51 protein-coding genes (1 of these 51 only partly in view) are annotated in these 45,401 nt (G+C 69.6%); 30 read left to right on the top strand and 21 right to left on the bottom strand.

Annotated features, from left to right (window positions below; genetic code table 11):
• Positions 1 to 114: 114 nt before the first annotated feature.
• On the bottom strand, positions 115 to 519 hold the full coding sequence (locus tag ACZ6TI_RS08125; protein ID WP_465344250.1) for a response regulator: 405 nt from the start codon (positions 517 to 519) through the stop codon (positions 115 to 117).
• A gap of 119 nt (positions 520 to 638) precedes the next feature.
• The gene (locus ACZ6TI_RS08120; protein ID WP_465344249.1) at positions 639 to 1,853 is read right to left on the bottom strand and encodes a S8 family peptidase; all 1,215 of its coding nucleotides are present in this window, start codon (positions 1,851 to 1,853) and stop codon (positions 639 to 641) included.
• Positions 1,854 to 2,082: 229 nt separating this feature from the next.
• On the opposite strand from ACZ6TI_RS08120, the gene ACZ6TI_RS08115 reads away from it, so the two are divergent.
• Entirely contained in the window at positions 2,083 to 2,301 is a 219-nt protein-coding gene (locus tag ACZ6TI_RS08115) for a DUF7455 domain-containing protein (protein ID WP_465344248.1), read from the top strand.
• An 80-nt stretch (positions 2,302 to 2,381) separates the two neighbouring features.
• Complete coding sequence (locus ACZ6TI_RS08110; RefSeq protein ID WP_465344247.1) at positions 2,382 to 4,268, top strand: sensor histidine kinase; 1,887 nt, start codon at positions 2,382 to 2,384, stop codon at positions 4,266 to 4,268.
• On the opposite strand, the gene ACZ6TI_RS08105 is transcribed toward ACZ6TI_RS08110, so the two are convergent.
• The 4 genes from ACZ6TI_RS08105 to ACZ6TI_RS08090 form a co-directional block, all read right to left on the bottom strand.
• Positions 4,228 to 5,124 carry a CDP-alcohol phosphatidyltransferase family protein gene (locus ACZ6TI_RS08105; RefSeq protein ID WP_465344246.1) on the bottom strand — a complete coding sequence of 299 codons (897 nt, stop codon included), beginning with the start codon at positions 5,122 to 5,124 and terminating at the stop codon, positions 4,228 to 4,230. The two genes, ACZ6TI_RS08110 and ACZ6TI_RS08105, sit on opposite strands and share 41 nt — an antisense overlap.
• 86 nt (positions 5,125 to 5,210) lie before the next feature.
• On the bottom strand, positions 5,211 to 5,879 hold the full coding sequence (locus tag ACZ6TI_RS08100) for an SRPBCC family protein (protein WP_465344245.1): 669 nt from the start codon (positions 5,877 to 5,879) through the stop codon (positions 5,211 to 5,213).
• Between the two features lie 45 nt (positions 5,880 to 5,924).
• The gene (locus ACZ6TI_RS08095) at positions 5,925 to 6,659 is read right to left on the bottom strand and encodes a hydrolase (RefSeq protein WP_465344244.1); all 735 of its coding nucleotides are present in this window, start codon (positions 6,657 to 6,659) and stop codon (positions 5,925 to 5,927) included.
• Between the two features lie 106 nt (positions 6,660 to 6,765).
• Positions 6,766 to 8,325: a methyl-accepting chemotaxis protein gene (locus ACZ6TI_RS08090; RefSeq protein ID WP_465344243.1), complete on the bottom strand. Its 1,560-nt coding sequence runs from the start codon at positions 8,323 to 8,325 to the stop codon at positions 6,766 to 6,768.
• Positions 8,326 to 8,510: 185 nt separating this feature from the next.
• Between ACZ6TI_RS08090 and ACZ6TI_RS08085 the strand changes: the two genes are divergently transcribed.
• Complete coding sequence (locus ACZ6TI_RS08085) at positions 8,511 to 9,329, top strand: M23 family metallopeptidase (protein ID WP_465344242.1); 819 nt, start codon at positions 8,511 to 8,513, stop codon at positions 9,327 to 9,329.
• 62 nt (positions 9,330 to 9,391) lie between these two features.
• Here the strand turns inward: ACZ6TI_RS08085 and csrA are convergent, their stop codons facing one another.
• From csrA to flgN, 5 genes are read right to left on the bottom strand one after another with little or no spacing between them, the layout of a single operon-like run.
• A complete protein-coding gene (csrA, locus tag ACZ6TI_RS08080; RefSeq protein WP_465344241.1) occupies positions 9,392 to 9,628 on the bottom strand; it encodes a carbon storage regulator CsrA in 237 nt (78 codons plus the stop codon).
• Between the two features lie 48 nt (positions 9,629 to 9,676).
• Positions 9,677 to 10,108 (bottom strand): flagellar assembly protein FliW, encoded by a 432-nt coding sequence (fliW, locus tag ACZ6TI_RS08075; RefSeq protein WP_465344240.1) that lies wholly within the window; start codon positions 10,106 to 10,108, stop codon positions 9,677 to 9,679.
• A gap of 2 nt (positions 10,109 to 10,110) precedes the next feature.
• Positions 10,111 to 11,004, bottom strand: a complete 894-nt coding sequence (locus ACZ6TI_RS08070; RefSeq protein ID WP_465344239.1) for a flagellin N-terminal helical domain-containing protein — start codon at positions 11,002 to 11,004, stop codon at positions 10,111 to 10,113.
• A gap of 14 nt (positions 11,005 to 11,018) precedes the next feature.
• The gene (flgK, locus tag ACZ6TI_RS08065) at positions 11,019 to 12,416 is read right to left on the bottom strand and encodes a flagellar hook-associated protein FlgK (protein ID WP_465344238.1); all 1,398 of its coding nucleotides are present in this window, start codon (positions 12,414 to 12,416) and stop codon (positions 11,019 to 11,021) included.
• On the bottom strand, positions 12,416 to 12,901 hold the full coding sequence (flgN, locus tag ACZ6TI_RS08060) for a flagellar export chaperone FlgN (RefSeq protein ID WP_465344237.1): 486 nt from the start codon (positions 12,899 to 12,901) through the stop codon (positions 12,416 to 12,418). Before flgN ends, flgK begins: the two co-directional genes overlap by 1 nt.
• Before the next feature lie 259 nt (positions 12,902 to 13,160).
• On the opposite strand from flgN, the gene ACZ6TI_RS08055 reads away from it, so the two are divergent.
• The 15 genes from ACZ6TI_RS08055 (at position 13,161) to ACZ6TI_RS07985 (ending at position 26,735) form a co-directional block, all read left to right on the top strand.
• Positions 13,161 to 13,973 (top strand): flagellin N-terminal helical domain-containing protein, encoded by an 813-nt coding sequence (locus ACZ6TI_RS08055; RefSeq protein ID WP_465344236.1) that lies wholly within the window; start codon positions 13,161 to 13,163, stop codon positions 13,971 to 13,973.
• A gap of 166 nt (positions 13,974 to 14,139) precedes the next feature.
• On the top strand, positions 14,140 to 15,426 hold the full coding sequence (gene fliD, locus ACZ6TI_RS08050) for a flagellar filament capping protein FliD (RefSeq protein WP_465344235.1): 1,287 nt from the start codon (positions 14,140 to 14,142) through the stop codon (positions 15,424 to 15,426).
• 22 nt (positions 15,427 to 15,448) lie between these two features.
• Positions 15,449 to 15,829 carry a flagellar export chaperone FliS gene (gene fliS / locus ACZ6TI_RS08045; RefSeq protein WP_465344234.1) on the top strand — a complete coding sequence of 127 codons (381 nt, stop codon included), beginning with the start codon at positions 15,449 to 15,451 and terminating at the stop codon, positions 15,827 to 15,829.
• A gap of 23 nt (positions 15,830 to 15,852) precedes the next feature.
• Positions 15,853 to 16,173: a hypothetical protein gene (locus tag ACZ6TI_RS08040; protein WP_465344233.1), complete on the top strand. Its 321-nt coding sequence runs from the start codon at positions 15,853 to 15,855 to the stop codon at positions 16,171 to 16,173.
• A gap of 138 nt (positions 16,174 to 16,311) precedes the next feature.
• A complete protein-coding gene (locus ACZ6TI_RS08035; protein ID WP_465344232.1) occupies positions 16,312 to 16,659 on the top strand; it encodes a flagellar basal body rod protein FlgB in 348 nt (115 codons plus the stop codon).
• A gap of 5 nt (positions 16,660 to 16,664) precedes the next feature.
• Positions 16,665 to 17,060: a flagellar basal body rod protein FlgC gene (locus ACZ6TI_RS08030; protein ID WP_465344231.1), complete on the top strand. Its 396-nt coding sequence runs from the start codon at positions 16,665 to 16,667 to the stop codon at positions 17,058 to 17,060.
• Between the two features lie 2 nt (positions 17,061 to 17,062).
• Positions 17,063 to 17,392: a flagellar hook-basal body complex protein FliE gene (gene fliE / locus ACZ6TI_RS08025; protein WP_465344230.1), complete on the top strand. Its 330-nt coding sequence runs from the start codon at positions 17,063 to 17,065 to the stop codon at positions 17,390 to 17,392.
• Position 17,393: 1 nt separating this feature from the next.
• Positions 17,394 to 18,998, top strand: coding sequence for a flagellar basal-body MS-ring/collar protein FliF (fliF, locus tag ACZ6TI_RS08020; RefSeq protein ID WP_465344229.1), 1,605 nt, complete (start codon positions 17,394 to 17,396; stop codon positions 18,996 to 18,998).
• A 106-nt stretch (positions 18,999 to 19,104) separates the two neighbouring features.
• Complete coding sequence (gene fliG, locus ACZ6TI_RS08015) at positions 19,105 to 20,133, top strand: flagellar motor switch protein FliG (RefSeq protein WP_465344228.1); 1,029 nt, start codon at positions 19,105 to 19,107, stop codon at positions 20,131 to 20,133.
• Positions 20,126 to 20,809: a FliH/SctL family protein gene (locus ACZ6TI_RS08010; protein WP_465344227.1), complete on the top strand. Its 684-nt coding sequence runs from the start codon at positions 20,126 to 20,128 to the stop codon at positions 20,807 to 20,809. The genes fliG and ACZ6TI_RS08010 overlap by 8 nt, the downstream gene beginning before the upstream one ends.
• Positions 20,806 to 22,113 (top strand): FliI/YscN family ATPase, encoded by a 1,308-nt coding sequence (locus tag ACZ6TI_RS08005; RefSeq protein WP_465344226.1) that lies wholly within the window; start codon positions 20,806 to 20,808, stop codon positions 22,111 to 22,113. The genes ACZ6TI_RS08010 and ACZ6TI_RS08005 overlap by 4 nt, the downstream gene beginning before the upstream one ends.
• Positions 22,114 to 22,198: 85 nt before the next feature.
• A complete protein-coding gene (locus tag ACZ6TI_RS08000) occupies positions 22,199 to 22,885 on the top strand; it encodes a flagellar export protein FliJ (RefSeq protein ID WP_465344225.1) in 687 nt (228 codons plus the stop codon).
• A complete protein-coding gene (locus tag ACZ6TI_RS07995) occupies positions 22,882 to 23,841 on the top strand; it encodes a transglycosylase SLT domain-containing protein (RefSeq protein WP_465344224.1) in 960 nt (319 codons plus the stop codon). Before ACZ6TI_RS08000 ends, ACZ6TI_RS07995 begins: the two co-directional genes overlap by 4 nt.
• A 34-nt stretch (positions 23,842 to 23,875) precedes the next feature.
• Positions 23,876 to 25,699, top strand: a complete 1,824-nt coding sequence (locus ACZ6TI_RS07990) for a flagellar hook-length control protein FliK (protein WP_465344223.1) — start codon at positions 23,876 to 23,878, stop codon at positions 25,697 to 25,699.
• A gap of 370 nt (positions 25,700 to 26,069) precedes the next feature.
• Positions 26,070 to 26,735 (top strand): MBL fold metallo-hydrolase, encoded by a 666-nt coding sequence (locus ACZ6TI_RS07985; protein WP_465344222.1) that lies wholly within the window; start codon positions 26,070 to 26,072, stop codon positions 26,733 to 26,735.
• Between the two features lie 21 nt (positions 26,736 to 26,756).
• Here the strand turns inward: ACZ6TI_RS07985 and ACZ6TI_RS07980 are convergent, their stop codons facing one another.
• From ACZ6TI_RS07980 to ACZ6TI_RS07960, 5 genes are all read right to left on the bottom strand, one after another.
• Complete coding sequence (locus ACZ6TI_RS07980; protein WP_465344221.1) at positions 26,757 to 27,752, bottom strand: sulfotransferase family protein; 996 nt, start codon at positions 27,750 to 27,752, stop codon at positions 26,757 to 26,759.
• A 68-nt stretch (positions 27,753 to 27,820) separates the two neighbouring features.
• Entirely contained in the window at positions 27,821 to 28,066 is a 246-nt protein-coding gene (locus tag ACZ6TI_RS07975; protein ID WP_465344220.1) for a hypothetical protein, read from the bottom strand.
• Entirely contained in the window at positions 28,063 to 29,694 is a 1,632-nt protein-coding gene (locus tag ACZ6TI_RS07970; RefSeq protein WP_465344219.1) for a hypothetical protein, read from the bottom strand. The genes ACZ6TI_RS07975 and ACZ6TI_RS07970 overlap by 4 nt, the downstream gene beginning before the upstream one ends.
• A complete protein-coding gene (locus ACZ6TI_RS07965) occupies positions 29,684 to 31,723 on the bottom strand; it encodes a flagellar biosynthesis protein FlhA (protein ID WP_465344218.1) in 2,040 nt (679 codons plus the stop codon). The genes ACZ6TI_RS07970 and ACZ6TI_RS07965 overlap by 11 nt, the downstream gene beginning before the upstream one ends.
• Positions 31,724 to 31,783: 60 nt before the next feature.
• Entirely contained in the window at positions 31,784 to 32,872 is a 1,089-nt protein-coding gene (locus ACZ6TI_RS07960; RefSeq protein WP_465344217.1) for an EscU/YscU/HrcU family type III secretion system export apparatus switch protein, read from the bottom strand.
• 99 nt (positions 32,873 to 32,971) lie between these two features.
• Here ACZ6TI_RS07960 and ACZ6TI_RS07955 point away from each other — a divergent pair, with 99 nt between their 5' ends.
• The 12 genes from ACZ6TI_RS07955 (at position 32,972) to ACZ6TI_RS07900 (ending at position 42,796) form a co-directional block, all read left to right on the top strand.
• Positions 32,972 to 33,418, top strand: a complete 447-nt coding sequence (locus tag ACZ6TI_RS07955) for a flagellar hook assembly protein FlgD (RefSeq protein WP_465344216.1) — start codon at positions 32,972 to 32,974, stop codon at positions 33,416 to 33,418.
• Positions 33,418 to 34,611 carry a flagellar hook protein FlgE gene (locus tag ACZ6TI_RS07950; protein ID WP_465344215.1) on the top strand — a complete coding sequence of 398 codons (1,194 nt, stop codon included), beginning with the start codon at positions 33,418 to 33,420 and terminating at the stop codon, positions 34,609 to 34,611. The genes ACZ6TI_RS07955 and ACZ6TI_RS07950 overlap by 1 nt, the downstream gene beginning before the upstream one ends.
• Before the next feature lie 227 nt (positions 34,612 to 34,838).
• Positions 34,839 to 35,114: a flagellar FlbD family protein gene (locus ACZ6TI_RS07945; protein WP_465344214.1), complete on the top strand. Its 276-nt coding sequence runs from the start codon at positions 34,839 to 34,841 to the stop codon at positions 35,112 to 35,114.
• Positions 35,114 to 35,902, top strand: coding sequence for a flagellar motor protein (locus ACZ6TI_RS07940; protein ID WP_465344213.1), 789 nt, complete (start codon positions 35,114 to 35,116; stop codon positions 35,900 to 35,902). The genes ACZ6TI_RS07945 and ACZ6TI_RS07940 overlap by 1 nt, the downstream gene beginning before the upstream one ends.
• Positions 35,903 to 35,907: 5 nt before the next feature.
• Positions 35,908 to 36,897 carry a flagellar motor protein MotB gene (locus tag ACZ6TI_RS07935; protein WP_465344212.1) on the top strand — a complete coding sequence of 330 codons (990 nt, stop codon included), beginning with the start codon at positions 35,908 to 35,910 and terminating at the stop codon, positions 36,895 to 36,897.
• A 20-nt stretch (positions 36,898 to 36,917) separates the two neighbouring features.
• On the top strand, positions 36,918 to 37,391 hold the full coding sequence (locus ACZ6TI_RS07930) for a flagellar basal body-associated FliL family protein (protein WP_465344211.1): 474 nt from the start codon (positions 36,918 to 36,920) through the stop codon (positions 37,389 to 37,391).
• A 97-nt stretch (positions 37,392 to 37,488) separates the two neighbouring features.
• A complete protein-coding gene (locus ACZ6TI_RS07925) occupies positions 37,489 to 38,436 on the top strand; it encodes a flagellar motor switch protein FliM (protein ID WP_465344210.1) in 948 nt (315 codons plus the stop codon).
• Complete coding sequence (gene fliN / locus ACZ6TI_RS07920) at positions 38,433 to 39,179, top strand: flagellar motor switch protein FliN (protein ID WP_465344209.1); 747 nt, start codon at positions 38,433 to 38,435, stop codon at positions 39,177 to 39,179. Before ACZ6TI_RS07925 ends, fliN begins: the two co-directional genes overlap by 4 nt.
• Before the next feature lie 3 nt (positions 39,180 to 39,182).
• Positions 39,183 to 39,587, top strand: a complete 405-nt coding sequence (locus ACZ6TI_RS07915; protein WP_465344208.1) for a FliO/MopB family protein — start codon at positions 39,183 to 39,185, stop codon at positions 39,585 to 39,587.
• Complete coding sequence (fliP, locus tag ACZ6TI_RS07910) at positions 39,584 to 40,396, top strand: flagellar type III secretion system pore protein FliP (protein WP_465344207.1); 813 nt, start codon at positions 39,584 to 39,586, stop codon at positions 40,394 to 40,396. The genes ACZ6TI_RS07915 and fliP overlap by 4 nt, the downstream gene beginning before the upstream one ends.
• Positions 40,393 to 41,157 (top strand): flagellar biosynthetic protein FliR, encoded by a 765-nt coding sequence (locus ACZ6TI_RS07905; RefSeq protein ID WP_465344206.1) that lies wholly within the window; start codon positions 40,393 to 40,395, stop codon positions 41,155 to 41,157. Before fliP ends, ACZ6TI_RS07905 begins: the two co-directional genes overlap by 4 nt.
• 37 nt (positions 41,158 to 41,194) lie before the next feature.
• Positions 41,195 to 42,796 carry a diguanylate cyclase gene (locus ACZ6TI_RS07900; protein WP_465344205.1) on the top strand — a complete coding sequence of 534 codons (1,602 nt, stop codon included), beginning with the start codon at positions 41,195 to 41,197 and terminating at the stop codon, positions 42,794 to 42,796.
• 9 nt (positions 42,797 to 42,805) lie between these two features.
• Here ACZ6TI_RS07900 and ACZ6TI_RS07895 read toward each other — a convergent pair whose 3' ends face one another.
• The 5 genes from ACZ6TI_RS07895 to ACZ6TI_RS07875 all read right to left on the bottom strand — a co-directional run.
• Positions 42,806 to 42,931 carry a hypothetical protein gene (locus tag ACZ6TI_RS07895; RefSeq protein ID WP_465344204.1) on the bottom strand — a complete coding sequence of 42 codons (126 nt, stop codon included), beginning with the start codon at positions 42,929 to 42,931 and terminating at the stop codon, positions 42,806 to 42,808.
• Between the two features lie 10 nt (positions 42,932 to 42,941).
• Positions 42,942 to 43,994, bottom strand: a complete 1,053-nt coding sequence (locus ACZ6TI_RS07890) for a winged helix DNA-binding domain-containing protein (protein ID WP_465344203.1) — start codon at positions 43,992 to 43,994, stop codon at positions 42,942 to 42,944.
• A gap of 133 nt (positions 43,995 to 44,127) precedes the next feature.
• Positions 44,128 to 44,616 (bottom strand): hypothetical protein, encoded by a 489-nt coding sequence (locus ACZ6TI_RS07885; protein WP_465344202.1) that lies wholly within the window; start codon positions 44,614 to 44,616, stop codon positions 44,128 to 44,130.
• A 7-nt stretch (positions 44,617 to 44,623) separates the two neighbouring features.
• Positions 44,624 to 44,986: a response regulator gene (locus ACZ6TI_RS07880; protein ID WP_465344201.1), complete on the bottom strand. Its 363-nt coding sequence runs from the start codon at positions 44,984 to 44,986 to the stop codon at positions 44,624 to 44,626.
• A protein-coding gene (locus ACZ6TI_RS07875; RefSeq protein WP_465344200.1) for a chemotaxis protein CheX crosses the window boundary here: on the bottom strand, positions 44,983 to 45,401 show its 3' portion. 67 nt of this gene lie beyond the right edge of the window; the window shows 419 of its 486 coding nt (coding positions 68-486); its start codon lies beyond the right edge, outside the window; the stop codon is at positions 44,983 to 44,985. Before ACZ6TI_RS07875 ends, ACZ6TI_RS07880 begins: the two co-directional genes overlap by 4 nt.

Raw genomic sequence — 45,401 nt, 5'->3', positions numbered from 1 at the left:
CACGCCCCCCCCCCCCCCCCCCCCCCCCCCCCCCCCCCCCCCCCCCCCCCCCCACCCCCACCCCCCCCCCCCCCCCCCCCCCCCCCCCCCCCCGCTTCGGGACTGCCTTTTGCGCTAGGTGATCGAGTTGGCCCGCTGCGCGATCACCAGGCGCAGCGCCTCGATCAGCAGGTCGGAGGTGAACGGCTTCTTCACGAGCAGCGCGTCGTCCGAGATCAGGCCCTTGGTCACCGCGATGTCCTTGGGCAGCCCCGAGATGTAGACCACGCCCATGCTGGGCCGCACCGCGGTGGCCGCCCGGGACAGCTCGCCGCCGGAGGCGCCGGGCAGGCCCAGATCCGTGACCAGGACGTCGATCACCCCGTCGTGATCATGACAGGTCGCGATCGCGGTCTCCGAGTCGGGCGCGACCAACGTGTCGAAACCGCGACGTTCGAGCATGCGCCGCATGATGTCCCGCAGATCCTCTTCGTCGTCGACGACGAGAACTGTCGGACGGTAATCAGACACCTCCGACATGGGGCCCCCTTGTCCTTTATGACCTGGTATGCGTCGGTATTCCGTTTCAGGAAGCGCCGACGAGAGGTCAATCAATCCGATAAATCACGCTATCCGTAGACGGCGGTGAGGGGGCCCGTTTAGTTCAACCAGGCCGTGTTCAGCAGCTTCGCCGGACTGCCCGCCTTGCCCTGCACCCTGGTGGAGGCGTGCTCCACCAACGCGTCGCGGACCTGCTTCGGGGTGAAGGACGGGTTGGCGGCGAGCACCAGCGCGGCCGCGCCGGCCACGTGCGGGCTGGCCATCGAGGTGCCACTCATGGTCGCGGTGCCGGTGTCCGACTTGTACGAGGCGCTGGTGATCCGCACGCCCGGCGCGAACATGTCCACGCACGTGCCGTAGTTGGAGAAACTCGCCCGGGTGTCCGTGCTGTCCGTCGCGGCCACGGTGATCGCGTCCGGCAGGCTGGCCGGCGACTGCTTGCACGCGTCCCTGTCGTCGTTGCCCGCTGCCACCGCATAGGTGATGCCGGCCGCGATCGACTTCTGCACCGCGTTGTTCAATGTGGTGCTGGTGGTGCCGCCGAGGCTCATGTTGGCGACGGCCGGCTTGACCGCGTTCTTCGTCACCCAGTCGACGCCCGCGATGATCGCCGAGTACGACCCGCTGCCGGAGCAGTCGAGCACCCGCACCGCGACCAGCTTGACATCCTTGGCCACGCCGTACTTGGCGCCGCCGATCGTGCCCGCGACGTGGGTGCCGTGGCCCTTGCAGTCGTCCGCCTTGCCGTTCTTGGTGATCGCGTCGAAGCCGGCCCGGGCGCGCCCCTCGAAGTCCTTGTTCGAGATCTTGATGCCGGTGTCCAGCACGTAGGCGGTGACGCCGGCCGAGCTGCGGTAGGTGTAGGTCTTGGAAAGCGGCAGCGCCGACTGGTCGATCCGGTCCAGGCCCCAGGTCGGGGCACTCTGCACGTCCTCGCCGGTGACCTTGGCGTCCTGCTCGACCGAGCGGACCGCCCGATTCGCCGCGAGCCGGCGGGCCTGGGTGCGGGTCATGGTGGCGTGGAAACCGGTCAGCGCCGAGGTGTAGCTGTCCTCCACCCGGCCGCCGTACTTGCGGACCAGGCGCTCGGCGGCGGCCGGCACGTCGGCCGCCCGGGTGCCGGGCTGGAAGGTGACGATGTAGCTGTCCGCGATCGCCACGGAGGCGCCGGCGTCCAGGATCGTGCCGATCGGCAGCGCGGCGGGTGTGCCGGCGGCGGCCGAGCCGGCGATGCCGGTGACGGCGGCCGCGGCGGCGACGCCGGCGGTCAGCACGAAGCGGGCGGCGCGACGCCGGCCGTGGATGCGAGTCATACGAGTCCCCTCTGTCGGCTCCGGCGACGCATGTCACCCCCTCGGGTGCGCATGCCGGAGTCACTCTTGGGGCAATGTTGTGGACGTGGCGGAGCCTCCTCGGGACCGTCCGGGTTGCGCCTGGGTTGCACCGGGGCCGGGTCCACCACGAAGAGCTAAGTCGATGCCAGGGAAGGCCGAAGTACCCGCTGTCAGGACCGCCGCACCGCCACGAAGTAGGAGAGCGATGATGTCCGCGCTGCTGAGCACTCCCGAGATCGCGACCGTCCCCGAGCTGACCGAGCGGTGCGACAGCTGCGGCGCTGCCGCCAAGATCGAGGTCACCATGCCGACCGGCACCCTGGCCTTCTGCGGCCACCACGCCAACAAGCACGGCGCCGAGCTGGCCCGGCTGGCGACGACGGCCCGCGTGGAAGAGGGCTTCGAGTGGTCGGGTGCCGCCCAGTAACTCCGTCTTGACGGCATCTGCCGCGATATGATCGCTACCTCACTATTGGGGCAATTTGCCCTGCCTCAGAGGGAGCGGCGGTGCAGATCGCGGCGCACGATGTGAGCAGGTTGTCGCGGCTCGGCGCCGGGTGCGCCGGTGTCGTGACGGCTCTGTACGGCGCCGTCGGCCTCCCCGTTTCCACCATCGACCCGAGCCCGGCGCCGGCCCTGCTGCCCGCCGGGCTCGCGCTCGTGCTGGCCGTCCTCCCGCATCGCCGGTTCTCCGTGCGGGTCACCGGACATCTGCTCGCCGCGGCGGCCGGCCTGGTCGGCAGCCTGGCCCTGCGTTCGCACCCCGCCGCCGGGGTCGCGCTGGTGCTCGCCGCGGCCGCACTCGGCACCCTCGACCTGCGGTTGCCCGCGCGCTCCGACCGTACGGTCCGCTTCCGGGTGGCCGACCCGCTGCTGGCCGGCGCGGCCATCATCGCGCTGGTCGCCCTGGTCCCCCGGATGTTCGCGCCGACCTTCCCGGACGGCAGCGGTCCCGGCGAGCTGATGTCGCCCTACCTGGCCGGCGCCCTGCTCACGCTGACCACCGGTGCGGTGCTGGCCCGGCCCGAGGCGGGCCCGCTGCGCACCTCGGCGGCGGCCGGCCCGGGCACCACGATCCGGCGGCTGCTGCCCGTGGTGATCGCTCTTCCGGTGCTCGCCGCGCTGGTCAGCGCCCTGGCCGTGCGCACCGGGATCAGCCGCCCCGTGGCCGCGATCAGCACCGGCGCGATCCTCGCCGCGCTGGCCGTGCTGGCCCTGGTGGCCTATCTGATCCGGTCCCTGGAGGCGGCCGACCGGCGGCAGCGCGAACTGGTCGCCGAGCTCGCCCGGGCGCAGGAGTTCTCGGCCACGATGCTGCAGTCGATGAACGAGGCCGTGATGGTGCTGGACGCCAACTACCGGGTGCTGGACGTGAACCGGCGGTGGCACGAGCTGACCGGGCACCCGCCGGAGGAAGCGCTCGGCACCCGGCCGGAAGAGCTGCCGCCGACCGGCACCGGGGACTGGTCGGTGCGGCGCCGGGACGGGACCGAAGTGCCTGTGCTGGCCACCATGGCCGCGGTGCCGGCCGCGGACGGCTCGGCGCGGGCATACGTCGCCACCTACGTCGACATCGCCGACCGCAAGCGCGACGAGGAGGCGATCCGGGCGCACGCCGACGAGCTGCTGCGCGGCAACGAGCAACTGCGCGAGTCGAACACCCGGCTGGAGACCGCGCTGGCCTTCAAGAACGATCTGACCTCGATGCTGACCCACGACGTGGCCCAGCCGATCAGCTCGATCGCCAGCCTGGCCGAGTTGCTCGCCGCGGACTGGTCGGACCTGCCGGACGACATCCGCAAGGAACTGGCCACCAAGATCGATCGGAACACCCAGCGGCTGATCAAGATGATGAACGACCTGCAGCTGCTGTTCCGGCTGGACACCGGCGCGGTGACCGCAAGGCGCACCCCGGTGCCGCTGCTCGAGGTGGTCGAGTCGGTGGTGGCGGCGAGCTTGGCAAACCAGGGCGGGGCGAACCAGGGCGGGGCGAACCAGGGCGGGGCGAACCAGGGCGGGGCGAACCAGGGCGTGGTGACCGTCGACGTGCCCGAGGACGTCTCCGCCCTGGCCGACCGCGGCCACCTGCAGGCGGTCACGCAGAACCTGCTGAGCAACGCCCTCACCTATGGCGAGGCGCCGATCGAGATCCGGGCCGAGCGGCGCGCCGACGCGGTCGAGCTGACCGTGCGGGATCGCGGCCCGGGCATCCCAGCCGACCTGCTGCCGCACCTGTTCGACCGGTTCATGCGCGGGTCCGGCCTCGGGCTGTTCATCGTGCGGCACCTGGTCGAGGCGAACGGCGGATCGGTCCGGTACGAGCCGGGCGACCCGCGCGGCGCCCAGCTGATCGTCACACTCGAGTCGGCGTCGGTGTCGGGTCCTCAGCAGTAGCCGCGGCCGCCCGCAGCTTCTCGCCCTCGCGCTCCGCCTTGGCCAGCTGCGCCGGGAAGCGCCTGGTCAGCTGATAGAGCCGGGCCACCAGCAGCGCCTCGAAGAGCAGCAGCAGGGCGCCGGCCGCGATCGAGGTCCAGAACACCAGGCCGAGCAGCGGGCCGATGATGAACACCGTCATCTCGTATTCGACGCCGCTGAACAGGTGAGTGCGGATGCGTCCGCGGCGCAGGTAGTTGCGGAAACGTACGTAAACGCTCGCGTCGGCGTCCGCCGGGGCCGGCGCCGCGGTGCGCTCCTGCGTCTCGCCCTCGTCGTCGACCGGCGCGGCCACCTCGGTCACCCCGCGCGCCTCGGCCAGCCGCTCCCGCATCGAGAGCTTGATCTTGCCCATCTGCGATCCGTTGAGGTAGCGGAACAGGTCGAGCGTGATCACCCCGGCGGCCAGCCAGATGTAGCCGATCTCGCCGGTCTTGGCGTATTGCCCGCCCATCAGCGCGACCGTGCACAGCACGACCCGCACCCGGTCGAAGATGAAGTCGAACCAGACGCCGAAGATCGTGCCGGTGCCGTTCAGCCGGGCGATCTTGCCGTCCATGCAGTCGATCACGAAGCTCAGGTGGAACAGCAACGCTCCGAGCGCCAGCCAGCCGTGGTCCTGCAGCAGGAAGCAGGCGGCCGCCCCGAGCCCGAACAGGAACGCGCCGAACGACAGCAGGTTCGGGGTGATCCACCGATATGGGTAGACGAGCCGGACCAGGCGCAACGCCAGCGGATCGACCAGCAGGACGGTCCACCAGGCGTCACGCGTCTTGACGGTTCGGTCGCGGATCTCCCGCAGGGGTATGCGTTGCACGCTGTTAACTTGCTAGTCGGCTCGGGTCTTTGCAAGCCGACTGAGGAGCTTCTAACGCAATTTTTACCGCTTTGAGCCCACGCCCATCAGTAGTCGTGCGCGCTCCCGCGGTCCTCCTCATTGATCATGCCGTCGCCCCAGCCGTCCCGAACCGGCGTGGTTCCGCCCATCGGCGCGCTGCCGCTCTCGGTGCCCGCGCCGGTGCCCCAGCCGGTGCCCGGGTGCGGTTCCGGCGTGCGCCGCTTGATCCGCTCGGCGATGGTGGCCGGGGACACCGTGACCCCGCCGCCCATCCGCGCGGACAGCTGCTTGGAGCTCACGCCGCCCAGAGGTGCCACGCCGACCCCGCCCTCCACCAGGCCCTTGAGCGTCACCAGGTCGTGCTTCAGGCGCTTGGTCAGCGTCTCCTGACCGTGCCGGTCGCTGGGCATCAGGAAGGCGATGTCCGCGTCGAGCTGCGCCACCACCTGGGTGCGGGTCTCGCCCACCGGCCGCAGGGTGATGGTCTCGCTCAGCCGCGGGCCCTCCGTGGTGGCCCAGGACACGCGCTCGTCCAGGGACAGCTCGGTGATCTGCGCGTCGAACTCCCGCCGCTTGCCGTCCAGGTCCATCACCCAGTGGGTGCGGTTGCCGCCGATCGGCACGACCTGCTCGACCCCGGTCATGAAGCGCGGGTAGTTCTCGAACGCGGCGATCTGCTCGTAGACCGTGTGCAGCGGGGCGCCGACCTCGATGGTTTGCTGAACCAGACTCATGTGACAGAGAGTACGTAGGCAAGCACGGCTCGCGTTCGAAATCTCTCAGACCCGGCGCAGGTACTGCCAGTGGCCGACCTCGGCGGCGTACCGGGCGTCACTCGCGGCGACCAACGGCACTCCGGCTTCCCGCAGCCGGCCCACCATCCGCGGGGACGGGCTCCGCCACGCCTCGCTGACCTCGACCGCGGTGCCGGTGGCCCGGCACGCGTCGGCCAGCCGGTCCAGCGCCTCGGTGGTGAGCGCCGCGTCCTCGATGCCGACCTGGGCGAGCAGGCTCAGCGGCCGGGCGAGCTGGGTGGGCACATAGCGGGAAGCGCGCTCGAGGCCGTTGACCGTCGCGCTGATCAGGATCTCGGCGACCTGCGCCTCGGCGAGCTCGCCGGCGGCCAGCATCGACCGGACCTCGCGGTGGCCGAGCGGTCCGTCGTCGGTGGGCAGGTGGCTGACCGCGACCGACAGCGCCTCGAGGTGGCCCAGGTCGGCGGACGGCCAGGCCAGCCAGCCGTCCGGCTGGACGACTTCGACCTCGGCGGCGATGCGCAGGGTGAGTTCGGTGCGGCGGCGGGCCCGGCGGATGGCATCGGCGTACGCCGGCAGCCAGGTGGTGTCCCGGCCGACCTGGTCGGCGAAGGTGACCGCGGTCAGACCGGCCCGGTCGGCGGCCGAGACGACCACGCCGACGCTGTCCCGGCCGGCCGCGAAGCCGGTGTGCACGTGCGCGTCCACGGTCAGGTCGAGGCTGCTCGTACCCGTGATGGTTTCCTGCTCTGCGCCCACGATCCCGCTCCCGGCTCACGTGACGAGCTCTTCTCGTCTGGGCCTAAGAGTCGGACGCCGGTGTTGTGAAGCGAGGTTTGCCGCCGGTGCAGGTGAGTATCAGATTTTAGATCTTGAAAGCGCCGACGAGGGTACGCAGTTCCTCGGCGGCCCGGGCGACCTCGCCGCTGGCCTCCCGGGTCTGGTTCACGCCCTGCACCGCGCTGGCGCTGGCGTTCGAGACGTCCGAGATGTTCGCGGCGATCCGGCTGCTGCCCGACGCCACCTCGCTGATGCTGCGGCTCATCTCGGCGGTGGTCGCGGTCTGCTCCTCGACCGCGCTGGCGATCGTCGTCTGGTAGTCGTTGATCTTCGCGATCACCTCGCTGATCCGGCTGATCACCTCGACCGCCCCGCTGGTGTCCTGCTGGATCTTGGTGACCCGGGCGCCGATGTCCTCGGTCGCCCGCGCCGTCTCCTGCGCCAGATCCTTCACCTCGGACGCGACCACCGCGAAGCCCTTGCCCGCGTCACCCGCCCGGGCCGCCTCGATCGTCGCGTTCAACGCCAGCAGGTTGGTCTGCTCGGCGATCGAGGTGATCAGCTTGATCACGTTGCCGATCTCCACCGACGAGTCGCCCAGCTGGCGGACCGTCTCGGTGGCCCGCGCCGACTCGGACACCGCGACCGCGGCGATCTGCGCGGCCTCGCTGGTGTTGCTGGAGATCTCGCGGATGGACAGGCCCATCTCCTCGGAGCCGGCCGCCACCGTCTGCACGTTGCGCGAGATCTCCTCGGCCTCGGCGGAGGCGGAGGTGCTCTGCAGGTCGGTGTCGTTGGCCGCGTCGGCGATCCGGCCGGCCACCGAGGAGAGCTGGGCGGCCGAATTGGCCAGGGTGTCCGCGTTCGCGCCGATGCCGGCCAGCGATGTGCGGATCGAGTCGAGCGCGCCGTCGAGCCCGGCGGCCATCCGGCCGACCTCGTCGCGGGCGGTGATCCCGCTGCGGGCGGTCAGGTCGCCCGCGCCGAGCGCGTCGATCACCAGGCCGAGGCGGCGCACCGGGCGCAGGATCGAGCGGGCCACCGGTACGGAGAAGCCGATCAGCAGCAGCGCGCCGAGGATGCCGATGCCCTGGGTGAGCCACCGAGTGCGGCTGACCGCGGCGGCCATGTCCGAGCGCTCGGTGGTGATGTCCGCCTCGAGCTGCTCCTTGAGTGCGTCGATCTTGTCGTCCGAGATGTTGTTGCGCTCGGGGATCTCGTCGATGTTCGCCAGCGCGGCGTTCCGGTCGGTCATCGCGGTCTTCACGAAGTCGGCCGCGAAGGTGCCGAACGAGTCGATGTCGGGCCGCAGGTCGGCCAGCCCGGCGGCGAGGCCGGCGGGCAGTCCGGCGGCGGTCACCGCGTCGGCGGCCTCGGTCGCCGACACCACGTCGTCCGCGACGTCGCCGGACATGTCCTGGCCGAGCAGCGACCGGTACATGTCCACCTTCAGCTCGGACTGCCGGGTGTCCAGGTGGTTCAGCGTGGCGAGTCCGGCCTCCAGGCGGCGCACGTTCTCCGCCTGGCTCACCGTCTCGCGCTGGCCCAGCCACGTGATGATCGACAGCGCCATCAGCGCCACCATGCCGCTCAGCACGATAAGGCCAAGACGCTTGGCAACACCGAGTTCGGCCAATCGCGACATCTGTGTCTCCTCGGGAACGAGCATTGCCGGGTACCCCCAATCTTTCAGCGCTGCCCGCTCATTCATGGCCGTTTTGGTGGATTAGGTCCGCAACTCATCTGCACTTGCGGCGCACCCCGGCCGGCATCCCACGCTCGGCAGCCTGTCCCGGAGAGCACGCGTCCGCGTGCCAGGGAAGGAAACACATGAAGGCCCGACATCAGCGCCGCATCGCCCTCGCCCTGCTCACTGTCGTCGGCATGGTCGGCACCACCCTCGCCGCGAGCGCACCCGCCGTGGCCGCGGAAAAGGTGGCCGGCACCGGATACGTGAAGACCGGCGGCACCGGGCTCAACATGCGCACCCTGCCGTCCTCCTCGGCCGCGACGACCGGACGTCTGCCGGACACCAACCGGCTCCTGATCATCTGCCAGGTCCGCGGCACCCAGACCGTGGCCGGCACGGTGCGCACCACGAACCTCTGGGACAAGCTGATCAACGGCTACTGGGTCTCCGACGCATATGTGGACCGCGCCAAGTTCCCGATCCCGACCTGCCCGAACGCTGTGACCGCGCCGCGCACCTGGACACAACCGGTGAAGGCGAGCCTGGTCAGCGGTTTCCGCACCACGGTCCGCCCGGCGCACGACGGCGTCGACCTGGGCGCCGCGCGCAACACCCCGATCCGGGCCGCCTCGTCCGGCACCGTGATCCGCGTGGTGTGCAACGCCTCCACGAACAACTGCGACGTGGACGGCAGCCGCTCGATCTCCGGATGCGGCTGGTACGTCGAGGTGCAGCACGTGCTCAACTACGTGACCCGCTACTGCCACCTGGTGCGCAAGCCGTCCGTGGTGGTCGGCCAGAACGTGGTCACCGGACAGCTGCTCGGAAATGTCGGCACGTCCGGCTCGTCGTCCGGCCCGCACCTGCACTTCGAGGTCCACACCGGAACGCCGGCCACGAAGGCCAACGCCACCGACCCGATCCGGTTCATGATCGCCCGCAAGGCCCCGCTGGGCTGACCGGCTCCCGGGCAAGAAGCGCCCCGCCGGCGATCCGGCGGGGCGCTTTCTCTTGCGGTGCTTCACTCGGCCGGCGGCCGCAGCGTGCGGGTCAACTCCTCGACCACCTCATCGGTCGGCGATGCCGCCGCGCGGTTGGCCTCCTGGAGCTCGCGATAGACCTCTTCGCGGTGCACCCGAACGTCCTTGGGCGCCTGGATGCCGAGCCTGATCACATCACCCCGGGCCTCCAGCACGGTGATCACGACGTCGTCGCCGATCATCACGCTTTCGCCGGCCCGTCTGGTCAGCACGAGCACCCGCAGCCCCTTTCCATCCGTGGACAGGACCGATGCTTGCCCGGGTGTCTAGTCCTTCTTGGACAGGATCGCGCGCACCGGCATCTCGGAGCCGGCCAGCACGACCTGGCACGCCATCCGGTTGACCGTGTTGATCACGATCGGCGCCATCAGGTTGGCGGCGGTGGCGTCCCGGTCCGCGGTGATCACCAGCATGGTGATCAGGTCGTTGGCGTCGGGGTAGCCCAGCAGCGCCAGCGACTCGTCCGGGATCTCCGGGGTGTAGCCGTCGAAGAACGGGTCCGGCGGGACGACCAGGAAGCGGAGCTCCGGGTTGTCCAGCGAGGTGAAGGCGTAGAGGAGGCCTTCCTCGTTGAGCCGCACCAGGGCGAACCGCCGGTGGGCCGGGAAGCCGGGCATCGGCGCGGCCAGGTGGATCGTGGGGATCGACGTGATCATTCGTTCCTCGATCGGTCGGGACACTGCCTGTGTGCTGCTCATGGTCACCTCAAGAAATCGATGAGCGAGGGCTGGATCACCTTGGCCGAGGCGGCCAAAGCTGCCTGGTACGAGGTCTGCTGAAGCTGCATCTCCATGATCGTTTTCGGCAGGTCGACATCCTCGATATCGGACAGCTGCGACGTCACGGTCAGCAATCGATCCTGTGCGGACTGCTTCATCTGCTCAAGGCGATTGTATCGAGCACCAACATCCGAAAGAGTGGTTTTCAGCAGATTGCTGGCGGTGTCGAGCTTGTCGAGGTTAGTGCTCACGGCCGTGCCGTCTCCGTCCCGAAGGCCGTCCGAAATGTTCTTCAGCACCGTGAAGAGCTGGGTGTCCCCTTCGCCGAACGCATCCGGTCCAGAGCTGTCCACCCGCACCTTGGAGCCGGCGCCGACGGTCCGCGTGGTCTGCCCGTCGTCGCCGACGAAGCTGCCGTCGGGCGTATAGGCGACCTCGCCGGCGGTCGTGCCGCCGAACACCGGACGATCCAGATACTTGGTGTTCGCATAGCCGATCAACGACTCGCGAATCTGATCAATCTCGGACGCCAGCGCATCCTTGGCCTGCTGGTCGATGGCCCCGGCGTTGAGGCCGCGGACGGTCAGGTCGCGGGCCCGGTTGATCAGCGTGGACGAGGTGGAGAGCGTGTCGTCCAGAGTGCCGAGCCAGCCCAGGCCGTCGTCCGCGTTGCGCGAGTACTGCTGACTGGCTCGCACCTCGCCGCGCAACTGCAGCGACGAGACCGTGCCGGTCGGCGAGTCCGACGGCCGGTTGATCGTCTTGCCGCTGGAGAGCTGCTGCTGGATCTTCTCGCCCTTCGCGATGTTCCGCTGAAGGTTGGCCAGCACCCGGGTGTGGATGCTGCCCTCGGTGACTCTGCCGCCGATCGCCATGTCCTGTTACCCCTTTACCTTCCGACCAGGCCGGTGCGGTTGATGAGCTGGTCGAGCATCGAGTCGATGGTGGTCAGCACGCGGGACGCCGCTTCGTAACCGCGTTGGTAGGTGAGCAGGTTGGTCATCTCCTCGTCGAGGTTGACGCCGGACTGCGCCTCCCGGGACGCGTCCACCTGCTCGGTGACGGTGGCCTGGATCTCGGCACGCCGGCCCGATGCCTGTGCGGCCACGCCGAGCTGGCCGATCATGGCCTGATATTCGCGGTCCGGGCCCTCGATCGACTCGCCGAGGTCGGCCAGCTGATCGGCGATCGCGTTGTTCATCGTGCCCGGCGCGTCGGATACCGCCACCTGGTCCGGGTCGGTGACCGCGAGCCGGATCGTGCCGGCTGTGATCGGGCCGCCGGTGCTGCTGTCGAAGAAGTCCAGTCCGGTGGTGCCGTCCAGGCTGAATCCGCTGCTGTGCAACGCGTTCACGCTGTCCGCAAGGTTCTTCGCCACCGAGTCGAGCGCGTCCGAGATGGCCGGGATGATGGTGGTCATGGTGTCGGCCATCGCGCCCATCACGCCACCGGCCTGCGCCGGGGTCTTGGTGTCCGCCCAGCGCAGGGTCATCGGGTCGACGCCCTGGTCGTCCAGCCGGGCGGCGCCGGAAACCTCCAGCTTGCGCGTGGTGAACTCACTGACCAGTGTGGAGTTGCCGACGAAGACGTCGACCGCGCCGTTCTGCCGGGCCGAGGCGCTCGCGCCGGTCAGCTCGGACAGCCGCATCACCTGCAGGTCGCGCCGGTCCTCGAGTTCGTTGACGGTCAGCCCGGAGGCCTTCGCCTTGACGATGCTGTCGTTCAGCTGGGCCACGGTGTCCGCCGCGGTGTTGACCTCGCTGACATAGGCGGACAGCTGCGTGTGGTTCTGGGACCACTGTGCCGCGAGTGCGCTGTGCGCGGAGTTGAGCCCGTCCGCGGCGGTCGAGGCCTGCTGGATCAGCGTGGACCGGGTGGCCGCCAGTTGCGGGTTGTTCGCGACGTCGTTCCAGCCGCCCCACATGTCATGCAGCTGTGCCGCCAGCGCGGTGTCGCTGGGCTCGGCGAAAACGTCCTCGATCGCGGAGTACGCCGCGGTCTGCGTGGTCAGGTAGGAGCTCTTGCCGTGCTCGGCGCGACCCCGGTTCTCCAGGAACTCGTCCCGCAGTCGCTGCACGTCGGAGACCGCCACGCCGGTGCCCAGGCCGTCGGTCTTCGCGTACATCGCCGCCGAGAGCGAACCGACCTGGGACTGCATCTCGGCGCGTTGCCGGGTGTAGCCCTCGGTGTTCGCGTTCGCGATGTTCTGACCCGTGACGTCGAGGGCGCGACGTTGCGCGTAGAGCGAGGTCAGTGCGGTGTTGATGCCCCCGAAGCTGCTTGCCATCAGATCGCCTCGTCCACCAGGCTGGGGCGGCGTAGGCCGCCGGTGACGGTCTGTCCCTGCCGGCCATACGTTTCCACGGTTCCGGCAAACGCGAGCATTGTTTCGCGAGCTGCCCGCTGCCCCGCGGTGAGCAGGTCCCGGTTGGCCTCGGCCATGCCGCTGATCTCGGAGGTCAGCGTGAGAAACGCCTTGCGGTGCTGGTGCAGCAGCTCGGACCAGGGCGACGGCGCGGCGTCGGCCATCTGGCCCAGCGACGCCTCGGCCGGCAGGCCCAGCTCGACCGCCACGGCCTGCGCGTAGGCCGCGCGGGCCACTTCGGTCTGCCGGATCTGCTCCAGCACCACTTCGACCTCGCGGGTGGCGTGTGCCAGCCAGCGCGACCGGTTCGCGGCGAGCAGGAGCTGCTCCTCCTCCAGCTTGAACAGCAGCAGCTCGAGCAACTCGCGAGATCGCCACAGGACGCTGGACAGGTCGGTCAGGCTCACGCCGGTCCTCCGTCTTCCGTTTCGGTCACGGGGTTATCCACCGCTCACCGGACAGGTCGGCAATCGACATACGACTCTGAGGATTTGGGGCCCATTCGGTTGCAGGTCGGTGCGCACCGTTTTTTCTCGTTTCGAGAACAGGTGCGAACAAGTCTCGGATACTTCTCATGACTCTCAGCAATCGGCCGATCACTCAGGGCGTAAGCCAACGGTTCACGGATGAGCCGGGATCGGACCCGCACTCAAGGAGGAAAATCAAATGGGTCTTCGCATCAACCAGAACATCGCCGCGCAGAACTCCTACCGGAACCTGTCGATCACCGACGGGCAGATGTCGAAGTCGCTGGAGAAGTTGTCCAGTGGTTTCCGGATCAACCGGGCGGCGGACGACGCGGCCGGCCTCTCCATCTCGGAGGGCCTCCGCTCCCAGGTCGGTGGCCTCAAGGTCGCGGTCCGCAACGCCCAGGACGGCATCAGCGTCGCGCAGACCGCTGAGGGCTCCCTGAACGAGGTGCACTCCATCCTGCAGCGCATGCGTGACCTGTCGGTGCAGGCGGCCAACGGCGGCGCCAACGATGACGACGCCAAGGGTGCTGCGCAGAAGGAGTTCGCCCAGCTGAACGAGGAGCTCGACCGGATCGGCACCACCACCTCGTTCGGCAAGAACAAGCTGCTGGACGGCAACTACAGCGGCGAATTCCAGGTCGGCGCCAACAGCGGCGAGACGATGACCATCGACATCGGTGAGGTAAGCGCCACGGCTCTGGGCACCGACGTTCTCGACCTCGAGACGGACGCGTCCGGCGCCATCGGCACGCTCGACGACGCCATCCAGACGGTCTCCGACCAGCGCGCCGACCTCGGTGCCTACCAGAACCGGTTCGAGCACACCATCAACAACCTCAACGTCGCCGTGGAGAACCTGTCGGCGTCGGAGTCCCGCATCCGGGACACCGACATGGCGCAGGAGATGGTCTCCTTCACCCGGAGCCAGATCCTGACCCAGGCCGGCACGTCGATGCTGTCGCAGGCCAACCAGGCCTCGCAGAACGTGCTCTCGCTGCTCCGCTGAGCCAAGTCCCGACTCGGCTACCCAACAGCAACCGGTAGCAACTAACTGAACACCTCGCACGACCGAACAGGTTGAGGGCGGCTGGCAGACGGCGCCGGCCGCCCTCCTCACATCTTCTTCGCAGCATCTTCTCTACCAGCGCACGACCGGCAGAAAGGGGACGTCCGTGGCTACCACTGTCGACGGCCTCGTCAGCGGCATGAGCACCTCCACGATGATCAGCCAGCTGATGCAGATCGAGGCGGCTCCGCAGACGCGCCTCCAGACCAAGGTGTCCAACGCGCAGTCCGTCGTGACGTCCTACCAGTCGGTCAACACCAAACTCGCCGCCCTCAAGACCGCAGCCGACGACCTGAGCCAGCTCTCCACCTGGCGGTCGATCAAGCCCACCTCCTCGTCCACCGCGGTCACCGCGGCGGCCACCCCCGGCGTGACCAGCACCCAGACCGGCAGCCTCACCTTCGACGTGGTCAAGCTCGCCAAGGCGCAGGTCTCCACCGCTCGCGTCGACTCCGCAGCGGACATCACCTCGGGCGACTCCTTCGAGATCACCGTCGGTGCCGGTGACCCGGTCACCATCGACCTGGCCGGCGACCACACCGCGCAGGGAGTGTCGGACGCGATCAACAATGCCGGCATCGGTGTCAAGGCGTCGGTCGTCAAGACCAGCACCGGCGACAGCGTGCTGCAGCTCACTTCGACCAAGACCGGTGTGGAGAACGGCTTCACCCTCAGTGGTGTGGACTTCGAGACGAAGACCGCGGTCGCGGCGCAGGACGCGCAGTTGCAGGTCGGCGGCGCTGAGGAGGACGGCGGTTACTCCGTCACCAGCAGCAGCAACACGTTCACGAACCTGATGAGTGGCGTGACGCTCACCGCCACCAAGGAGGAGACGGGCGTCAACATCTCGGTCACCTCCGACACCGGCGGCATGGCCGACAAGATCAAGGCGATGGTGGACGCCGCCAACGCGGTTCTGAGCGAGGTCACCAAGCAGACCAAGTACGACGCGGCGACCGGCAAGGGCTCGGCGCTCACCGGTGACTTCATGGTCCGGCAGATCAGCCAGACCGTGCTGAGCGCGGTCAGCCAGGGCCAGGCGGACATCGGCAGCCTCAGCAAGATGGGTGTGCAACTGGAGAAGGACGGCACGCTCAGCTTCAAGAAGGCCGACTTCGAGGCGGCATACGCCGCCGATCCAGCCAAGATCCAGACGGCCGGCATCGCCATGGCGGACACCTTCGAGGCGCTGGCCAAGAAGCAGACCGAGAACATCACCGCCGCCGTCACCGGGCGCAAGTCGCTGATCGACTCGATGAACGCGCAGATCGACAACTGGGACATCCGCCTCGAGCAGCGCCGCACGACGCTGACGAAGCAGTACGCGGCTCTCGAGACCTCGCTGAGCAACCTCAAGTCGCAGTCCTCATACCTGTCCAGCCAGCTCGGCTGATCGCTACGAGCAGAGGAACTTGATGTCTTCTTCCGCACTGCGTGACCGATATCTGGCGGACTCGATCAACACTGCCTCGCCCGGCAAGTTGCTGGTCATGCTCTACGACCGCCTGGTGATGGATCTGACCCACGGTGAGACCGCGCTGCGTGCGGGCAATCGCGAGCAGGCAGCGGACAAGCTCACCCACGCCCAGGAGATCATCCTGGAGCTGCGCACCACCCTCGACCTGGACGCCTGGTCCGGCGCGGCCGGCCTGGCCAACCTGTACGGCTTCCTGCTCACCGAACTGATCGGCGCGAACGTCGGCCGGGACGCCGACCGGGTCGCGGCCTGCCGCAAGCTGGTCGAGCCGCTCCGCGACGCGTGGCGTGAGGCCGCCGCGGCGCAGGCCGGCAGCTAACCGAGTCGGGAAGGGTTGCCGGAGTGACTGAGGACTGGCGAAGTGCCTGGGTTGCCGCGTTGGACGAGATGGAAATCGACGTCGCGGCGGCCGAGGCGATGCTGTCCGAGGAACACCGCAACGCCGAGTACGCGCCGGCCGACCTGTGGAAGCCGCCGACCGAGCTCGGCGCCCTGCCGCTCGAGCTGCGTCCCCGGGCCGACGAGATCCTGACCCGCCAGCTGCGCGCCGCCGAGGAGATCGCCCGCCGGATGGTCGCCACCCGGCAGCAACTGGCGATGGGCGCCCGCATCGAGACCGGCGAGGCCGTCAAGCGCCCCGTCTACCTCGACTGCGCGATGTGAGACTTTTCCGCTAACAACCTCACGGCAACCGTTTGACCCTCAGCGGAATCCTCCAGCAGTCGAATCGGATGGTACGAGCGACGGATCGCTCAACGAACCGCCACGGACCGGCGACCTGTTCGACGAGAGGTACCTGCCGTGTTCAACGACGTGTCCACCGCATCACTCAAGGTCTCCGTGGCCGGCCTCAGCGCCCGCCAGACCGCCATCGCGGACAACATCGCGAACATCGAGACGCCGGGATATCAGGCCCGTAAGGTCAAGTTCGAGGAGGCGCTGACCAGCGCCGTCTCTCACGGCCAGTCGCCCGCATCGGTCACGCCGAGCGTGTCCAACTCGCTGGAGCCGACGCGCCTGAACGGCAGCAACGTCAACCTCGACGAGGAGACGCTCTCGCACATCGACACGACGATGCGGTACCAGCTGACCTTGCGTGCACTCGACGGCAAGTACGGCCTGATCCGCGACGCGATCAAGGGGGCCTGACCTAGATGAGCACCTTCAACGCGATCGGCGTGGCCGGCACCGGCGTCACCGTCTACCGCAAGTGGCTGGACGCCGTCTCCGACAACATCGCCAACGTCGACAACGTCACCCGCACCTCCGAGAACGCCTTCCAGGCCCGCTACGTCATCGCCCAGGAGGCGCAGGACGGCAACGGCGCCGAGGTGGGCGGCATCGCCTACGGCAGCGCCGAGGGCAAGCTCTCCTACGAGCCGGACAACCCGCTGGCCGACAGCGAGGGCTACGTCCGCCGGCCGGACATCGACCTGGGCAGCCAGATGGCGCAGATGATCATGGCGCAGCGGGCGTACCAGGCGAACCTGTCTGTGGTGGACCGGGCCCGTGACTCCTACACCGCCGCCATCAACCTCGGGAAGGGCTGATCATGACCTCTCCGATCAGTGCCGTCGGTGGCTTCTCTCCGGTCGACGCGATCACCAAGGTCGCCGAGTCGCAGCGGGCCACCGGCACCCAGGCCACCAGCGGCACGTCCGGCACCGACTTCGCCGGCATGCTCTCGGCCGGCTTGGAAAGCGTGCAGGCGGCCCAGACAAAGTCCGCGGACCTCGCCACCCAGGTCGCCAACGGCACTCTCGCCGACCCGGCGCAGTACACGATGGCCGCCACCGAGGCGCAGCTCGGACTGCAGCTGACGATGGCCATCCGCAACAAGGCGGTGGAGGCCTTCCAGGAGATCATGAGGATGCAGGCCTAAAATGACGGACCGTCTCCCCGCGCCCGTCCGCAAGGCCGGCGACGCCTTCAAGTCCTTCACCCCGGGGCAGAAGGCGGTCACCATCTTCGCGGTGGTCGCACTCGCGATCGGCGGCTACTTCTTCGCCACCTGGGCGTCGACGCCGTCCTACTCCGCGCTGTTCAGCAACCTGTCGAGCAAGGACGCGAGCGCGATCGTCGAGTCGCTGCAGAAGACCGGCACGTCCTATGAACTGGCCAACGGCGGCTCCACCATCCTGGTGCCCCAGGACCAGGTCTACGACCTGCGCCTGCAACTGTCCGGTGAGGGCCTGCCCGGCGAGTCCGACACCGGCTATGCGCTGCTCGACCAGCAGGGCATCACCACCAGCGACTTCATGCAGCACACCAACTACCAGCGCGCGCTCGAGGGCGAGCTGTCCAACACCATCAAGGCGATCGACGGCGTCGAGGCCGCCACCGTGCACCTGGTCATCCCGCAGAAGGACGTCTTCGCGGACGACCAGAACAAGACCACCGCGTCGGTGCTGGTGCAGTCCTCCGCCAGCAAGCCGCTCTCCAACCAGCAGGTCTCCGCGATCGTGCACCTGGTCGCCTCCAGCGTGGAAGGCCTCGACCCGACCCAGGTCACGGTGGCCGGCGCGGACGGCAAGATCCTCTCCACCGGCGGCGGCGCGGCCGTGGCCACCGGCGGGGACAGCGGCGCCGACTCGCAGACCGCGTCCTTCCAGAACCGGCTCAACACCTCGCTGCAGAACATGCTGGACAGCGTCGTCGGCCCCGGGCACGCGGTGGTCACCACCACCGCCGAGCTGGACTTCGACCAGACCGAGACGACCACCAAGACGTTCACCTCGGACCCGTCGGTGGCGGCGCTCTCGGAGAGCATCAGCCGCGAGGCCTACAACAACGGGAACGGCACCGGCACCGGTGGCGTGCTCGGCCCGGACAACATCCAGGTGCCCAACGGCAACACCAGCACCTCCGGCGCCAACCAGTACGAGAACAGCACCACCGTGCGCAACAACGCGGTCGGCGAGGTCAACGAGACCCGCAAGAGCGCTCCCGGCGCGGTGAAGAAGCTGAACGTCGCCGTGCTGCTGGACGCGACCACCGCCGGGACCGTCGACTCGGCCCAGGTGCAGCAGCTGGTCAGCGTGGCGGCCGGCATCGATCCCACCCGCGGCGACTCGGTCGCGGTCGCGGCCATGCCGTTCGACACCACCGCCGCCCAGGCCGCCAAGGATGCCCTCGCCCAGTCCGCCGCCGCGGACACGGCGGCCAAGAAGGAGTCGCTCTACAAGACGGCCGGCATGGCGCTGGTCGTGCTCATCCTGTTGTTCCTCGCCTGGCGGGCCAGCCGGCGGGCCAAGAAGCGCAAGTCGCTCAGCGCGGCCGAGCTCGCCCACCTGGAGCAGATGCAGGCCGCGCTGGAGGCGCAACGGCTCGCCGAGCTGAACGCGTCGATCCCCAGCCCGGCCATCGAGGGACCGAGCCGCGAAGAGGTGGCGATGGACGAGCGCCAGCGTGAGATCGAGCAGATGGTCGAGGACCAGCCCGAGGAGATGGCCGCGCTGCTGCGCGGCTGGCTCGGGGCGAGTCGCTGACCCGTCGCCAACTTCCAAATTCGCCTCGAGGCCTGGCGTGACACAGCGCGAATTTGAAAGCCGGCGCTCGATGGAACCACCCCCTGGTTGGTGAGAGAGGACCGCGTTGACGACCACACCGGCATTGAGCACGACGTCGATGACCGGCCTGCGCAAGGCCGCGATCCTGCTGGTGCGGATGGGCAAGGAGTACTCCACCCGAGTGCTGGCCAGCCTGTCCGAAACCGAGGTCGAGGAGCTGTCCGCCGAGATCGCGCGCCTGGGCAAGCTCGAGCCGGAAGTGGTCGGCGACGTGATCGACGAGTTCTATGCGCTCGCCACCACCAAGCACGCCGGCGCCGGCGGCATGCAATATGCCCGTGAGCTGCTCGAAGGGTCCCTCGGGCCGGAACGCGCGAACCTGATCCTGGACCGGCTGCAGGCGTCCATGCACGACGTCCCGTTCAACTTCCTCAGCCATGCCGACCCGGGTCAGGTGCTGTCCTACGTGCAGCACGAGCACCCGCAGACGATCGCGCTGGTGCTGGCCCACGTACCCTCCGCCCTGGCCTCCTCGATCCTCTCCGGCCTCGCGCCGGAGGTGCAGAGCGACGTCGCGCACCGCATCGCAGTGATGGACCGCACCTCGCCGGACGTCATCCGCCAGGTCGAGGTCGCCCTGCGGCGCAAGCTCTCCACCGTGCTGCAGCCCGACGAACTGTCCACAGTGGGTGGTCTGGATCCGTTGGTGGACATCATCAACCGGGCCGACCGCACCACCGAGCGGCTCATCCTGGAGGCGCTCGAGGCGCGCAGCCCGGAGATCGCCGAGGAGATCCGCCGGCGGATGTTCATGTTCGAGGACATCATCAACCTGGACGACCGCTCGGTGCAGCTGGTGCTGCGCCAGGTGGAGCCGTCCGACCTGGCCACCGCGCTGAAGGGCGTCAACGACGAGGTCCGCGAGAAGGTCACCGGCAACCTCTCCGAGCGCGGCCGGGAGAACCTGCTGGAGGAGATCGACCTGATGGGCCCGGTCAAGGTCAAGATGGTCGAGGAGTCGCAGCAGAAGATCGTCTCGGTGATCCGCGCGCTGGAGGACTCCGGCCAGATCGAGATCCAGCGCGGCGGCGAGCAGGAGGAACTCATTGCCTGAGGGCCCCTATCCGGAGGAGCGCCCACCGGTGCTGCGCGGCTCGGTCGCCGATTCGGCGGCCGCCGCGGCCTTCGGCGTGGACCTGCGCCGCGAGGCCCCGATGGACAGCGCCCCGGTGGAAAGAGCCAAACAACAGGCCAGAACCGCCGGGTACGCCGAGGGCTGGGCGCAGGGCCGGCGGGCGGCCGCCCTGGAAGCCGCGGAGGCCGCCGAGCGGGCCCGCGCCCTGGAACACGCGCACGAGCAGCGCCGGGCGGCGTCGCTGGCGCAGGCGGTGAACGCGCTCGGGCGGGCGGTCACCGGACTCGAGACGCAGCTGATGCCGACCATGCAGGAGTTGCAGGAGGCGGTGCTGGCGCACGCTTTCGAGCTGGCCGAGGCGATCGTCGGGCGCACCGTCGACGACCCCGGGCACCGCGGCGCGGACGCCCTGCGCCGGGCCATGGCGGCCGCCCCCGACCAGGGCGACATCGTTGTCAGCCTGCATCCGGACGATTATCGGAGTCTGGTCGGCACGGCAACCGACGCCGACTACAACTATGGGGGACGGCCCGTGCACCTGCGGCCCGACCCGGGCCTGCGTCCGGGCGACGCGACCGCGGAGACCGGCTCCACCACCGTCGACGCGTCCATCGCCGCGGCCGTGCAGCGCGCCCGGGAAGCCCTCCGCTTGTGACCGATCTGTTTCGCACTCGCATCGACGCCGCCCTCGCCGCCGCGCAGCCACTGTCCCGGGGCAAGGTGACCGGCGCGGTCGGGCTGCGGGTCACCGTCGGCGGCCTGGAGGCCCGGGTCGGCGAGCTGCTGCGGATCGGCGAGGGCGCCGAGGCGATCTTCGCCGAGGTCGCGGCGCTCGACGGCGACCGGCTCTCCTGCCTGCCGCTGGGCCCGATCGCCGGGCTCAGCACCGGTGCGCCGGTGGTCAGCACCGGCGGCCCGCTGCGGGTCGCGGTCGGCCCCGATCTGCGCGGCCGGATCCTGGACGGACTGGGCCGCCCGATGGACGGCGGCCCGCCACTGCGCGGCGATCTGGTCAGCATCGAGGCGGCCCCACCCTCGGCGATGGAGCGCCAGCTGGTCGACGCGCCGATGTCCCTCGGCGTACGCGTGCTGGACACGCTCGTCCCCTGCGGCCGCGGGCAGCGCATCGGCATCTTCGCCGGCTCCGGCGTCGGCAAGTCCACGCTGATGTCGATGATCACCCGCGGCACCTCGGCGGCGCTGAATGTGGTGGCCCTGGTCGGTGAGCGCGGCCGTGAGGTGCGCGAGTTCATCGAGCACGACCTCGGGCCGGAGGGCCTGTCCCGCTCGGTGGTGGTGATCGCGACCTCGGACACGCCACCGCTGGTGCGGCTGCGGGCCGGCGCGGTGGCCACCCGGATCGCGGAGTACTACCGCGACGAGGGCCAGGACGTGTTGCTGATGATGGACAGCGTGACCCGTGCGGCGATGGCCCAGCGCGAGGTCGGCCTGTCGGTCGGCGAGCCGCCGGCCACCCGCGGCTACCCGCCGTCGGTCTTCGCGATGCTCGCCAGCCTGCTGGAACGCGCCGGGCCGGGGGCCCGCGGCAGCATCACCGGTCTGTACACCGTGCTGGTCGAGGGCGACGACCACAACGAGCCGATCGCGGACGCGGCCCGCTCGATCCTGGACGGGCACGTGGTGCTGGACCGCAAGCTGGCCACGGCCGGCCACTTCCCCAGTGTCCAGGCCCTCGACTCGATCTCCCGGGTGGCCAACCGGATCACCGACGCGCAGCAGAAGTCGGACGCCACCGAGCTGCGCCGGATGATGGCCGCCCACCGCGACGTGCGCGAGCTGGTCGAGATCGGCGCCTACGTGCCGGGCACCAACCCGGAGGCGGACCGGGCGACCGCGGTGTGGCCGCAGATCACCGCGTTCCTGCGCCAGGGCCTGGACGAGCGCGTGACGGCCGACCAGGCCTGGCGCGCCCTTCGCGAGCTGATCGCCCAAAGCTAGGGCGCTGCGTTGCAGAACGGGTGCAAGGCCTCAGGCGACCCAGGCGCGGGCCGAATCGGCAGGTGAAGGCCTTGAGGAGGACTTGGTGAATCGACTGTTTCGGCTGGGCCCCGTGCTGCGTGCGCGGAAGGCCCAGGAAGACGCCGCCAAGGGTGCGGTGATCCAGTCACGCCAGGAGATCCGGGAGGCGCAGCAACTGGCCAAGCGGCGCGCGCTGGACCTGACCGGCGCCGAGGCGCCGACCGAGGGGACCGCGCGGGCGATGGTGGCCTCGATGGTGGCCCGGCAGTCGCTCGCGCAGAGCCTCAGCGGCGCGCACCGGATGATCGCCGACGCCGAGGAGCTCACCCGCGAGAAGGTGGCCGAGCTCGGCGACGCCGCCAAACGCCGGCGCGCGGTGGAGATGATGGCCGAGCGGCACGCCGAGACGGTGAAGCACCACGACCTCAAGGTCGACCAGGCCAACCTCGACGAGCTGGCGGTCACCGCGAAGGCGCGCAACGCCGCCCGGGGCCTCGACGGGCAGACCGAGGAGCGGGCCAACCCGATGCGTACGGGGTCGGGCACCGCCGCCGACCGGGAGTCGTCCCGGCGCGACGCGGCCCTGTCGGTGCACGCCACCCGCACCACGAGGATCGATCTGATGGACGCCGCCCAGGCGATCGCGGCCCGGCGTGGCGACCTGGCCGAGGCCGTGCGCGTCGGGGAAGCCGAGGTCGGCGTCGAAGTCGAGACCGAAGAGGAGAACGACGGGAGCCGGAGCCGCGCATGAACATGGGTGTCGCCGGGGTCCTCACCCGCATCTCCGAGTTGCAGCAGCATCTCGGGCTCACCCCTGCGGCCACGACGGCCGCGAACGGCACCACCTTTGCCACCGCGCTCGCCGGCGCCACCGGCACCGGCAGCACCACGAGCACCGGCGGCGGCGTCACCGGGGATCAGATCGTCACGTCGGCCAAGAAATACCTGGGCACCAGATACTCCTTCGGCAGCACCGATCCCAGCAAGGGCCTGGACTGCTCGGCGCTGGTGCAGCGGGCGTACCGGGATCTGGGCATCGAACTGCCCCGGAACTCCTGGCAGCAGGCCAAGGCGGGCACCAAGGTGGACAGTCTGAAGGAGGCGAAGCCGGGCGACATCCTGGCCTTCGACTCACCCGTCGATCACGTCGCCATCTATCTCGGTGACAACAAGATGATCGCCGCCCCCAAACCGGGCGACCAAGTCAAGATCCAATCCGTGTACGAGACCCCAACGCACATCCGCCGCGTGGTCGGCACGCAGTCCGTGGAGACCGCGGCCGCCGTGCGACCGGCCAGCCTGCAGGGCTCCGGCTCGCTGTCCGGCGTCCCCTATGCGGAGATGTTCGTGCAGGCCGGCCACAAGTACGGGGTCTCGCCGAAGTTGCTCGCCGCGGTCGCCAAGGTGGAGTCGGGCTACCACCCGAAGGCGGTCAGCCCGGCCGGCGCGCAGGGCCTGATGCAACTGATGCCGGGCACCGCCAAGGGTCTGGGCGTGCACAACTCGTTCGACCCGGAGCAGGCGATCAACGGCGCGGCCAAGCTGCTGGCGCGCAACCTGAAGGAGTTCAAGTCGGTGCCGCTGGCGCTGGCGGCCTACAACGCGGGTGGCGGGGCGGTGCACAAGTACGGCGGCATCCCACCGTTCGCCGAGACCCAGGCCTACGTGCCGAAGGTGCAGAAGGCGCTCGCCAAGCTGGGCGGCTGAGCCTTTGTTTTCCGGACTTCGAGGAGAGAACCGCATGTCGACGCCGAGTTCCGTCAGCGGGCCGGATCGCCGGGCCGCCACCGAGGTGTCCCGTCGTCCGGGCCAGGGTTCGCGACGGGACGAGGGCGGCGGCGAGGAGTTCGGCAAGGAGCTCTCCGCCGAGCTGGACCGGGCGCCGGGGGGTGAACGTACCGAGCGGAACCGGTTGTCCCAGGACCGGTTCGCGCGCAATCAGGCCGAGCAGTACCGCAACGCGCAGACCGAGGCCGCCCGTGATCGGGCCGCGCAGCAGCGGGTGACCACCGGTCAGAAAGCGGAGGCCGCCCAGGCCGCGCGGGATCGGGCGGCGCAGGACCGGGCGGCGGCCAGGGGCGACGGGTCCGAGCGGACCACCTCGGCTCGGCGGGTCGCCGATCTGGCGGCCTCGAACCGGGCCGCGCGCGCGGATTTCGATCGGGCGGCGGCGGATCGGGTCGACGCCCAGCAGGCCACGCAGCAGGCCGCGCGGGAGCGGTCGCAGGCCCGGGCGGCGGCGCAGCGCACGACGGCCGACCGGATCGGGCCGGCGGCTCCCGATGCGGCATCCGCGGAGCCGGCGGTCACCGATGGCGAGACCGAGGCGGCCGAGCAGACCATGACGGCCCCGGCAACGGCCACCACCACGTCGGCGCCGACCGCACAGACCGGTCCGGCTCTTACGGCCGAAGTGACCGCCGATCCCGCCGCGGCGCAGCCGGTCACCTCCGCATTGGCAGCTGCGGCCGCCGATCTGGCAGCACAGAACGATCTGACCGGCGTCCCGGTGGATCCGCAGACGGCTCCGACGACCGCTACCGAGGCCGCTCCGAAGGGCGTCGCCGGCCAGGCTCAGGCCGCTCAGCCCTCGTCGCCCACACCGCCGACCACGGCCACACCGGCCGCCGCCACACCGACCGCCCAGGCCACCCCCATCGCTCAGGCCGCTTCCACCGCCCAAGCCACCCCCACCGCCCAAGCCACCCCCACCGCCCAAGCCACCCCCACCGCCCAAGCCGCTCCCACCGCCCAAGCCACCCCCACCGCCCAAGCCGCTTCCACCGCCCAAGCCGCTCCGACCGCGCTCGCTGCGCCGGCCACGCCGGCCGCACCCACCGAGGCCAGCCAGGGCGTCAGCCCGCAGGCCGGAGCCGCGGTCGGCGCCGCCGCCCTGGCCGACCCGAAAACCGCACCGCAGCCCACAGCGACGCCGCCCGCCTCAGCGCCCCTCACCGAACCGGGCCCGGCCCCGGTCGCCGCCGCCGGTCCCGGGTTGCCGCCGGCCGCCGACTTCCAAGCCGACCTGGCCGCACAGACCGAGACCACCCCGACCGCGCTGCCCGGCATCACGGCACCGGCCGCACCCGCCCCGACGGCACCGGCCGCACCAACCGCACCGGTGGCCGCGCCACCGCCGCCGTCCCCGGTGCCCGGTCCGCCGGCGACCCAGATCGCCATGCGGATCGCCCCGCTGCGCCTCGAAGCCGACGGCGTGCACCGGCTCACCGTCAACCTGCACCCGGCCGACCTGGGCCCGGTGCAGGTCATCGCCGAGATCCGCAACGGCGAGATCAGCGTGCAGCTGTCCGGCTCGACCGACGCCGGCAACGACGCGCTCCGCAACGCGATGGACGACCTGCGGCGCGAGCTCGCCGACTCCGGCTTCGGAAACACCACATTGGACCTGCGGCAGGGGCCGAATCAGCAGGAGCAGGCCCGTCAGCAGTTCGGTTTCCTGGACTCCGGCCGTTCCGGCGGCGGCGCCGAAGGCCCGGCCGGACAGGCGGAAGTGCGGCCGGACCGCCCCACGCCGACCGACGGCCGGCTGGACATCGAGGCTTAGCCTTCCGTCTGCACCTTGCCGCGCCCGGCTGAAAGCACCGGTGTTCCGCGTTCCGGAGGCACCGCGGGCATAGACGTTGTGCGGTGCCCGCACCGTTTCCGGCCATTCCGCGCGGACTTTCTCGGCCGATTCCGGGTGATGGTCCACGACCACGATCACCTCGTCCGGCCGGTGCGTCTGCGCCGGCGACGACCAGCGTTTCGACCTGTGCGTCGGGATGATGACCACGACGCCGAACGGGCTTTGTCTGCCATGCAGGAAAGCTCAAACGCGCTCGCATGAGAGCCTGCTGCGCGGCCGGTCAATTCAAGATCAAGGAAGTCGCACGAGGTAACCCGATTCATTCCGGCATCCGTGACACCATCGGCGGATGCGGGAGATTGTGGACGGCGTTTTCGAGATCGGCATCGGCTACGTGCACGCGCACCTGGTGGTGGTGGACGACGGCGTGGTGCTGGTGGACACCGGGCTGCCCGGCCGCTCGGCGGAGTTCGGCAAGGCGCTGGCCGGGATCCGCCGCAAGATCGGCGACGTCACCACGATCCTGCTCACCCATCGCCATCCCGACCACACCGGCGGCGTCGCCGAGCTGCAGCGCCGGTCCGGCGCCCGGGTGGTGGCGCATCAGCTCGACACCGCCGCGGTCGAGGGCCGCGAGGACCCGCCGCTGACCTGGATGCAGCGCCTCACCCGCCCGATCGTCGGCGACGCCGAGCCGGTGCCGGTGGACGAGGCGCTGACCGCCGACGGCCCGATCACCGTGCCGGGCTTCCAGGCCCTGCACACCCCGGGCCACACCGCCGGACACGTCTCCTATCTGCTCGACCGCGATCGCGGGGTGCTCTTCGCCGGCGACGCGGCGACCAGCGCCCGCGGCCGGGTCCGCCGCTCACCGGGCGTGATGACGATGGACACCGCCACGGCCGCGGAGAGCCTCACCCGCCTGGCCCAGCTGAAGTTCGAGGTCGTCGTGTTCGGCCACGGCAAGGCCGTCACGTCCGGCGCCGCCGACAGCTTCCGCGCCCTGGCAAGCTGAAGCCCAGACGAACTGATCGCCCTAGCGAGCTGAGCGCTGGGTGGGCGCGCCGTGCGCGACCGTCTCCGGGCGCAGCCGGGCCGTCGCCCGGGTCAGCGTGCGCTTCGCCGGCGCCAGTCGATGCGGGGCCGCGACCAGGCCATAGCGGATCAGGTCCGCGGCGCGGGGCCGGGGCACGCCGGTGAGCTGGTAGCCGTGCGACCGCAGGCGGCTGCCCAGCGCCGCCTCGCACAGCGCGATCTCGTCCGGGCGCAGGCGCTGCCGCCAGCTCTCGATCCGGCCGGTGGTCACCGGCGCGTGGGTGCGCTGATGCCAGGTCTTGAACTTGGGCACCGCGACGTCCGCCACCGACGACGGCTCGGTCATCGCCGGGTCGAAGTCCTCGCCGAGATAGGCGCAGAGCCGGCGCAACTCGGCCGCCGGGTTCTCCACCAGGTCCTCGTAGCGCAGTTCATGCCACTGATCCGGGGGCAGCCGCCGGGCGGCCCGGCGGGCGTCGTCCACGGCCCGGGCCCAGGCCGCGATGGTGCCGTAGACGTCCTCCCGGTGCCAGGACATCTCCTTCAGGGAGGCCACGCAGGCCCGGCCGTCGCGCACCACGTTGACGATCTGCGCGTCCGGGAACAGCCGCAGCAGCACGTCCAGATTCTGGATGTACGCCGGCCGCTTGTCGCCCCACCGAACCTTGCCGAAGCGGTGCGCGTACCCCCGGAAGACGGCGCCCAGCGCCGAACCCAGCGTGCCGGGGCCCTCGGTGATCTCCCGGACGATCTCGTCGCCGTCCAGGCCGAGGTCGGCGAAGCGGCTCGCCTTGCGGCCGACGATCCAGCGGGCCAGGATCTCGCGGTTGGCGCTCCGGCGCAGGTCGCCGAACTCGCGCCGGCGCCAGTAGGCCTCGAGCAGGAACCGGGTCTCCGGCGGAATGGCGATCCGCCGATGCGCGTGCAGCATCAGCTGGAGCATCGTGGTGCCGGACCGCGGGCAGCCGACGACGAAGATCGGGCGGACGGTGGTCATGATCACCTCCGAGTGGGCGTTAGCTCACCAGAGGTAACTTAGGAAACTCGATTGAAGTTGTGAAGATGCTAGTGAGTTTCCTGGGAATTCCCTGCATCCGGAGCCGGGGCGGGGGTGATCGGAGTGGCCGGCTCGTCCGTCCGGCCATAACCCGCGGTGATGAAGCGCAGGCCGGCCAGCAGGATCACCGCGATCGGCACCGCGATCAGGAAGCGCACCAGCATCTCGGTGATGTCGATCTCGTCGAGGACATAGCGGTACACCGCTGGTGCGCTCATCAGGAGCGCGAACAGCAGGACCGACCAGCGGATCATCGCGCGGATCGCACCTGCCGGCGCGGGGCGGCGATCTGCGGCGTGACGTCCGCCGCGATGCGTGCACAGAGCATCGCGGCCCAGGCGTGCGGGGTGGCCGGCTTGCCGTCCAGCGAAAAGATCGGCAGATCCAGGCCGAGCACGGTGGCCGGGTCCGCGGTGAGGTCCACGCTGTGCACGACCAGAGCCTCGACCTCGCCGAGGGTACGCAGGTGACGGGCCGTGTCCGCGGTCTTGCGGGTGGCGTCGACGACCGCCCAGACCGCGGTGGCGCCGATCGCGTCGCACATGTCGTTGACCCAGATCGGATCGGTGTCGCCGACCCGCGCGTCCATCACCACCACCCAGGCGCCGGTGGAGTTCTGCATCTTCTCGGCCCGGGTGCTCGCCTCCTTCGGCGTGTGCAGCACCCGTGACGAGTGCAGCCCGGTGCCGGCCGCCGAGCCGCCGGCGAGCAGCAGGTGGGTGGGGTCGAGCCCGGCCTGCTGGATCAGGTGCTTGGCGATCGGCACCGCGTGCCCGAGGTCGCCGGCCAGCACCAGGATCTCACCGGCCGCGTCCGGCACCGCGGGAGAGGCCGGGCGGGACGCCAGCGCGGTGAGCACCCCGGCATAGGTGTCGCCGCCGGTGATGTCCGCGGCCATCGCCTCCGGCATGCCGACCGACACCAGGTTGGCCACCACCGGGTCGGCGTGCACCGGGGTGGTGGCGAATCCGGGCACCAGCGCGGTCCCCGGCGTCGGCGCCGCCGAGTCGGCCGGCTCGGACCTGTGCGGCTCGGACCTGTGCAGCTCGGACCTGTGCGGCTCGGACCTGGGCGGCTCGGATCTGGGCGGCTCGGGCTTGAGCGGTGGCAGGGTCAGGCCGTAGGCCTCCGCCGCCGAGCGCGCCGGAGTCGGCGGCGGAGTGGGCGCGCTCGCCGCCTCGGTCACCCCGAGTCCGCCCATCAACTCCGCAAGACTGGGTACGGGTGGCAGCGGCCGCAGCGTCCCCGAGTTGACCGCCGAGCCGGTGGCCGTGGCGGGGCGGAACGGCCGTACCGTCGGGGTGCCGGGCCGGTCCTCACCGGCCTTGGACCGCGGCGCGGGCCGGTGTGGCACCGAGGTCGCGATGTGGTTGGCCGCGTCCAGCCCGGCCATCAGCTCGGCGAAGGCGGTCGCGTTGTCCGACAGGTCGTGCCGGGTCGCCGCCTCGGCGTCCTCGATGCCCGCCTCCCGCCCGGTCTGCTGCTCGGCCTGCTGCTCGGCGGGCGCACTGAAAGCCGGAGCCGTGGTCGGCGTCGGCGCGGGCGCCTTCTTCGGAGACGGCGGCCGCTTGAAGACCTCGTCGGCGTCCGGCTTGATCCGGTCGTTCGACTCGGCGCGTTCCAGCAGTTGTTCGAGCGTGTGCGCCGGCTCCTCGCGGGACGGCGCGGGCGGCGGAACGGTCGGGGCTTTGCGCTGCGGCATGGTCGTCCTGTCGTCGGTCGTGTCCGGCACCTCCACGGAGAGCTCGTAGTGCTGCTTCGCGAAGAAGCCGCCGAAGCCACCGTGACGGACCTTGTCGGCCGAGATGATCCGCACGCCCGAGCCGTACTCCTGGCGTACCTGCGCCAGCAGCGGCTCGATGGCCGGACCCTCAAGCAGCACCCGCGTAGGCACCGTTCACCACCCCCATGGTCTCGATCTGTGCGGTGGAACCGGAAATCTCCGTGTAGGAGAGGACTTGGATCCGGCGTGCGCCGGCCTTCAGCAGCCGCATCAGCGGCAGCCGCAGTTGTGGAGAGCAGGCCAGCACCGGAGTGACGCCCTGCTGTTCGGCGGCCTCGACCAGCCGGCCGGCCTCGCTCACGATGGCCTCGGCGCGCATCCCGTCGATCGCCATGAACGCGCCGGTCTCGCTGGGGCGCAACGACTCCAGCAGGGACTGCTCGAGCATCGGGTCGAGGGTGATCACGGTGAGCCGGCCGTGTTGCGCGTACTGCGCGGCGATCGCCGGGCCGAGCGCGGACCGGGCCGCCTCGATCAGGCCGTCGTGGTCCATCGACGTCTTGGCCCGCAGCGACAGCGACTCGAAGATGCGCACCAGGTCGCGGATGGGCACGCCCTCGTCGAGCATGCCCTGCAGCACCTTCTGGATCTGGCCGAGGCTGAGCTGGGACGGGGTGAGCTCCTCGACCACCACCGGGTGCGTGCGCTTGACCATCTCGGTCAGCTGGCGCACGTCCTCGCGGCCGAGCAGGCGGCTGGCGTTGGTGCGGACGATCTCGGCCAGGTGCGTGATGATCACCGACGCCCGGTCCACCACGGTCGCCCCGGACAGCTCGGCCTGGTAGTGCAGCTCGGCCGGGACCCACTTGCCGGCCAGGCCGAAGACCGGTTCGACACCGGCTCGGCCGGGCAGGGCCTGCAGACCGTCGCCGATCGCCAGCACCGTGCCGGGTGGCGCCTGGCCGGTGCCCGCGTCGACCCCGGAGATCCGGATCGCATAGGAGGAGAGCGGCAGATCAAGATCGTCACGGGTACGCACCGGCGGCATCACCAGGCCCAGTTCCATGGCCATCTTGCGGCGCAGCGCGCGTACCCGATCGAGCAGGTCTCCGCCGTTGGTGTCCACCAGGTCGACCAGGTCGGGCGAGAGCGCCAGCTCGAGCGGGTCCACCCGCATCTCGCCGAGGAGTTGCTCGGGCGAGTCCGGCGATGGTCGCTCGGCCTCCTCGATCGGCGCTTCGGTGACCGGCTCGGGGTCCTTGATCCGTTGCGCGATCACCAGGGTGATCACGCCGATGATCAGGAAGGGCACCTTGGGCAGGCCGGGGATCACGCACAGGCCGAGGGCGGCGCCGCCGGCGATGCGCATCGCCAGCTTGTTCTGGCTGAGCTGGGCGGTCACGCTCGAGCCCATGTCGCCGCTGGTCGCCGACCGGGTGGTGATCAGACCGGTGGACACCGACAGCAGCAGCGCCGGGATCTGCGAGACCAGGCCGTCGCCGACGGTCAGCAGGCTGTAGTGGTTCATCGCGTCGGTCGGTGACATGCCCTCCTGCAGCATGCCGACCGCGAAGCCGCCGACCAGGTTGATGACGGTGATGATGATGGCCGCGATGGCGTCGCCCTTGACGAACTTCGAGCCGCCGTCCATGGCGCCGTAGAAGTCCGCCTCGGCGGCCACGTCGGCGCGGCGGATCTTGGCCTGGGTCTCGTCGATCAGGCCCGCGTTCAGGTCGGCGTCGATGGCCATCTGCTTGCCCGGCATGGCGTCGAGGGTGAACCGGGCGCCCACCTCGGCGACCCGCTCGGCGCCCTTGGTGACCACCACCATCTGCACGATGATCAGGATCAGGAAGATCACCAGGCCGATCACCAGCGAGCCGCCGACCACGAAGTCGCCGAACGCGTGGATCACCTTGCCGGCGTCGCCGTCGCGCAGCACCAGGCGGGTCGCGCTGATGTTCAGCGCCAACCGGAAGAGCGTCATCACCAGCAGCAGCGCCGGGAAGACCGAGAAGTCGAGGGGACGCTGCACGAACATCGAGACCATCAGGATCAGCAGAGCGCCGGTGATGTTCATGGCGATCAGCAGATCGAGGAGGAAGGTCGGCAACGGCACGACCATCATCACGATGATGCCGATGACCCCGAAGGGCACGGCGAGCTTGCCGAGGTTCCGTTTTTCCACAGCCTCCTCCCCTCACGAAGATGGTCTCGCGAAAGCGGGCGTGATGTGCGGAAATTTCGCTTATGCCGGTACTGGTGTGGGATTCGGGTTGCGATGCATCCCGGCTGCCGACCCCTTCTTCTTCAGGCTCATCACGAACGCCAGCACCTTGGCCACCGCGCCGTAGAAGTCCGCCGGGATCTCCATGCCCACATCCACGCCCTTCTCCAGGGCCCGGGCCAGCACCACGTCCTGCACCATCGGGATCCGGTGCTCGGCGGCCAGCTCGCGGATCTTCGCGGCGGTGGTGCCCTGGCCCTTGGCGATCACCCGGGGAGCGCCCTTCTCCGGCTCGTAGCGCAGCGCCACCGCCACGTGCGTCGGGTTGACCAGGATCACGTCGGCGGTGGGCACGTCGGCCATCTGCCGGTTTCGCGCCATCGCCATCTGCCGGGCCCGGATCTGGCCCTTGACGTGCGGATCGCCCTCGGTGTTCTTGTTCTCCTGTTTGACCTCTTCCTTGGTCATCCGGAGCTGCTTGTTGGTGCGCCGGCGCACCACGAAGTAGTCCGCCGCGGCCATCACGATGCCGGCCACCGACGCGGCCCGGATCAGCGAGATGGAGGCCGTGTTGATCACGCCGAGCAGTGAGCCGAGTTGCAGCCGGCCGGCCGTCATCAGCAGCGGCACGATGTCCTTCATCGTCATGTAGAGCACGCCGGCCAGCACACCGGTCTTGATCAGCGCCTTGAAGCCCTCCCACAGCGCCTGCGGGCCGAACATCTTCTTGAACCCGGGCAGCGGGTTCAGCCGGCTGAACTTCGGGATGAACAGCTTGCTGGCCACCCGGATGCCGCCCTGGGCGCCGGCCGCCGCGATGCCCACCGCCATCATGGTCAGGGCCAGTGGCAGCACCGCCCAGCCCGCGCTCATCATGCCGTCCTTGAGGATGCCGAGGGCGACCGCCGGATCGGGATCGGCGATCACGTCCGGGATCTTGGCCATCAGCTCCCGGGCGTGATCCATCGCCGAGCTGAGCGTGCGCGGGAGCATGATGCTGGCCGCGAGCATGCCGAACCAGGCGCCCACGTCCTGGCTGCGCCCGATCTGGCCTTCCTGCTTGGCCTTCTTGAGTTTCTGCGCTGTCGGTTGTTCGGTCTTTTCACTCACGCCCGCCCATCACCCCCGCTTGGAATCGTGACCTAAGCGGATCGCGTAAGTGGCCGAAAACCAGGGAGTAAGGGCCATCCGCGTCAGGGGGAAGCGATCATGACAGCGCCAGTCGGTGGAAACGACGCCAGCAAGGTCACGTCGCTCTACACCAACAAGACCACCACGGACGCCGGCTCGACCAAGAAGCTCGGCGACCAGGACACGTTCCTCAAGCTCCTGGTCGCTCAGCTGAAGTACCAGGACCCCAGCAACCCCGCCGACTCGACCCAGTTCCTGGCGCAGACGGCACAGTTCACCCAGGTGGAGAAGCTCGGCGAGATCGCCGACATGCTCTCCGCCCAGCAGCTGATCGGCGCGAGTTCGCTGGTCGGCCGCACGGTCACCTATCAGGACGCGGACGGCAACTCGTTCACCGGCGTCGTGACGAAGACCAAGCTCAACGGCGACAGCGAACCGACCCTGGTGGTCGGGAACATGGATGTGGAGCTGTCCAAGGTCACGGAAGTCCAGCAAACCTCCGCCACCGACACAAAGGACTCCTGATGCTCCGTTCGCTCTTCTCCGGGATCTCCGGTCTCCGCGCCCACCAGCAGATGATGGACGTCACCGGAAACAACATCGCCAACGTCAACACCACCGGTTACAAGTCCAGCCAGACCGTCTTCCAGGACACCCTGTCGCAGATGGTCAACGCGGCCGGCGCGCCGCAGAACTCGGCCGGTGGCACCAATCCGGCCCAGGTCGGCCTCGGCGTGCGCCTGGCCAGCATCACCGCCAACTTCGGCCAGGGCGCCGCGCAGACCACCGGCAAGTCCTCGGACATGATGATCCAGGGCGACGGCTTCTTCGTGGTGAAGAGCGGCGGAGAGTCGCTCTACACCCGGGCCGGCTCCTTCTCGTTCGACGCCAACGGCTCGCTGACCAACCCGAACGGCCAGATCGTGCAGGGCTGGAGCTCGGACACCGACGGCAACGTGAACACGTCGGGCGTTCCCGGCGACATCAAGCTGCCGATCGGCATCAGCCTGTCCCCGGAGATCACCGAGAACATCACGATGACCGGCAACTTCTCCAACGAGGCCGTACTGGGCACGAAGAAGGAGATTCCGCTCAAGGTGTACGACGCCGCGGGCGCCGCGAACAGCATCATCGCGACGTTCGAGAAGACCGGCGACGCCGAGTGGACGCTGAGCCTGCCGGACGGCTCGTCGCAGCCGATCACCTTTGAGAACGGCAAGGCGGTGGGCGCGGCGGACCCGGACACCGGCGAGGACAGCGGAAAGTGGGACGTCGGCGGATACACCTTCGACATCCACGACCTCACCCAGTTCAGCGGCAACACCGAGGCCCGGGTCAGCAACTCGGACGGGTCGGGGGCCGGGGTGCTGAGCTCGTACACGGTGTCGAACACCGGGCAGATCGTCGGTGTCTTCTCGAACGGCCTGAAGCAGACCCTCGGTCAGGTGGCCCTGGCGAACTTCAACAACGTGAACGGCCTGGAGAAGATCGGCGACTCGATGTTCCGCAGCACGGTCAACTCCGGCCTGGCGCAGGTCGGGTCGGCCGGCTCGGCCGGGCTGGGCCTGATCACCAGCGGCGCGCTGGAGATGTCGAACGTCGACCTCGCACAGGAGTTCACCAACCTGGTGATCGCCCAGCGTGGCTTCCAGGCCAACAGCCGCATCATCACCACCTCTGACGAGATCCTCCAGGAGCTCGTCAACCTCAAACGATGAATCGGATGCATGGCCCGGCTTAGGCCGGTGCCAAGCAGAAACACCGGCTTGGGCCGGGGTCGGGCAGAGCTGCCGGGCCCCGGCTTCTGTCTGTTCAACGAATGTCCGCGGGCCGCTACCGGAAAGCGACCATGCCGCGCTCATCGGCAACCGGGCAGACGCCGAAGGACCAATTGACGGGCCACGGAAGGCCCAACCAGCCGATGACTTGACCAAGGACGGACGTCGTGATCCTCGTAACCCGCCTGAACGGTGCAGTGTTCGCCATCAACCCGGACCTCGTCGAGCGCGCCGACTGCACGCCCGACACGGTCATCACGCTGGTCGACGGCACCAAGTACGTCATCTCCGAATCGGTTCCCGAGTTCATCGACTCGGTGCGCCACTACCGCGCCTCGCTGATCGCCCACGCGAGCCGCCTCGAAGGTGAGTCCGCCTCCGCGGTCTCCGACAACGTCGAGCAGGACGCCGTCGTGCTCCCGCTGCACCGGAAGGACCGCTGATGGATCTCGCGAGCATCATTGGCATCGTCGTTGCCGTGATCATCGTTTTCACCGTCCAGATCCTGGAGGGTGGAAGCCCGGCATCGATCATCCTGATCCCGTCGATGCTGCTGGTCTTCGGTGGCGCCTTCATGGCCGCCATGGCCGGCGGTGTCATGAAGGACGCGCTCGGCGTCGGCAAGAGCTTTCAGCGGGCGCTGCTCGCCAAGGTCACGCCGCCGAACCAGCTGGTCGACGAGGTCGTCAAGCTGGCCGAGCGGGCCCGCCGCGAGGGCCTGCTGGCGCTCGAGGACGCGGTAAAGACCGTCGAGCACCCGTTCCTGAAGCGCGGTCTGCAGCTCGCCATCGACGGCACCGACCCGGAGGAGCTGCACGACATCCTGCACGCCGAGATCGGCGCGAAGAAGAAGGCCGACAAGGCCGGCAAGAAGATGTTCGAGAACATGGGTGGCTACGCCCCGACCGTCGGCATCATCGGCACGGTCATGGGCCTGGTGCACGTGCTCGAGAACCTCGACAAGCCCGAGTCGCTCGGTCACTCCATCGCCGCGGCGTTCGTCGCGACCCTGTGGGGCGTGCTCTCCGCCAACCTGATCTTCCTGCCGATGGCCGCCCGCCTGGACCGGCTGACCGGCATCGAGGTCGACGAGATGGAACTGGTCATCGACGGCGTGCTCGCCATCCAGGCCGGCTCGAACCCGCGCCTGGTGGCGCAGAAGCTCCGTTCCCTGCTGCCGCCGGACGCCGCTGCCGCGGCCGACGCGGCTTCGACGAAGAAGGCTGCGTGATCTGAATGAGTAGCGGGGGCGCCAAGAAGAAGAAAGGCGGTCACGAGGAGCACGAGGAGCACGTCAACCACGAGCGCTGGCTCGTGTCATACGCCGACATGTTGACGCTCCTGTTCGTACTCTTCGTGGTTCTTTTCAGCATGAGCAGCGTGGACCAGAAGAAGTTCGCCGAGCTGGCGACCGGCCTCTCCGAGGGGTTCGGCGCGGAGAGCGCGGCGTTCACCGGGTCCGCGGCGCAGCTCGACGGTTCCGGCAACGCGACCCAGGTCGTGCAGATCGACGCCGGCGCCAACCCGAGCGACGGTCAGACCGGCTCGGCCACCATGTCGGAGAAGGAGAAGAAGGCCGTCGAGGCGGCGCTGAAGGCGGCGGACCGGGCCAAGGCCTCCAAGGATGCCCAGGCGGCGATCAAGGAGGCGAAGAACCTCAAGCAGATCGAGCAGAAGGTGACCGACGCGCTGGTCCAGGCGAAGCTGCGGGACCAGGTCAAGTTCACCATCAACGAGCGCGGCCTGGTGATCACCGTGGTCACCAACGAGGTGGTCTTCGACGGCAACCGAGCGAACCTGCAGGCCGGTGGGGCGAAGATCCTCGACGCGATCGCGCCGCCGCTCGCCAAGCTGCCCAACAACATCGAGGTCGACGGGCACACCAACCAGCTCAAGGCCACGACCACGTACTACCCGAGCGGCTGGGAGCTCTCCGCGGCCCGCGCCTCGACGGTGGTGCGGTTCCTGACCGGCCACGGGCTGGCGAAGGACCGGATGAGCGCGGTCGGGTTCTCCGACACCAAGCCGCTGATCAGCCCGAACGACCCGACGTCCGTGACCATGAACCGCCGCGTCGATGTGGTGGTGCTGACCCAGCTCACCGCCGAGCAGGCGGCGCTGCTGCCGACCGTGGCCGGCGACGACGCCAAGCTGCACGCCGGCGCTACGACATCCGAGGCCGCGGCCGAAGAGACCACCGGAACACCCACCACCACGCACGACTGACGACGACAGGAGGAGCTCCGATGAGCAAGGACAACAAGGAAGCGACGCCGGAAGAGGCGCCGAAGAAGTCCAAGAAGATGCTGATGATCATCGTGATCGCCCTGGTCGTCCTCGGCGGCGGCGGTGCGGGCGCATTCTTCATGCTGAAGGGCGACTCGGCCGAGGCCAAGGAGGCGGAGAAGCCGGTCAAGGGCGCCGTGGTGTCCATGGACAACGCGATCACGATCAACCTGGCCGACGCGCACTACCTCAAGCTTGGCTTCACCCTGCAGCTGACCGAGGCGGCCGGCGAGGAGGCCCCGGACATCGCCGAGGCCATCGACATCGCGATCGACCAGTACACCGGCATGAAGGTCGCCGAGCTTGAGGCCGAGAAGGGCCGCGACGCCGCGAAGACCGAGCTGCTCGAGAAGATCGAGAAGGCCTACCTGGTCGAGGGCGAGGAGGAGTCGCCCGTGATGGACATCTACTTCACCCAGTTCGTGACGCAGTAGCCGTAACCGCTCAGATGGGCAGGCCCGGGAACCCCGGGACCTGCCCATCTTGGGCATTGCGGCTCTGTGGTGGGCGAAATGGCGCGATTATGGCGATGTGACCTCGACTGCGGCGCGTCCCCCGGGCAAGATGTCACGGCGCGGCGGCGGACCTACTCCGTACGACTTCCGCCGGCCGATCAAGCTGTCCCGGGAACACGTGCGGACGCTGCAGATCTGCTTCGAGACCTATGCGCGCAGCTGCGGAAACCTGTTCACCACCCGGCTGCGCGTGGTCAGCAGCGTCACGCTCGCCGCGATCGAACAGCTGAACTACGACGAGTACGTGGGCTCGCTGACCAACCCCACCCTGATCGCGACGGTCGGCATCGACCCGCTCACCGGCACGGTGCTGATGGAACTCTCCTCCTCGGCCGCGATGACCGCGATCGACCACATGCTCGGCGGCCCGGGCGGTCCCCAGCCGGAGCGGCCGCTCACCGAGGTGGAGATGCCGCTGCTGCGCGGGCTGCTGGAGCGGATGCTGGGCGAGCTGCGGTACGGGTTCTCGACCCTGGTGGACATCTCGCCGAAGTTGCGCGACGTCGAGTACAACGCGCAGTTCCTGCGGGCGCATCAGCCCAGCGACGCGGTGGTGATCGCGTCCTTCGACATGAAGATCGGCACCGAGGAGTGCATGGCCAGCATCTGCCTGCCGTTCAACTCGATCGTGCCGGTGCTGGAGCGCCAGGAGACGATCGAGCTCACCACGGCCGAGCGGATGGCCCGCGACCACGCGCAGCGCAACCTCATCGCGGGACTTTCCGCGGCGCCGATCGACGTAGCCGTCCGATTCCAGCCCATTCGTATGCGTACGGATGACATCGTGGATATACGCCCCGGAGACGTCCTGCCGCTGGGGCATCCGACCAGCCTGCCGCTCGAGGTGACGGTCAACGAGACCGTCTTCGCGCATGCCGTGCCCGGCAACCAGGGCGCGCGACTCGCGTGCCTGGTCGTCCCCTCGCCCCCGGAGGCCAAGTCAAAGGAGGTTGGCCGTCGATGACCGCGCCGACGATCACCCAACCGCAGCTCGCGCTGGCCCGGACCGCTGCCGAGGCGGCGCTGAGCGTGCTGCCCACCAGCCGTGCGCTGATGACCGGTGAGCCCGTCGCGGCGGCCGCGGACATCCTCACCGAGGGCCAGGCGATCACCGCCCGGTTCAGCGGCGCCGCGGTCGGTGAGGTCGTGGTCGTGGTCGGGCAGGACCTGGCCGACGCGCTCAAGGAGAGCCCGCTCGGCGAGCTGGACCTGACCGCCGCCGTGCGCCCGGCATTGGAGGCCGCCGCCCGCGCCTTCGGCCCCACCGTGCTCGACCCCGGTCAGCTGATGGAGCCCGGCGTGGCGCTGAGCGCGATCGCCGCCAAGGACGACGCGGTGGCCGTGCCGCTGCTGGACGGCGGCGAGGTGCGGGCGGTCGTCGCGCTGGCGCTGAGCCCCTGGCCGGCCGACCCGAGCGGCGGGGTCGCCCAGCGCACGCCCGGCGCCGCCGCCATCCGCGGCGGCCTGGACATGCTGCACGACGTGGAGATGGAGGTCTCCGCCGAGCTGGGCCGCACCCGGATGAGCGTGCGCGAGCTGCTGTCGCTCTCCCCCGGCGCGATCGTCGAGCTGGACCGGGCCGCGGGCAGCCCGGCCGACCTGCTGGTCAACGGCCGGCTGATCGCCCGCGGCGAGGTGGTCGTGGTGGACGAGAACTTCGGCATCCGGATCACCGAGATCGTCGCGCCGGGCAGCGAACGGGAGTAACCCTTGTTCGAACTCGTCCTGCGCATCGGCTTCTCACTTCTGGTCGTCTTCGGCCTGATGTGGGGTCTGGCCAGGGTGGCCAAGCGCGGGGCGGGCGGCAGCCGTCATCTCGGCACGCTGAGCGTGCTCAACCGGCAGCAGTTGTCCCGGGGGGCGGCGGTGACCATCGTCCAGGTCGCCGACAAGGCGCTCATCCTGGGCGTCACCGACCAGCAGGTGAGCCTGCTCGGCGAGACCGAGCTCGCGGTCTTCAGCCAGGACGAGCATCTGCACGAGAAACGCAACGCGGTGCTGCTGCCGGACGGCGTGATCAACACGCGCGGCGGCCGGCTGCACGGCTCGGTGCTGTCGCCGCGCACCTGGACCTCGACGCTGGACTTCCTGCGCGATCGGACCACCCGGCGATGACGCTCTCCCGGCGTACCCTCCTGATTCTGATCGCCGCTTGCGGCGTGCTGTGCACCATCGGCCTCGCGCTGGTGCTGCTGCCCGGCATGGCACACGCCGCCCCGGCGCCGCCCACGCCACCCACCGGGCCCAGCGCGCCGGGCATCGACATCGACATCGGCGGCACCAACCCGGACGGCAGCAAGCCGGCCACCTCGCTGGTGATCGTGCTAGGCCTGACGCTGCTCTCGGTGGCGCCCGCCGCACTGCTGCTCTGCACGTGCTTCACCAAGGTCTTCATGGTCCTCGGGATCACCCGCAACGCGCTCGGGCTGACCAGCATGCCGCCCAACCAGGTGCTGGCCGGGCTGGCACTGTTCATCAGCCTGTTCATCATGGGACCGACCGTGTCGCAGGTGAACGAGCAGGGCGTGCAGCCCTACCTGGCCGGCGACAAGACCCAGTCGCAGGCGTTCGCGGACGGCGTCGAGCCGCTGCGCGAGTTCATGTGGAAGACCACCCGCGAGGACGAGGTCGCGCTGCTGGTCAAGGTGTCCGGTCAGGAGAAGCCGGCGAACAAGGACGAGGTCGAGCTGACCACGCTGATCCCGGCGTTCGTGCTGTCCGAGCTGCGGGCGGCGTTCATCATCGGCTTCGTCATCTTCATCCCGTTCCTGATCATCGACATGGTGGTCTCCGCGTCGCTGATGTCGCTGGGCATGATGATGTTGCCGCCGGTGACCGTGGCCATGCCGTTCAAGTTGTTGCTGTTCGTGCTGGTCAACGGGTGGGGGCTGATCATCACCGCGCTCGTGGCGAGCTACGGATGAACTACGACCTGCCGATCTCCGAGCTGCTCGCGATCATGCTCGGCGCGGTGCGCGCGGGCGCCTGGCTGACCATCTGTCCCCCGTTCAACTCGCGGTTGATCCCGCCCCAGGTGAAGGCGCTGCTGTCGGTCGCCATCGCGCTGCCGATGGCGCCGTTCCTGCGGGGCAGCATTCCGTCGATCGAGACCTCGGACATCATCGCCAGCGCCGCGCTGCAGGTCTTCGTCGGCGGCGCGCTGGGCTTCATCACGCTGCTGCTGTTCGCCGCGGTGCAGGCGGCCGGCGACCTGCTGGACGTGTTCGGCGGGTTCACGCTGGCGATGGCGTTCGACCCGCTGTCGCTGAGCCAGAGCTCGATCTTCGGGCGGTTCTACAACCTGATGGCGGTCACCCTGTTGTTCGCGAGCGACGGGCATCAGCTGATCCTGCGGGGCTTCATGCAGTCGTACGAGACGATGCCGCTGAACGCCAACCTGTCCATGGAGACCTTCAGCCGCCTGCTGATCTCCGGTGTCGGCGAGATGTTCCTGGCCGCCCTGCAGATCGCCGGGCCGCTGATCGCCGTGCTGTTCCTGACCGACGTGGCGTTCGGCCTGCTGAACCGGGTGGCGCCCGCGCTGAACGCGTTCCAGCTGGGTTTCCCGGCCAAGATCCTGCTGGTGCTGACGCTGGCCGGCACGGCGATCACGGTGCTGCCCCGCGCGCTGGACGGGCTGGTGCAGAAGGCGGTCTCCGCGGTCGTGCAGTTGACCGGAGGCTGAGTTTCAAGTTCGGCGTTCCGCGGCCGATCAGACAGACATGGACGAAGCCGGGCTCGACGCGGTGCTGACTGCCGCCTTGGCCCAATACCCCGACGCCCACGTCACCGCGATCGGCGCCAACGGCCTGTTCGTGCCGCTGCCACCGTCGCTGGAACTGGGCCGCGCGCACCGGCCGATCGTGGGCAGCCGCTGGGCGATCGACCTGGTGGTGCCCGACGAGGTCGGGTTGGTGGCCGGCGCCTGGGACAAGGTGCGCAGCGAGGGCGCCTCGAACTGCGACGTCCACCTGGCGGCCGCGCCGGACCGGACCGCCCGGCTGCACTTCATCGATGCCACCCACCGGCACGGCGTGATCGTCGGACTGGTCACCGGCACCGCCGGGGCGATCACCCGGGAGGGCTCGTCGGCGCAGGTCGTGGTCAAGCCCCGGCTGGTGAGCGTCCGCAAGGATCCGGCGGCGCTGATCATCGACGCGGATCCGGCGATCGAGCTGGTGCTCGGCTGGACCGCCGGCGAGCTGACCGGCCGCCGCGCGCTCGAGCTGGTGCACCCGGACGACCACCAGCGGGCCATCGCCAGCTGGATCGACATGCTCGCCGCCCCGCCCGGCGCGGACCGCCGGGTGCGGCTGCGGCACCTGCACCGGGACGGCTCGGTGATCTGGTTCGAGATCACCAACCACAGCCGGCTGGACGATCCCGCGCAGCCGCACGTGCTGGCCGAGATGCTGGACATCTCCGACGAGATGGCCGCCCAGGAGGCGCTGCGGGCGAACGAGCGGATGCTGGCCCGGCTCACCGAGACACTGCCGCTCGGCGTGCTGCAGATCGACCCCGATCGGCGGGTGGTCTATCAGAACTCCCGGGTCGAGCGGGCCACCGGCTCGGCGATCGGCGACCAGATGGAGCTGAAGGGGGTCGCCCCGGCCGATCGGGAGGCCGCCGACGCGGCGCTCGCGGCGGTGCTGCGCGGCGAGGACGAGCTCGAGCTGGAATACGGCTACCGCAGCCGGGTCGCCGGCCTGCGCCGGATCCACGCCACGCTGCGCCCGCTCTTCGGCGACGAGGGCGAGGTGACCGGGGCGATCATCTGCCTGGCGGACATCACCGACGCCTCCAAGCTGCGCGACGAGCTGCGGCACCGGGCCACCTACGACGCGCTGACCGGCTGCCTGAATCGAGCGTCCACAATGGTCGCCCTGCGCGACGCGCTCGATCGGCCGGACAGTCGCGGCACCGCCGTCATGTTCCTCGACCTCAACGGCTTCAAGATCGTCAACGACCGGTTCGGGCACGCGGTCGGCGACCGGCTCCTGACGCTGGTCGCCGATCAACTTCGTTCTTCGGTACGCGAATCCGACGCGATCGGCCGCTTCGGTGGCGACGAGTTCGTCGTGGTGTGCAGCGACGTCACCGGCGTCGAGAAGGCCCGCCGGATCGCCGAGGCCGTGGTGGCCGCCCTCAACGCGGCCGGCCTGGAACTCGGCGACGAGGAGGTCCACCCGCAGGCGAGCATCGGAGTGGCGTGGGCGGCCCCGGGAACGGTCGCGGCCGAGTCGTTGATCGCCCGCGCCGATGCGGCCATGTATGAGGCGAAGCGCACCCGAAAGGGCCGGATGGCGCTGGTTCTCGCTTCCTGACCGGCCCGCTCAACACGGACATAGATCCGCTGCTCGGCACCGCAGGGCGTCCGCGTCGGCCGCGACCGAGGGCAGCGTCGGGAAGGTGGTGTCGGCATAGGTCTCGCCGGCGACGACCAGAGCTTTGCGGCTCATGGCCACGACCCTAGAGCACCAGGTGGTTCGCGCCGATGAAGGACATCAGGGCCTCGGCCTCGGCTCGGACCGCCTTCTCCTCGGTGCGGGTCAGTGGGCCGAAGAGGGTGACCGTGACCGTGTCGCCGCGGGTCTTCCAGGTGCCTCGGACGAAACCGTCGACCGTCAGGGCGGCCTCCGCCACCAATGCCGTGCGGTGCTCGTCGGCGACGATCCGGCGGCGGTTCGCATAGGCGAGGGTGATGTTGTCGAAGCCGGCCAGGAAGCGGACCGGGGCCGGCAGATCCGGGTCGGGCAGCGGGTGGCCGGGCAGGTCGAAGAGTTCCACACCGTACTGGTCGCGGTAGGTGACCAGCTGCGGCCGGAGCTCGGCGAAAACCGGCGCCATCCGGGTCAGGCCGCTCCACGCCTGCATGTCCTTGACGCTCGCCGGGCCGAAGCCGGCGAGGTAGCGCAGGACCAGGTCGGCCAGGGTGTGGTCGCGGTCGAACGGCCGCCCGAGCCACTGCTCGGCCAGCGCGAACGGGGTCGCGCCGCGGTGTCCCCAGGTGCCGTCCGGATGCGGGTGCACGATCGGCAGCGCCACCTGCGCGGCCCGGGCGAGCCATACTCCTTCGTGACCGGGCCAGCGCAGCGCCAGCTCGCGCCCGAGCTGGGGCCGGCTCAGCGTGCGGCCGTCCAGCAGCTTCCCGGCCAGCGCGGTCAGCTCGGCCCGGTCGGCGCCCTCGACGTACTGGCCGAAGAACGTCCGGGTCATGCGCTCGAGGATCGGGTCGAGCAGCGGCCGCACCCAGGCGTAGTCCTCGGTGGCCAGAAGATGCTGGGTGCAGCGGTAGAGCGTGCCGCGGGCGATCGCCTTCGATGCGATCAGCGCGTCCAGATCCGCGGTGCGGAACCCGATCACCCGGTTCCACAGCCCGACGTGCGGCAGCCAGGAGTCCTGCCCCTGCATGCCGACCAGCAGTCGGATCACGTCCAGCGGCGTGGTCTCCACCCGCGCGAGCAGGTGTTGCCGCTGCAGCGTGGCGCGGCTCAGCGCCCGATCCGAGAGAACGACATCCATGCGGCCATCATGGCCGCTATTGCGGTCAGATTGTGTCCGCACGAACCCGGCAGGGCGAGGGCCACCGTCAGGTGGGCCCCCGCCCGGTGCCCGCGGGAGCATACGGTCCGCACCCCGACGGGCGCGGGAAGATCTAGGGTGCGAGCGACAGCGACAACTTTCCCTTTCCGTAGCGGGAGACCTCGATGGTGAGGTCCAACCGCTTGCCCAAGGCGAGCAGGTGAGCGCGCGCATCCGGCGGCAACGGCATCCCGGGATAGATCACTTGATACAACTTGACGTGTGGCGCGCCCTCGCGGTTGAGCAGGCTGGTGAGCACGTTGCAGAGCTCGAAGATGTTCTCGGCGAGGTTGGGCGCGAGCTTCTTCTCGTCGATGCTGTCCTCGGCGGCGCCGGGCGGCAGCAGGCCGAGTGCGGCGCCCACGTTGGCGGCCAAGGCGAGCTGCATGCCGAGGACGGCATAGATCTGCTGCTGGCTGTCGGTGTAGATGGCGATCGTCCCGCCCGGCAGGTCGTCGGCGCTCATCGGTTCGCCCGGGCTGACGTTGCAGTCGCGGCCGAGCAGGTCCTCGAAGAGGTTGCGGACGGTGTGGGAGCCGGGGATAACCGAGGTGTCAGACATAGCTATATCATCCCAAAAGTGGAGAAAAAACTTCTTCGAATCGTTCGGCGGTGAAGGGCTTCACGATGAAGAACGCCGCTCCGGACGCCTCCGCCTGCTGCTGCATCTCCGGCGTGCACTCCGAGGTGACGAAGCCGAACTTCACGTCGTTGCCGGCCGCGCGCAGCTTGCGCAGCACCTCCACGCCGGTCATCTCCGGCATGTTCCAGTCCGAGATCACCAGATCCGGCCCCTCCGACGTGGTCTTGTCCAGGGCCTCCTTGCCGTCCGCGGCCTCGACCAGGTCGTGGTCGCCGAAGCCGGCCTGACGCAGCGTGCGGGTGACGATCTGACGCATCACCCGGCTGTCGTCGGCGATCAGGATCTTCATACGGGCTCCCCCTTCTTGCCGTCCCGGCTCTGCCACATGGAGACGGACACCGGCTCGCCCTCCCACACCCCGTAGAGGCCGCTGATCCGCTCGGCGTTCGGATAGATCGTGGCCGAGTCGGGGGCCATCACCACCTGCGGCAGGGACAGGAAGCAGCCGGGCGGCAGCATCGCCTTGACGTTGCCGCCGACGATGTTGGCCAGCTCGCCGAGCACGTCGGAGAGGTCCTCCTGGCTCACCTCGTCGGATTCCATCGCGAGGAACGCGGCGGCGGCCTTCTTGGCGGCCTCGGTGGACGACGCGTAGACGACGTGGCCGGTCCACGAGCCGCTGATCGACACCGACGAGTGCACGTCCGAGTGTTGATGCTCGTCGCCGGTCGGGATCAGCGGCCTGACCCCCTCCGGATCCAGGT

The organism is Actinoplanes sp. NPDC051388 (genome assembly GCF_055586225.1).
The sequence above is the reverse complement of the archived record's forward strand: the minus strand, read 5'-3'. Positions and strand labels throughout refer to the sequence as shown.

Coding starts and splice junctions, on each gene's coding strand:
- ACZ6TI_RS08125 (WP_465344250.1), bottom strand. CDS start 519: ATGTCGGAGGTGTCTGATTACCGTCCGACAGTTCTCGTCGTCGACGAC.
- ACZ6TI_RS08120 (WP_465344249.1), bottom strand. CDS start 1,853: ATGACTCGCATCCACGGCCGGCGTCGCGCCGCCCGCTTCGTGCTGACC.
- ACZ6TI_RS08115 (WP_465344248.1), top strand. CDS start 2,083: ATGTCCGCGCTGCTGAGCACTCCCGAGATCGCGACCGTCCCCGAGCTG.
- ACZ6TI_RS08100 (WP_465344245.1), bottom strand. CDS start 5,879: ATGAGTCTGGTTCAGCAAACCATCGAGGTCGGCGCCCCGCTGCACACG.
- ACZ6TI_RS08090 (WP_465344243.1), bottom strand. CDS start 8,325: ATGTCGCGATTGGCCGAACTCGGTGTTGCCAAGCGTCTTGGCCTTATC.
- ACZ6TI_RS08085 (WP_465344242.1), top strand. CDS start 8,511: ATGAAGGCCCGACATCAGCGCCGCATCGCCCTCGCCCTGCTCACTGTC.
- fliW (WP_465344240.1), bottom strand. CDS start 10,108: ATGAGCAGCACACAGGCAGTGTCCCGACCGATCGAGGAACGAATGATC.
- ACZ6TI_RS08070 (WP_465344239.1), bottom strand. CDS start 11,004: ATGGCGATCGGCGGCAGAGTCACCGAGGGCAGCATCCACACCCGGGTG.
- flgK (WP_465344238.1), bottom strand. CDS start 12,416: ATGGCAAGCAGCTTCGGGGGCATCAACACCGCACTGACCTCGCTCTAC.
- ACZ6TI_RS08055 (WP_465344236.1), top strand. CDS start 13,161: ATGGGTCTTCGCATCAACCAGAACATCGCCGCGCAGAACTCCTACCGG.
- fliS (WP_465344234.1), top strand. CDS start 15,449: ATGTCTTCTTCCGCACTGCGTGACCGATATCTGGCGGACTCGATCAAC.
- ACZ6TI_RS08030 (WP_465344231.1), top strand. CDS start 16,665: ATGAGCACCTTCAACGCGATCGGCGTGGCCGGCACCGGCGTCACCGTC.
- fliE (WP_465344230.1), top strand. CDS start 17,063: ATGACCTCTCCGATCAGTGCCGTCGGTGGCTTCTCTCCGGTCGACGCG.
- fliF (WP_465344229.1), top strand. CDS start 17,394: ATGACGGACCGTCTCCCCGCGCCCGTCCGCAAGGCCGGCGACGCCTTC.
- ACZ6TI_RS07995 (WP_465344224.1), top strand. CDS start 22,882: ATGAACATGGGTGTCGCCGGGGTCCTCACCCGCATCTCCGAGTTGCAG.
- ACZ6TI_RS07990 (WP_465344223.1), top strand. CDS start 23,876: ATGTCGACGCCGAGTTCCGTCAGCGGGCCGGATCGCCGGGCCGCCACC.
- ACZ6TI_RS07985 (WP_465344222.1), top strand. CDS start 26,070: ATGCGGGAGATTGTGGACGGCGTTTTCGAGATCGGCATCGGCTACGTG.
- ACZ6TI_RS07980 (WP_465344221.1), bottom strand. CDS start 27,752: ATGACCACCGTCCGCCCGATCTTCGTCGTCGGCTGCCCGCGGTCCGGC.
- ACZ6TI_RS07975 (WP_465344220.1), bottom strand. CDS start 28,066: ATGATCCGCTGGTCGGTCCTGCTGTTCGCGCTCCTGATGAGCGCACCA.
- ACZ6TI_RS07955 (WP_465344216.1), top strand. CDS start 32,972: ATGACAGCGCCAGTCGGTGGAAACGACGCCAGCAAGGTCACGTCGCTC.
- ACZ6TI_RS07950 (WP_465344215.1), top strand. CDS start 33,418: ATGCTCCGTTCGCTCTTCTCCGGGATCTCCGGTCTCCGCGCCCACCAG.
- ACZ6TI_RS07940 (WP_465344213.1), top strand. CDS start 35,114: ATGGATCTCGCGAGCATCATTGGCATCGTCGTTGCCGTGATCATCGTT.
- ACZ6TI_RS07935 (WP_465344212.1), top strand. CDS start 35,908: ATGAGTAGCGGGGGCGCCAAGAAGAAGAAAGGCGGTCACGAGGAGCAC.
- ACZ6TI_RS07930 (WP_465344211.1), top strand. CDS start 36,918: ATGAGCAAGGACAACAAGGAAGCGACGCCGGAAGAGGCGCCGAAGAAG.
- fliN (WP_465344209.1), top strand. CDS start 38,433: ATGACCGCGCCGACGATCACCCAACCGCAGCTCGCGCTGGCCCGGACC.
- fliP (WP_465344207.1), top strand. CDS start 39,584: ATGACGCTCTCCCGGCGTACCCTCCTGATTCTGATCGCCGCTTGCGGC.
- ACZ6TI_RS07905 (WP_465344206.1), top strand. CDS start 40,393: ATGAACTACGACCTGCCGATCTCCGAGCTGCTCGCGATCATGCTCGGC.
- ACZ6TI_RS07900 (WP_465344205.1), top strand. CDS start 41,195: ATGGACGAAGCCGGGCTCGACGCGGTGCTGACTGCCGCCTTGGCCCAA.
- ACZ6TI_RS07895 (WP_465344204.1), bottom strand. CDS start 42,931: ATGAGCCGCAAAGCTCTGGTCGTCGCCGGCGAGACCTATGCCGACACC.
- ACZ6TI_RS07890 (WP_465344203.1), bottom strand. CDS start 43,994: ATGGATGTCGTTCTCTCGGATCGGGCGCTGAGCCGCGCCACGCTGCAG.
- ACZ6TI_RS07885 (WP_465344202.1), bottom strand. CDS start 44,616: ATGTCTGACACCTCGGTTATCCCCGGCTCCCACACCGTCCGCAACCTC.
- ACZ6TI_RS07880 (WP_465344201.1), bottom strand. CDS start 44,986: ATGAAGATCCTGATCGCCGACGACAGCCGGGTGATGCGTCAGATCGTC.